The following is a 49743-nucleotide window of genomic DNA, read 5'->3' as shown; positions in this document are numbered from 1 at the left end:
CACCCGTTCCCATCCCGAACACGGAAGTTAAGCCCTCCAGCGCCGATGGTACTTGGGGCGGGAGCCCCCGGGAGAGTAGGACGTTGCCAGGCAGAGGCCTTATTGGCCGAAGAAAAGGAAAAAGTTTCTCTTGATATTACCTGAGAAACGTTATATAATATAACTTGTCCGCCGGAAAGCGGAACATGGTTTTTGATCCTCAGTAGCTCAATGGTAGAGCGCCCGGCTGTTAACCGGTAGGTTGCAGGTTCGAGTCCTGCCTGAGGAGCCACCTGCTCCCATAGCTCAGTCGGTAGAGCGCTTCCATGGTAAGGAAGAGGTCACCAGTTCGAGTCTGGTTGGGAGCTCCATCAAGGCCCGTTGGTGAAGCGGTTAACACACCAGCCTTTCACGCTGGCATGCAGGGGTTCGAATCCCCTACGGGTCACCACACATCGCCGGGATGACTCCGGCGTGTCCATTGGGACGGTTAGCTCAGTTGGGAGAGCACCTGCCTTACAAGCAGGGGGTCGCAGGTTCGAGCCCTGCACCGTCCACCACCCAAATGAAGAGGTGGGAATCTCGGAGGGGTAGCGAAGTGGCCAAACGCAGCAGACTGTAAATCTGCCGGCTCTGCCTTCGTAGGTTCGAATCCTACCCCCTCCACCATCGATGGGGCGTAGCCAAGTGGTAAGGCAACGGACTTTGACTCCGTGATGCGTAGGTTCGATCCCTACCGCCCCAGCCATTCATTCCGACCCATTAGCTCAGCTGGCAGAGCACCTGACTTTTAATCAGGGTGTCCCAGGTTCGAATCCTGGATGGGTCACCAACCAATTTATGCGGAAGTGGCTCAGTGGTAGAGCACCGCCTTGCCAAGGCGGGGGTCGCGGGTTCGAATCCCGTCTTCCGCTCCACTTTGAAACCACCTGTGAAACAGGTGGTTTTTTATTATTTGTGGCAAACCGGAGGCATACTCCGGTTTTTTGTATTGTATAAGGATTCAGTTGAAAAAACCGAAGTCCTCAAACCTCACACAATCCCATTTGGGGTCAGAGCTCATTCCAACGCTTTCATCTCTTTTATTCAATGTTTTATTCATAATAACTGACATATAATCGTTATAACACTAAAAAGTGTATATAAGGACTGATATTTGTGTTTCAAGAAGATCCTCAGTTGTGGATATGTTAAAATGTCAGGGAGATCAATGATCAGACAACCAGAGAAAGTCGAGGGATCGTTCAGATGAAAAACAAGAAAATCACCATCATCGGGGTACCGATGGATCTGGGAGCGGACCGGCGTGGTGTGGACATGGGTCCCAGTGCGATTCGGTATGCTTCCGTCAAGGAAAAGTTGACCGGGCTTGGATGGGATGTGCAAGATCATGGAAATCTGATGGTCCCCACCCCGGAATCCTATGATGTCGGTGAATTGCAGTTGAAGTATCTCCGGGAGATCACCGAGGTCAGCAAAGAACTGGCGAGCACCATCGACAAAGTCGTAAGAACCGGCCGTTTTCCGCTGATCCTGGGCGGCGATCACAGCATTGCCATCGGAACGATCGCCGGCATGGCCAAGCACCACAAGCGCATGGGGGTCATTTGGTTCGATGCCCACGGAGATCTGAATACAGCGGAAACCAGTCCTTCCGGAAACATTCACGGAATGCCGCTTGCCGTCGGTTTGGGATTGGGGCATCCGGATCTGGTGAACATCGGCGGGTTCGCACCGAAAATCCAACCGGAAAATGTGGTCATTATCGGAGCCCGTCAGCTGGACGAAGGAGAACGGGTGCTGATCCGGGAACGGGGCATTAAGGTTTTTACCATGCATGACATCGACCGCATGGGAATGGGAGCCGTCATGGAGGAGTCCCTCAAGATCGTGTCGGAAGGTACCGACGGGGTGCACCTCAGCCTGGATCTGGACGGTTTGGACCCTCACGACGCCCCCGGTGTCGGCACGCCGGTGGCGGGCGGGATCACTTACCGCGAGAGTCACCTGGCGATGGAGATGCTGGCGGAAGCCGACCTTCTGACCTCGGCGGAGTTCGTGGAAGTCAATCCCATACTGGACCACGGCAACCGTACCGCCAAAGCGGCAGTGGCCTTGATCGGTTCCGTGTTTGGAGAAAAAGTGTTGTAAAACGGGTATCCGGACCCTCCGCGGAGAATGCGGGGGCCTTTTTTCATAGAGGACACCGGAGCTTGGTTCGTCAGGTGTAATAACCATTCATCTCCCTTTATAAAGATCATCCTTTTGGTACAATGGATACAAGGCTTTTCCATCCGGATCCGGGGATATCAAAAAACAAGGATCTGTCCGGTGCAAAAAGTTTTGAACGATCCGTCGATTTCATCTGGAAAATGAGAGGTGAAGGACTCCCATGAATGAAGGAACCCATACGACGGAGCCGCGTAAAGAGATGCCGCTCAGAAAGGATGTTCGCTTCCTCGGGAATATTCTGGGGGAAGTGTTGGTCATGCAAGGAGGCCCGACCCTCTTGGAACACGTGGAAAAAATACGGGAGCTGACGAAAGAGCTCCGTTCCACCCACGACCCGAAGTTGCTGGAGAAGTGCAAAGAACAGATCCGTCGATTGTCACCGGAGGTCCGCCGCGACGTCATCCGGGCCTTCGCACTTTACTTTCAATTGGTTAATATTGCCGAACAAAACCACCGGATCCGTCGGCACCGGGAATATCGGAGGGCTTCTGACGCCGCCCAGCCCTTCTCCATCGAAAGTGCCGTCCGTTCCTTGAAGGAGGAAGGGTTGACCGCCGAACAGGTGGACGAACTCCTGGGCAACCTGTCGCTGGAACTGGTGATGACCGCCCACCCAACGGAAGCGGTGCGAAGAACGATCCTGGACATCCATCAACGGATCGCCGAGGGCGTTGCCCGACTGGACGATCCTCTTCTTACAGACGGGGAAAGGGAGCAAGTGAGAACCCAGCTGCTTGCCGAAGTTCTCACGCTGTGGCAGAGTGACGAGTTGCGCCACCGGAAACCCACCGTGATCGATGAAGTCCGGAACGGCCTTTATTACATGGATGAAACGCTTTTTGACGTGTTGCCGGAGATCCACCGGGAATTGGAGAATAGTCTGGAAAAACATTATCCCGAAAAGCAGTGGCATGTTCCCTGTTATCTGCGTTTCGGCTCCTGGATCGGGGGGGACCGGGACGGAAACCCCTGGGTTACTTCGGAAGTCACTTGGCAGACGCTCCGCATGCAGCGGAACCTCGTGATCCGCAAGTACGAGCAAAGTGTCCGCGAGTTAATTGAAAAATTGAGCCACTCCACCCGCCTGGTTCACATCCCCGATTTTCTGCGGGAATCGGTCAAACAAGACGAGGCGGAAGTGACCCTCGGGGATATCGGGGAAGGGGAATGGAGAAACGAACAGGAGTTGTACCGTCGAAAGCTGACCTTTATCCTCGCCCGCTTGAAGCACACCCGAAGCGGGATGAAGGAGAAAGGCGCGTATGAAAACGCGACCGATTTTCTGGAAGACCTCCGGCTGATCGACCGGAGCCTGCGCACCCACCACGCCCAGTCCATCGCCGACGGACCCTTGGCCCGCCTGATCCGTCAGGTGGAGCTGTTCGGTTTCCATCTGCTGGTTTTGGACATTCGGCAGGACAGCGGTGAACATGAAAGCGCCCTGACGGAGATCCTGGCATCCCTCGGAATTGTGGAGGATTATGCAAGTCTTGGAGAAGAGGAAAAGCAGGAGCTTCTCACCGAACTGCTGGCGGACCCCCGCCCGCTGACCTCCTCCTTCATGAAGTTTTCGGAGGAGACCCAAGAGATCTTGAACCTCTTTTCCACGATCGCCGAGGCCAAAAAGGAATTCGGAGACGAGGCGATCCGCAACTATCTGATCAGCATGACTCAGGGAACCAGCGATCTTCTGGAAGTGGTGCTGTTTGCCAAGGAAGTCGGACTGTGGCGCCAGCAGAACGGTAAAGTGGAATCCTCCCTTCACGTGGTCCCCCTGCTGGAGACGATCGACGACCTCCATCGGGCGAAAGAAATCATGGAAGACTACTACCGCCATCCCAGCTACTCTCCCGATCACCACAACGGCCACCCTGTTCAGGAGATCATGCTCGGGTATTCCGACAGCAACAAGGACGGGGGAATGGTAACGGCCAACTGGGAACTGTACCGCGCCCAGAAGGACCTGTACCGCCTTTCACGGGAATACGGTCTGAACGTCCGCTTTTTTCACGGACGCGGGGGAGCTTTGGGCCGCGGCGGCGGGCCGCTGAACCAGAGCATCCAGGCCCAGCCCCCGGAAACCCTGGCGGGAGGAGTCAAAATCACCGAACAGGGGGAAGTCCTTTCTTCCCGATACGCTTTGAAACCCATCGCTTACCGGAGCCTGGAACAGGCCACCTCCGCCCTTCTGACTTCCGCTGCCAGCGCATATGCGGGTCGGACCCGGTCCCTGCCGACCCAGTGGGTGGACACGATGGAGGAGATCTCGAAGCGGGCGCTGAAATGCTATCAGTCCTTTGTGTTTGACAACCCCCATTTCCTTCCTTATTTCAATGCCTCGACTCCCCTGCCGGAAATCGGGGAGATGAAAATCGGATCCCGCCCCACCCGCCGAAAAAACAGCCAGGCCTTTGAAAACCTGCGTGCCATTCCATGGGTTTTCTCCTGGACACAGAGCCGAAATCTCTTCCCGGCCTGGTTTGCCGCGGGAAGCGGGCTGCAGGAGATCGCCCGGCGGGAAGGTGGACTGGAACGGCTGAAGGAGATGTACGAGTCCTGGGTGTTCTTCCGTTCCCTGATCGATAACCTCCAGATGGCCTTGGCAAAAGCGGATCTGGTGATCGCCCGGGAGTATTCCACCCTTGCCCGGGATCCTGAGGTGCGAAACGGGGTCTTCCCCACCATCGAAGAGGAATATCGCCGAACCAAGGAAGTGGTGCTGGCCATCACCGGTCAGGACGATATCCTCGATCATATCCCGGTGATCCAGGAGTCCATCCGGTTAAGAAACCCGTATGTTGATCCCTTGAGCTTTATCCAGGTTTACCTTTTGGGGCTGATCCGGGAAGATGAAGATCCTGAAACCCGCAAAAATGAGTTGGAGCAAGTGTTGCTGACCATCAACGGCATCGCGGCGGGTTTACGCAATACGGGATAACCTCTCGCGGCCCAGTCTTAACCCAAAAGTCCTATTTTCGGATCCGCATCTCGAAATGCGTTGAAAAGTGTAGAAAAGGGTTGATCCATCCTTTACTATGGACAGTAGAAAAAGAAACATTTTCCTGACGTTAGAAAAGGGTACGGTTTTTCGCCGTTGGGTCGACCCCATGAAAAAGGCTTCCTGCGGGGAGCTTTTTTCATGGGGCCGACCCACACGAAGGGTTGTCAGCTGGAGGCTAACTACAGGAAAAGGCGGGAACGGACAATATGATCAAAAACCGGGATGAACTTGAATGGATCAAACGCGTGCGGTCGGGTGACCGGGCTGCTTTCGCGAGGTTGGTGTATCCGTACCGGCGCAGAATTTACTCCTTGGCGTATCAGAAGCTGAACCACGCCCAGGAAGCGGAGGATATCGTCCAGGAGACCTTTCTTCGGGCCTACATTCATCTCCACCGTTTCAGCTGCCGGCATCCATTTTCCACATGGATTTACCGGATTGCCACCAACCTGTGCATCGACCGGATCCGGAAGAAAAAAGCGGAAGTTCATCTGGACGCCCCGCTCGGACGGGAAGAGGGGGGGTGTTGGTACCATTTTGTGGCCTCCCGGGAAAAGACACCGGAGGAGTGGTTAATCGACCGGGAACAACAATGGGAAGTAAGACGGGCTCTTCGGGCGCTTCCCTCCAACTATCGCTCGGTGATGCTCTTGAGGTACATCCAGCAGATGCCGCTTTCCGAGATCGGGGAAAAACTCCAAATGCCTGTCACCACGGTGAAAACCCGGGTTCACCGGGGGAGGAAGGCTCTCGTCCGCCGTTTGGCCTCCTCCGTCTGAAGGCTTATCCCTCTCCCTGTATATATCCTTGGAATTACGCCCCGGGGCATTTCTTTTTTTTACTCCTTATCGCATAATGAATGGATAAGGAGAATGAGCTTGTTTCGGTCGGTCGTATACTAAACAAAGGATGGGACTTGTGGAGGGGGCCAATGCGTTTACTGGATGGCATCACTCAATATGTGAATGACATCGTCGACATTCTCATTGTCAGCTATATTATTTATAAACTGTTGATGCTGGTCAAAGGAACCCGTGCTGTTCAGCTCTTGAAGGGAATCAGTGTCGTCCTCCTGGTCTGGGTGCTGTCCAACTTCTTTGAGCTGTCGACCCTTCAGTGGCTGACGGAAACCCTTTTTTCCTGGGGAATCATCGTGATCATCATCATCTTTCAGCCCGAGCTTCGCCGGGCCCTCGAACAGCTGGGGCGGGGACGGTTCTTCAACCGGAGTGCCCGGGAGGACGAACAGATGATCACCAAGGCCGTGGGGGAAATGGTCAAAGCGGTCGCCTATCTGACCAAACGGCGGATTGGGGCTCTGATTGTGGTGGAAAGGCAAACCGGTCTGTCCGATTATGTGGAATCAGGCATTGAACTGGATGCCCATCTGGGATCGGAACTTCTGTCCAACATCTTCACGCCCAATGCGCCGCTTCACGACGGAGCCGTGGTGGTGCGCCATGACCGGGTGGTGGCTGCCGGGTGTTATTTACCCTTGTCGGAAAACCCCTTCATCAGCAAGGAGTTGGGTACCCGCCACCGGGCGGGAATGGGGATCAGCGAGGTAACCGATGCCGTGGCCATCATCGTGTCGGAAGAGACGGGGCGGATTTCGCTCGCAGTTCAAGGACAACTGGAGCGGGGTTTATCGGATGAGGAGCTGATTTCCCGCCTCTATAAAGAATTGAAGCCCCCCGGGAAAGAATCGCCTTTTTGGCACCGGAAGGGGGAGGCGGATGGATAAGTGGCTTCAGAACAATACCGTGGTCAAAGTGGTCGCGCTCCTGTTGGCTGTGATGATGTGGATGATGGTGAACGACGAGACCAATCCCTTCGGGGAAAGGGATGGGGATGTCAGCAACCTGGTTTACAACGTTCCCCTGAAGGTGGAATATGATAAAGATCGGTTTGATGTGAGCGGACTTCCCCAGACCGTCACCCTTCGGGTCAAAGGGCCCGCCCCTTCCATGAAACGCCTGGACGAATCCCGTCTGGAAGCCTATGTGGATCTGAAGGACAGAGGGGCGGGCGTTCACCGGAACATACCGATCCAGGTAAAGAAAAAAGGGTTGCCGGGTGTGGAGGTGGTAAGCCGCCCCCGGACCGTGAATGTGACCCTGAAGGAAAAGCAAAGCAAAGTGATGCCGGTGGAAATAGAAGTTATTGGAACACCCGCCGAGAACTACCATACCGGTGAGCCGGCCGTGGATCCCGGCAAAGTCCGGGTTAGCGGACCCAAAGAAAAACTGGATCAGATTCGGGCGGTCAAAGCGGTGATGAATGCCCAGGGAGCGACGGAAACGATCTCCCGTTCCGTCTCGTTACAAGTATACGGGGAAAACGGGAAGTTGGACGGGGTGCAGATCGAACCGGACTCCGTCGTTGTAAAAGTTCCCATCACCAGCTCCAGCAAAAAGGTTCCCCTGAGGATGGGCAAAGTGGTATTCCCGGCCAATGGTTACGCCGTGGAGGATCTGAAGATGAATATCGATCAGGTGACGGTTTACGGGCCGGCGTCTTATCTGGCGGATTTAAAGAGCTACCCGGGTCCCCGGTTAAATCTGTCCGAGGCGAAAGACGACCGCACTTTTGAAATGTCGGTTCCCCTTACGGGGAAAGCCGTCAAGGTGAACCCTGAACGGGTGACGGTCCGGGTGAAGATCGTCAAGGGAAAGGAAAAGATGCTGGAAGATGTTCCGATCGGAACCCGCGGTTTGAAAAAGGGGGGGGAGGCGGAAATCGCGGGGCCGGATCGTATGGATCTGACCCTTTTCGGTGCGCCTTCCCGATTGGCGGTGGATGAGTCGGATGTAAAGGCTTATGTCAACCTGGCCGGGCTGGGCACCGGGGAGCATCAAGTGCCTGTGGAAGCCGACCTGCCGGATTATCTTCGCCTGTCGGAAAAACCGACGGTGACCGTTCGGATTCAAAAATAGAGACGTTGGTTGTTCGAAGGAGGAGAAACATGGGTAAATACTTTGGGACCGACGGCGTCAGGGGTGTCGCCAACCGCGAGCTGACACCCGAACTGGCTTACCGCCTGGGACGGGCCGGGGCGTACGTGCTGACCAAGAACCGGAATGACGAAAAGGGAAAAAAGCCCCGGGTGCTGGTCGGGCGTGACACCCGGCTTTCCGGAGAACTGCTGGAATCAGCGCTGGTAGCGGGGATGTTGTCCATCGGTGTGGACGTGGCCCGTTTGGGCGTCGTCTCCACTCCGGGTGTCGCTTATCTCACCCGGGAATGGGGTGCCAGTGCCGGGGTGATGATCTCCGCTTCCCACAACCCTTTTACGGATAACGGAATCAAATTTTTCGGCCATGACGGATTCAAGTTGACCGATGAGCTGGAGAAGGAAATCGAAGACCTGCTGGATCAAGAAGATCGTTTGCCGCGCCCCGAAGGAGAAGGGATCGGACGGTCGGAAGACCGCCGGGACGCCGTCAAACAGTATCTTCAACATCTTCAGTCCACGATTCAGACCGACCTTTGCGGAATGGATATCGTCGTGGATTGTGCCAATGGAGCCGCTTCCAACCTGGCACCCACGCTACTCCGGGAACTGGGAGCCGACGTGACGGCGATCCATGCTGATCCGGACGGAGTGAACATCAACGTGGACTGCGGCTCCACCCACCCGGAGAGCCTCAGGCAGGAAGTGTTACAACGGAATGCCCATCTGGGGCTTGCCTTTGACGGGGATGCCGACCGGCTGATCGCCGTCGATGAAGAAGGTCAGATCGTGGACGGAGACCATATCCTCTTAATCTGCGGCAGTTTTATGAAGGAAGTCGGCGAGTTGACGAAAGACACCATCGTCACGACGGTGATGAGCAACATCGGTCTGTACAAAGCAGCCGAATCCATGGGAATCCGGACTGAAAAAACCAAGGTCGGGGACCGTTACGTGATGGAGGAAATGCGCCGGGGGGGGTTCAACCTGGGCGGTGAGCAGTCGGGCCATGTGATCTTCCTCGACCATAACACCACCGGAGACGGAATGCTGACCGCTCTCCAATTGTTGCGCGTGGTCAAGGAAAAAGCCACGACGCTGAACCAGCTGGCTCAGATGATGACCAAATATCCGCAGATCCTGGTGAATGTCCGGGTGAAGGAAAAAAACGGCTGGGAGCAGAACGAAGCAATTCGGAAAAAGATCGACGAAGTGGAGCAAAAGCTGGGTAACGACGGTCGGGTCCTGGTCCGACCCTCGGGAACCGAGCCGTTGATCCGGGTGATGGCGGAAGGTCCCGACGAGAAACAACTGGAATCCTATGTAAATGAAATCGCCGAGGTTGTCCGGGCCCAATTGTCCTGAACCGATTTCACTCCCGCCCCCCAGGGGATGGAAAACCATGAAGGCGGTCGCCTTGGACCCCCTTTTCGGCTGTCTTCATGGTTTCTTAACTTTACAAACAGGGAGTCCTTGCATAGCATAGTATTAGTTGCATTTAAGGAGGTGATGTCAGAAAAGCCAAGGGCCGCCATCATTTCTATCCATTGTCGTAAAGCGCCAGGACTGCGGTGGACGCCGCAGTTGACGAGGTGGAGGACAATCGAGTTTTCGGCGGATACCTCCCGGCTCATGCACCGGAGCCGAGGAACCGGAACACAAAAGAACGGGGCGACCCGTTCGACAAAAGTTCCGGTACGGTGCCCACCGGGAAAACAAAAGACGGTGGTTGGACCTGCAGCTCACCCGGATTCCGGGATGGACAGAAAACGAAAAAGCTGCTTCGGAAAAGCGGCAACCATGGATAAACACACACGTGGGGCGCCGCTTGCGAACAAGCGGCACAGCCCCGTATACCATTAGGGGGTTTGGTGAAACCGATGTGCGGAATCGTAGGATATATCGGGCCGAAACAAGCCCAAAACATCCTGTTGGAAGGTCTTCGGAAACTGGAATACCGCGGTTATGACTCGGCGGGTCTCGCCGTCTACCAAGACGGAAAGCTGAAAGTGGAAAAGGCGGAAGGCCCGCTCTCGGCCCTGGAAGAACGCCTCAACGGGCAGCCTCTGCACGGGGAAATGGGGATCGGCCACACCCGCTGGGCCACCCACGGGAAACCGTCCGATGAAAATTCCCATCCCCATGTGGATGGAAAGCAGCAATTCGCCGTGGTCCACAACGGCATTATCGAAAATTACCTCGAACTGAAGGAAGAACTTCAGGAAAAAGGTTACGCCTTCACTTCGGAGACAGATACGGAAGTGATCGCCCACCTGTTGGCCGATCTGGACGATGGGGATCTGGTATCCACCGTCCGTAAAGCGGTGGCCCGGATGGAGGGCGCCTACGCCCTGGCCATTGCCCACGTGGATGAACCGGATAAGCTGGTGGCCGTCCGTCTGGCCAGCCCGCTCATCGTTGGCGTCGGGGACGGGGAAAACTTCATCGCTTCCGACATCCCCGCCATTCTGGAGCATACCCGGGATGTCTACGTCCTGGACGACGGAGAAATGGCGGTGCTTACCCGGGACGGGGTGGAGCTTTCCACCACCGACGGAAAACCCGTCAGCCGGGATCTCATGCACGTCACCTGGGACGCCGCCACGGCGGAAAAGGGTGGTTACGAGCACTTTATGCTGAAGGAGATCCATGAACAACCCAAGGCGATCCGGGATACCCTGGCCGGGCGGATCAAGGATGGTCTTGTCGACCTTTCCCAGGAGATCTCCCTGTCGGCGGAAGAACTGAAACGCTTTGACAAAATCCACTTCGTGGCCTGCGGAACTGCTTATCACGCCGGGCTGATCGGAAAGTCCGTCGTGGAAAAACTGGCCCGCATCCCGGTGGAAGTGGATGTGGCATCCGAGTACCGGTACCGGGACCCGATCATCACCCCATCCACCCTGGTGGTGGTGGTCAGCCAGTCCGGAGAGACGGCCGACACCCTGGCCGCCCTCCGGGAAGCTCAAAAGGCGGGTGCCCAAGTACTGGGAATCACCAATGTGGTCGGAAGCTCCGTCGCCCGGGAAGCCGACGAGGTGCTGATGACCTGGGCCGGACCGGAGATTGCGGTGGCTTCCACCAAGGCTTACACCACTCAGCTGATCGCTATTTACCTTTTCGGCCTGTACCTCGCCCGGATCCTCGAAACCCGGAGCGAGTCGGAACTGGCCGAAGCGACGGAAGCGCTCTTGAAGCTGCCGAAGCAGGCGGAAACCCTTCTGGAGGATCCCTCCGCCATCCGGCGTTTCGCCGGGGATATCGCCCAACACGAAGATCTCTTCTTCATCGGTCGCGGCTTGGATCACGCGGTGGTCATGGAGGGCTCCCTGAAGCTGAAAGAGATCTCCTACATTCATTCCGATGCCTACGCCGCCGGGGAGCTGAAGCACGGCACCCTGGCCCTGATCGAGGAAGGCATCCCGGTAATCGCTCTGGCCACCCAGAAGGCCGTCTACGATAAAATGGTCTCCAACATCATCGAAGTGAAGGCCCGGGGGGCCCACGTGCTGGGTCTGGGCCTGGAGGGGGACGACGAGCTGGGCAAATCCGTGGATGAAGTCATCACCATCCCGGAAACCCTTCCCCTCCTCACCCCGGTCCTCTCCGTCATCCCGCTTCAGCTCCTGGCCTACTACACCTCCACCGCCCGCGGCCTCAACGTCGACAAGCCGCGCAACCTGGCCAAGAGCGTCACGGTGGAGTGAGAAGGGATCATGCAACCGTAAAATAAAGCCGCAAACGGATTGTCCGCTTTTTGGGGCCACGCCCCGAAAAGCGGATTTTTCTTTTGACTGACGGGAGGTATAGAATTTGGTGAAAAGACGAAGGAATGAATAAAAAATGGAGCGTTGCATAAAAGAAGCGGGGAACCGGGATTTCTGGTAACATCCAATAATGGTTGGAATAATCAACGATCGAGAACACCCTTGGGGTTCATATTTCGTTCGCATGCGGCCAATTTGCAATAGACTGATTCTGCATCAAGCCTTTCAAAGGGGAACCATGAGAAAAGTCGGTTCCGTTCGAAACCGACTTTTCCGGACAAAGGATATTTAGGCTATATTTCAGGCTTGATGGGTTTCAACCATGAATATGGAACGGCTAACAACCACATTCTTCCTCCTCCCGTCTCCAATTGGTTTCCCTTCCGGTTGCCGGGCAAGCCCGGAACTCATCCCCTTCGCGGTAAGCTGCTTTTTCGCCGGCTTCGCTTACATAATTCCCGGCCTCAGCTACCCGTTCACCCGTCCGAAAAGCACGGTTGCGATCCGCCATGATGGATTCACCTCCTTTTCCGGTAGGGTTTCCATTACGGTTTTCATCATGTAACGAACCTCTTGACCTTACCAACCGTTGCAGAGCTTCAGCCGGATGATGGTTCAGACGGAACCATTTGCAAGGTCATGGAGCAAGAACCCTTAAATGAGGCATGAACTGTATGAATCCTGTTGGACGGTTCCTTTATCATAGTTGACAGGAATTCCTCAGCCATGTTTAGATAAATACCATACAGGGGTATCCTATATTAAGTAAACCAAAACAAAGGCGGGAAGGCTATGCAATACGATAAAGACAAGCTTCTGAACCGATTGCGAAGGGTGGAAGGACAAGTTCGCGGCGTTCAAAAGATGGTGGAGGAAGACCGATACTGCATGGATGTCTTGGCCCAACTGGCCGCCATCAAATCCGCCGCCAACAGCATCGGGCTTCAAATCCTGGAAGGGCACGCGAAAAGCTGCATGACCGAAGCGATCCAATCCGGGGAAGGGGAGCCGAAAATCCGGGAAATGGTGGAGGTCCTGCGCTCTTTCGTGAAATAAGGAGGTGTTGCTGATGAGTCCATCCTTCGAGGTGAAAGTGGAAGGAATGCATTGTGCCAGCTGTGCGCAACGGATCGAGAAAGGATTGTCCCGGATGGAGGGGATCGAGGAGGTCAGCCTCAACCCGGCGACGGAGAAAGCCTCCCTCACCTACGATCCGGATCAAGTATCGAGTACCGATATCGTCAAGAAAATCCGGGATCTGGGTTACGACGTGGCCAATGAAGAGGTGGAATTGGACATACACGGCATGACGTGCGCCAGTTGTGCCGCCCGGATTGAGAAAGCCTTGAACCGGATGGACGGAGTGACGGAAGCCCGGATCAACCTGGCCACGGAACGGGGATCGGTCGCTTATCACCCGGAATCGGTGGAACTGGAGGCGATTCTGCAGAAGGTTCAGGACCTCGGATACGAAGCTGCTCCCCGGGAAGAAGAGACGGCTCTGACAGAAGGGCGCGACAAGGAAATCGGGTTTCAAAAACGGTTGTTTCTGGTTGCCGCCGTTCTTTCTGTCCCATTGGTCTGGACCATGTTCCACCATTGGGAGCCGTTGGCGTGGTTGGTACCGGACATTCTCCTGAATGGCTATGTGCAACTGTTGTTGGCGACCCCGGTCCAGTTCTACGCCGGTTGGCGGTTTTACCGGGGTGCATGGAAGAGCCTGAAACACGGCTCCGCCAACATGGATGTGTTGGTGGCGTTGGGAACGTCCGCCGCCTATTTCTACAGCCTGTACATCTTGCTCACCGGCGGGAATGCCTTGTATTTCGAAACGGCGGCGATTATTATCACCCTGATCTTACTGGGCAAACTGCTGGAGGCCCGGGCCAAGGGCCGGACTTCCGAGGCGATCCGAAAGTTGATGGACCTGAAGGCCAAGAAAGCCGTGGTGGTCCGGAACGGGGAGGAAATCGAAGTTCCCGTGGAAGAAGTCGTGGAAGGCGATACCCTTCGGGTGCGCCCCGGTGAAAAGATCCCGGTGGACGGGGTCGTTCTTGAAGGGCAGTCGGCCGTGGACGAATCGATGCTCACCGGGGAGAGCATCCCCGTGGACAAATCCGAGGGGGATGAGGTGATCGGGGCCACCCTGAACAAAAACGGGACCCTCACCTTCCGCGCCACCAAGGTGGGGAAAGAAACGGCCCTCTCCCAAATCATCCGGATCGTCGAAGAGGCACAGGGGACCAAAGCCCCGGTACAACGGCTGGCCGACCGAATCGCGAGCATCTTTGTCCCCATCGTGCTGGTGATTGCCGCCACCACCTTTCTTCTCTGGTATTTCCTTTTCGCGCCGGGCAACTTGGAAGTGGCCATCCTCAATTTGACGGCGGTACTGGTGATCGCCTGTCCCTGTTCCCTGGGATTGGCCACGCCCACCTCGATCATGGTCGGAACGGGGAAAGGTGCGGAAAACGGCATCCTGTTTAAAGGGGGGCAGTACCTGGAACAAACCCATCGCATCGACGCCGTCATCCTGGACAAAACCGGGACCCTCACGAAGGGAGAGCCTGAGTTAACCGACATTCTGCCCGCCAACGACTGGTCCGAGGAGGAACTCCTCCGATGGGCGGCTTCTGCCGAGAAAGCATCGGAACACCCCTTGGCACAGGCGATCGTGCGAAAAGCCGAGGAACAACAGGCCGAACTGTTGCCTTCCGATCGGTTCAAGGCCATACCGGGGCATGGAATTCAGACCGTGATCGGTGGAAAACCGGTGTGGATCGGCACGGATAAACTGATGCGGGAACAAGAGGTCCCGGTGGAGGACTTGGAGAAAGAGAAAGAGCGCTTGGAGGAAGAAGGGAAGACCGCCATGTGGGTGGCGGTGAACGGTCAACCGGCGGGGCTGATCGCCGTGGCCGATACCGTCAAAGAAACCTCGGCCCAAGCGGTCCGTCAGCTGACGGACATGGGGATCGAGGTGTGGATGGTAACCGGGGACAATGAGCGAACGGCCCGGGCCATCGCGGACCAAGTCGGAATCCAACACGTCCGGGCGGAAGTTCTGCCCGAGGATAAAGCCAAAGAAGTCAACCGGTTGCAGGACGAAGGCAAAACCGTGGCCATGGTGGGGGACGGAATCAATGACGCTCCCGCCCTGGCCGCTGCGGATATCGGAATGGCGGTGGGAACCGGAACCGATGTCGCCATCGAAGCGGCGGATGTCACTCTGATGAGCGAGGATCTGCGGACAATTCCAGCCGCGATTCGGATGAGCCGATTGACCCTGCGCAACATCAAGCAGAACCTGTTTTGGGCGTTCTTTTACAATTCCGTTGGCATTCCGGTGGCGGCAGCCGGTCTGTTGGCACCGTGGATTGCCGGGGCGGCCATGGCCTTCAGTTCAGTCACGGTGGTCAGCAACGCCCTGCGTCTCAAACGGGTCCGATTGATGAAATCCGCATAAGGAGGTGAGATCATGGCAACCATTACACTCCGGGTCGAAGGGATGACCTGCGGCCACTGCAAGCAATCGGTGGAAGGCGCCCTGGAGAAGGTACCGGGGGTCGAGGAAGCCCGGGTGAGTTTGGAGGAGAAGACAGCAACCGTGCAGTTTGATGAAACGAAAACCGACATTGCAGCATTGAAGCAAGCCGTGGAAGGTCAAGGTTATGATGTGGAATAAATCCGTTGTAACCCGGACAAGGTATCGACTTGGTGACCGTCAAAGGCGAAGGCGTGAAGTGAAGAGGAGTGCGAAGCAAGAAAAGGAACAGTAGCCGGGGAAAAAATCCTCGGCCTTTTTTATGCCCCGAAAGGGAGTACCGTATCAGGGATCAGCAGTTAGTCACTCACTGATTTTCATTAAAAGGGGCGATTACTTTAAAACTCCGTGGTTCTACTCAAGGCCTGAAACTGCTTGAACGTCATCCTGTCGTCTTTATTAAACCGGCGATCGGATCACTCGGGAAGGGGATCTCCCAAATCCAATCAAAAGGGGAAAAAGGCGAGTGGCAAATCAGTGGTGAGACGGCCAAGGTGGCGCAGCGAAAGAGAAATCTGACGAACCTGTCGCAAAACGGGAAGGCCGTTCCGGCACCCACCGTTTTGTCTCACGCTTTTCCGAACAAAAACTCTCGGATCATCCTTGGATCAGGCGATTAGCTTTAGAGGGCGAACCCAATCTTATCCCAATACAATTTCGCACCCGGCCATCCATTCGCGAGCAAATTCATTCACAATTGTGTACGTAAACCTGCTGAACGTTACCTCCCGTAAAGGCCGAGCATCATAAACGGTGGACAATTGGGCGGGATTCTTGTGTTTGATCAATGGGTCAGCAACATTGACCGTAAGAAAAGGAATGTTCTTTTAAAGAAGACTTTCCGTCAGAGCCGCTATCAAATCTATAGGATTGATCATGGTCACAGTTTTTCGCGAAACGATTTTCCGGATCGACCTGATTGTCATTGGACGCCACATACACTGAGTTACCTGCCTCAGAAACTCAAACCGAACGCCTTTTATCATTGGTGTCTGAATCAGCTTCACAGTTCCGACGAGCTGTTACGGTTCGTAAAAATGATTGAGCAGTTACCGAATCAGCAAATATATAAAGTGATCTCATCCATCCCAAAAGATTGGCATGTATCACAGGGGGAAAAAGAGTCATTATACGCTTACCTCAAAAAAGCCAAAAAAATGCTTCGGAAGGTACGGTAACGAAAAGCCATTTTTGGAGCCACTTGCTGAAATCGCTTCTTCTTTATGTGGATTTTACTGTAAAAAGGACGTCCAAAGGACGCCCTCTTTCTTATCAACCTTGTTCATCCGTTCCGGCGAAACGATGTTCCAGTGTTGTCGAGGATCACCTGCAAACACTCTCCACTTCACCTTCCAGTTGCAAATGGGTGTCCCGCTAAAACTCCACGTTCGGCTTCAATCCGGTATACTCATACCCGACGTCTCAGAGATCGATCTTTAAAAAAGAACCCGAGCAGGAATGACCCCTGGCTCGGCCTCTTCACGGTGGGAGATCATGATTCGGTGGCTATGGGTGACCACGCACCCATTCATACGATACGATTACTGCAATTTGGATCCGGGATTCATCGGTCGGTCGCCGGCGCGATCCGTATTGCCATCCAACAAATGAGTCATCCCGCGTGCCAATGTATCGTCTTCCAGTACGCTGTAAAGATGGTAACCAAGGTCTTCTCGCTTCAACAAGATCTCTTCCAAAACTTCAACGGTCCCCCAGTCTTGCAGTTCATGAGCCCGGGAGATTTGTTTGCGCATCATTTCCTGAATCTTCAATTCATGCTCCAAATCGTTGCGGATAAAGTCACGCATCGTGTAACGCCCTTCGACCTCATGCTTGATATACGAAAGCTCATGCTGAGTCATCAGATGAGCCGTCGGCACACCACCGAGACGAGCCACCCGTTCGCCGATTTGATCGATATGTTTTTGTGTGACGTCTCGATGTTCCTCAAGCAGGTGGTGCAAACTGAGGAACGACTCGGCCCCCTCGGTTAACCAATGGTGTTTGTTGTATTGATGCAAAGCAACGTTGAGTGCACATTGATGATCATCCAACATCAACGCCATTTCCAGTCTTGTTTCATATGGAAGCCCGATGCCGGCGCCGATTTCTTTCACCGTTCGCGGCTCCTGACGGAGGATCATGTCGTGATTGGTGGAGTGACCGGGGGTATCAGCTTGAAAACCTGACTTATTTAAATTGAATTCCCCGGCAAAATTCTTTAAATTCGTCATCACAGTCGCATTTGTCGATGGTTGTTGTATCCCCTCTTGCTTCAAAGGATTCACTCCCTTAATAAGTGGATGATGGTCATTCGCTGGTTATTTTCAAGAATCCGACTCAAGAATATACATGGAAAAATGACCGAATCGATTTTCCTGAGCTCTGTTTATTTGACCGCCGCGAGGAACGGTTGAGACGGTTGTCCACAATTAGCAAAAAATGATGATTGGCAGGAAGATGCGATAAAGAGATGTTTTCCAAAATGAAAATGGCCGACATCCCCGGGATGACGGCCATTCTTTTGGAAACGGAGGGGACAGGCAGGGACTGTCACTCCGCGGAGGGTTGCAGGTATGGACTGAGATCGACACCGAGGGATTGCGCCAGACGTTCCCCGTACTCCCGGTCGGCCCGGTAAAAGTTGCAGATAGCGAGGAGCCGGGTTTTTTCGTTCACTTGCTTCAGGTCCTGGGTCAGGTTTTGGATCAGGTTTTTCCGTTCCGCTTCGGTGAAGGCGCGCCACAGCTCCCCTGCTTGGCGGAAATCGTCCGTCTTTTGGATCTTCCGGCGGCCGGCGGTTCCGGAAAGGGGAGACTCGCTTTCCAGGTAGGCGGGGTCCTCCACCGGGGTATCTCCGTACCGGTTGGGTTCGTAGTTCACCGGGGACAGATCCGTACGGGTCTGCATGTTGCCGTCCCGTTGGTAGTTTCTCACCGGGGCGTAGGGGCAGTTGATGGGCAGGTTGAGGTAGTTGGGCCCGATCCGGTGACGCTGGGTGTCGGGGTAAGAGAAGAGCCGGCCCTGCAACAATTTGTCTTCGGATGGCTCAATTCCCGGTACGAGCGCGCTGGGGGAGAAAGCGGACTGCTCCACCTCGGCGAAGAAATTTTTCGGGTTGCGATTCAGGGTCATGCGCCCAACCCGTTGCCAGGGATATCGATCTTCCGGCCAAGTTTTGGTGGGGTCCAGCGGATCCCAGTCGAACCGGTCCAAATCTTCGGGATCCATGATCTGCACATGGAGATCCCACTCGGGATAGTCACCCCGTTCGATATGTTCGTACAAATCCCGCGTCGCGTGCTGGAAATCCCGGCCCTGGATTTCGGCCGCTTCTTCCGCGGAGAGGTTTTTCACGCCCTGGAGGGGCTTCCAGTAATATTTCACGTAGACGGTTTTCCCTTCGGTGTTGACCCATTTGAAAGCGTGCACCCCGAAGCCTTCCATCTGTCGGTAGTTGGCGGGGGTCCCGTAATCGGAAAAGACCCAGGTCATCATGTGAGTGGATTCGGGAGACAGGGTCATGAAGTCCCAATAACGGTCCGGGTCCTGAATGTTGGTGTCCGGAGCCGGCTTGAGGGAGTGAATCATGTCGGGGAATTTCATGGCGTCCCGGATGAAGAAAACAGGCAAATGATTGCCGACGAGGTCGTAGTTCCCTTCCTCCGTGTAAAATTTGACCGCAAACCCCCGCGGATCCCGGGCTGTTTCCGGGGAACCGGCGGGGTGGATCACGGTGGAAAAGCGGACGAAGACCGGGGTTTCCTGCCCCTCTTCTTGAAGGAAAGCGGCCCGGGTGTATTTCTTCATGGAACGGCTGACGCGGAAGACCCCGTGGGCCCCGGCACCCCGGGCATGAACAACCCGCTCCGGCACCCGTTCCCGGTCGAAATGAGCCAGCTTCTCGATCAGATGGTAGTCTTCCAGCAACGTGGGTCCCCGTTGTCCGGCGGTACGGGAATTTTGATTGTCCCCCACGGGTACCCCCTGGTTGGTGGTCAGTCGTTTTTTGCTCTCCATGGTTCCATCCCCTTTTTATACAGAGTTTAACATTATACTGGTTTCTTTTTAATAATAATTTTAAATAAGGAGGGGTGTCAATGATTTTCTGATTCCAAAAAATGGGATGGAGACAGCATTTTACGGACTTCCTGCCTAAAGGCGTTGTGATGGATGGTCAGGCTCAGAAGAAGGGAAACGTTTACCCGAAACAGCGACTTTGCAGTCCTGCCCGGCGGAGAATCAGCCGGCAAGGGCGTTCAGGGGCAAAAGCTTCTCTGTGTTACATCCGAAGGCGTTTGCCCCTGCCCGCAGCAGGAAGATTCGGGCGGACAGCGCAACCATCTCTGCAGGAAAATGTGAAGTGTTGAGTTCCCCCGCTGGAATAACAGAGTAACTGCACTTTAAAAGCAAGCCTTTTAGCATCACTCCCCCTCACTTGGTTTGAGGGGGAGTGATGCTTCGTTTGTTCTTCAAAAAACTGAAATTCGACGGTTCGCAAAACCCGGCACTCTGAAAAAAAGTTTCGACAGCCTGAGCCCTGGTGGGGCTGTTCACATTGGTGGAAGCGGTAAGTACGAGGGAGAACGGCGAGGGGGAGGTGGGCGAATGGGATGGGGAATAATTGGAACGGGATTGTACCACCATGGAATCCACCACTCTCCCGCCATCGGAAAGCAGAAGGGGATTCCGATCCAATACTGAGGGAACATGAAACTCACCCCCTTCCTTTTTGCTTACATTACGTTATGTTGGGCCGGAGTCCCTGTGAAGGCGATGGAGAGTTCATCCATAAAAGAGATAACAACGGATTCCATTAGAAGCTTGTGATTTATGGTAAGGCTCAGAAGAAGGGAAGCGTTTACCCAAAATAGCGACTTTGCAGTCCTGCCCGGCCGAGAATCAGCCTGCCAGTTCTCTGTGTTCCACCCGAAGGCGTTTTGCCCCTGCCCGCAGCAGGAAGATTCGGAGCGGACAGTGCATCCATCCCTGCAGAACAGCATAGCGACAGCATAGCGACGACCGGGGAGTGAAGGGATCCCGGCGAGACTTGTGCTCTGTGAGTGCATAGCGAGACCGGGGAGTGAACGACCCAGGCGAGACTTGTGCTCTGTGAGTGCATAGCGAGACCGGCTTCGGGTAAATGCCGCCGCTCACTTTTTCGCATCGCTTCCAGGCCTTCGGTAACAAGCCGGTTCCTTGGGAAATATAGAAATATATATGGATCGGGAACGAAAGTCTCCCTTCTCCAATCGGATTGTGAGATAATCGAAAATGACCGAGTGAAAGGGGGTGCGGCGCATTTGAAGGTGGTGAAAATTCTCGTCCATGCGAGCACCTGGTTTGCGCCGGTGCTGGTGCCGCTGGTCGTCTGGTTGCTGACGAACGAGCGGGAACTGAAACGGCTTTCCCTGCAGGCCCTGGTGTTCCATTTCGTGATCTGGTTGCTGGTGTCGATCTCCTACCTGTTCTCCTTTATTCTGATCGGTATTCCATTCCTGATCATTTTCGGCCTGATCGGGCTGATCGCCCCGATCGTGGGGATCGTGAGGGCTCTTCAGGAACGGCGGTTCGATTACCCGATCATCGGTTCCTTCATCCAATGAAAGGAATCAGCCCCAAAGCCCCCGGAGGGACTGTTATGGTTCCGGTGATCAGCTTCCATGGGGGGGTGACATAAACATAGGCCGGCGGGCGCTTGATCGGGGAGATTGTTTTCGGTGGGCTGATCGAAAAATGTCCACATCCCACACGGCACCGGAGATTCCCCGGTCCATCTTTTCCCGTCTTCCGCTCTCGCGCTGTTCGGCGGTACCGGCGCTGAAGCATGAACAAGCCCTCCCAAAGCGAGGAAAGTCGCTTTTGGGAGGGCTTGTTTGCTGTCGGTCACGGGTGGGCCAGGTTCAGGTCCCTTTCGCGCTGGCTCTTGTCCCGGGTCCCCGGTTCTTGAAGCGTTGGATTCGACGGATGAACGATACTGATCCGGGGTGATTCGCATCCCGTTTTTTCAGGACATCCGCCATTGGCGGAGGTCCTGTGTGATGTCAGCGGAGTTTTTGCATGAGACGGGGGTGTTTGAGGGATGGTAAGGGTGTCTCTTGCGAAAAAGGAGGGAATGAGAATGAGCAAGTATTTCGGATTGCTGTTCGCGGTGTTGCTTCCCCTGGTGGTTGGCCAGAGCTCCATCGCTTGGGCGGAATCTTCGAAGGGTGCCGAGGTGGGGGAGCCGAACGGCACCGGCGCCCGAAACAACTACACCAACACGGGCACCTACAACAATTATCCGCCCCCGGAGAGGGTCCGCTACACTCCCAATACCAGCAACTATATCGATTACGACAACGGTCGCGGAGCGATGAATCAGTTTCGCCGGACCGCGACGGAATATACAGAGACCCCCGACTGGGGGTGGATCGGACTCCTGGGTCTGTTGGGACTCCTTGGCCGCCGCCGTCGGGAAGAATCGAAGTCCTAAGTAAAATGGCCCCGGGATCCGGGGCCTTCACGATGATTCAGCAGAATGGAACGTACCCTGTACAAGTGGACCAATAAGAGGATTTCCATCCCAATCCTCCATATGGAAGGGGGCCGTTCGACTCACGGTCCAAGCTTGGGAATTGCAAGGCATGTTCCGCTCCGGGAGGATGAACCAAGCATCCCGCCCCTTCGGGAGTGTGAAATGCCAAAGCCGGCCGGATCCCCATACGGAGTCCTGCAAGGCGCTTTTTGCGATCAAACGGTATTTGATTAATTGTTGATATAGCGTTCAAAAACGAACCCGAAGTCCCGGATCCCATATTGTTTGTGCTTGTCCATGAGCCAGTGGAAGGCGATTTCGTTGATCTCCTTGAATTGTTCATGCAACGAGCCTTCGGAACGTCCCCGGCCCAGGGTGGTGGAGGCCATTTGGAGACTTTGTTTGGCATAATCCATGGAGATGGCGTTTTCCTGGGTGATTTCCGCGATTTTGATCAGGGCTTTATACAGGTCCTTCAGTTCTTCCAGATGTTTTTTGTTGACATCGATGGAGTATTGGGTCGAGCCCATGGTGAATTTGATTTCCACATCCAGATCCATGGTTCCGGCGGTTTCGAGCATGACGTTTGAAATTTCGTGTTTATAGTAATCATAGCGGCGGAGGACCCGTTTCTTGCTTGTCGCGCTCGTCCCGTCCAGGTGAATCAGGGCCTTGTTGGTGAAGCAGTACTCGTCGGATTTGGATTTGATCAGGAAGAAGATTTTCTCGTCATCTTCATGCATCACATAATCATCCGCGTCCGCCTTGTCGTAATCCTGCGGTTTAATCACGGTGCCGACATCGCTTAATCCGAGAACATCGGATGCCACTTTTCCAAACATCGGATCCAACCTTTCTCAATATCTTTTTTTGGTATGACGAACTCCCTCTTTATCATAGCTATAAAAAAACTTCCTTCTTAGACGGGATCAGTCGGGCGGACCGGTGGAAATGATCCGGGCTTCCTGGGTCAGCCGTGTCCCAAGCGAAGCGTGACAGGCTGGGAAACGGTTCGGATGGGCTCGTTCAAATCGCTTAAGGGGCGAGCTTGCAACAGGTGTTGAAGGGTGACTTTCAGATCGGAAGACATGTGAACCCGCAAGGGACTGCGAGTCATCCAATGCAGAACCCCCAGGCAGTATATCTTTTTGACCGTTAATTGGGGATGTTTTGATGTGGACGGAAAGATGAGGTTTTCATAGGCCTGCATGGACAGCAAAAGCTGAACGAGTTCAGCCTGAGACATGGGGCTTCGATCACCACCTCGGTTTGTGTAAAGGATTGTATGTTCAGTGTAAAAAAAACAAGGGGATATGTATATTCGAATAATGGGTTAATCCAAAGTCAGACAAAAACATTAGATCGGCATATTTCAAAAAGCCTCCATGGTTGCAGGTTTTTTGAAATATCCCGGGCGCCTGCCAGCAGTCCGTATATTGATCCATGCAACGGGACTCCTGAGCCGTTATTCGGAGATGGCTTCCATCCCGACACAGGTTTTGTTCGAGGATCAGCCGAAATGCATCCCAATCACCGGGGTTACGATAAAATCGTCCCGAAGATGCTGAGGCAAGGTTAAGAAAAAGGACGGATGGTGAATCCCTTTCGGAAGGAGCCGCGTTCCTCATAAGCGGGAACCATTGCCTCGCCCAATGGAAAGGAGGGATCCTGGTGGATTTGCCCGATATCCTTATTGGTGTGGTTCTTGCCATTATCTTTTGGAAGTTGTTGAAAATCACTTTCAAAACGTTTTTCTGGGTTTTGGTCGTCGGTTTGGCAGCGGCGTTTCTCCTGCCGGATCAACTTCCCCTGATCGGTGACCTGGGAGTCTCCATTCTCAGTTTCCTGGGTTCCTTGTTGTTGTTGACCGTGGCCGGTTTCTTTTTCTTCACGGGAGATTAAGACGGAATCGGAGAACGCTCCCTTGTTTCGTTGCAAGGGGGTATTTGTGACAGGTGGAGAACAGGAAAATCGCGATGTCCGCTGTGCCGGGGTTTTTTCGGACTTGGGGTTTCATCCGGGAACTTGTCCCTTTCCTGACATAAATTAAAAATACGGTCAATATAATGGAACATCATACCCATTATATTGGGGCCCGGGCCTGATAGAGAAGGGGGATTCATTTGACAGGTGGCGGCTCCGAATCCATGAAATGGAGGAGTTTGATGGTATATCATCCCGACAGGAAGGTGATGACCTCCCTGACCTTGGCCGGATCGCTGCTTTTTGGAAGCCATTCCGCGAATGCAGCCGCAGTAAAGCCGGAGGTGCAGAAGGAAAACGCAAATGACCGCATGAAGGGTAACGAAGTGGTGGAGAAAGCTTCGGTGGTCCAGAAATCTCCCCACAAGATGCAGTACAATGTCATTTCATCGGGAATCCGCATGCACATGGGGGCGAATTCGGGTTCAACCCCATCGGGAGAGGTGCAGGCGGAGGGCCGGCTGAAGGTATCCGCCGGTTACCACGTCGTCGAAAAAGGGGATACCCTCAGCGAGATTGCTCAAGAGCATAACACGCAGCTGAATGCACTTTTAAAACTGAATACCCAAGTGAAGGATCCGGACAGAATCTATGTGGGACAAAAAATCAGATTGGGAGCTTCCGCCGAGAGCGAGGGGACTCTTTCATCCGACAAAAGTTCCGTTGAAGGGTCCGGTGAAAAAGAGGGGACGGTGAAGCTCGCCTCCAAAGGGGGCGGTGAAGCGAGCGGCGGATGGCAGGCAAAGGCGGCGGCAATCATCAATGACGCCAAAGCGAAACTGAATGCTTCCTACCGGTATGGAGCGACGGGGCCCTCCAGTTTTGACTGTTCCGGTTTTACGCAATATGTTTTTAGCCAAAACGGTTACAATCTTCCCAGGAGCAGCTCCGCTCAGGCTACCGTGGGGGTGTCCGTCACCCGCGGAGACCTGCGGGCAGGCGATTTGCTCTTTTTCCGCACCGGCGGGGGCGGAATCAGTCACGTCTCCATTTATATGGGGGACGGCCAAATCATCCATGCCACGAATCCCGAACAGGACATCACCATCAATCACCTCAGCGAAGCATACTGGAGCGAACGCTTTTCCGGAGCCCGGCGGGTGATTCACTAAACTTTCCGGTCGAAAAACCGGCTTCCTTTCGGGAAGCCGGTTTTCATTCCCGTCCCTTTCGCAGCCAAAAAAGGACCAGACCCATGATGAGAAACAGGGCTCCTGTGACGATGTAGAAGGGATAGGAAGCGCCGGTGTCGGGGAGCGGTTGACCTGCATGTGCACCGGGCAGCCCGGCAGCCGCTCCCGGTTCCGCGCCAGCCGTCGCGGGAAAGAGGAGCAGAATCCAGGTTGAAACCAGGGCGGCCCACTGTTTCATATCGGTGCCCTCCTTTGAAAGTTCGTCAAACTCTCCATATTAAATTTGTTCGAGTCGGATCCGCCTTTTTACTGCCACTAACCCGGTTATTGCCCAAAATTACATCTTGCCGTCTATCTGTCACATCCCCCATCCTAGTCCGGTGGAAGGGGGGGAGAGGGAGGGGGAGAAATAGGAAGTAATTCTATGGGAGGGGGTTCGGACATGAAACGGAAAATCGTCTTCGCGGTGCTGGTGCTGGGATTGGTGTTCGGAGGATGGACGCCGGGGGCCGAAGCCAAAGAAAAAACAGGCGGTGAAAAGTCTTACCATGAAGTGAGCAATTTCACCGGGGGGAGATATGAAGGAACCAAGGAGGAGGGCGGATTGGCTTTGGATCCCGGTTCCGCGATGCGGGAGAAGGATGCCGCCGGGAAATACAACGGGGGAACCTACTATTACGGGCGCTGGACGGCCCCGGTCCACGCCGTTTCTTTTGAGGAAGCGATTGCCTCCTGGCAAGCCGTCACGCCAAAAGGGACTTGGATGGAGGTGGAGCTGAAGGCCCGGACCAAGAAGGGGTGGACCAAATGGTACAGCATGGGGGTCTGGCATGAACACGACCAACCCTTCCAGCGGCATTCCGTCCGGGGGCAGGGGGATCGGGACGGTTACGTGGCGGTTGACACGCTGAAACTGAAGAAATCCGCCACAGCGGTGCGTGCACGGGTCACCCTGTTCACGGAAGACCTTTCCCAAACCCCTGTGCTCCGCTCCTATGGAATCGCGTTTTCCAAGGGAAAAGATAAACCCGGGCGCGTTCCGTCGCGGGGAGCGACCCCGGCCCTGGATGTTCCCATGCGCTCTCAGATGGTGTACCCCGACGGAGGGGAAGTCTGGTGCTCTCCCACCTCCACGTCCATGGTCATGGCCTATTGGGCCAATGTAACCGGAAACCGGGATTGGGACCAAAGGGTTCCCGAAGTGGTGGAAGGCGTCTGGGACTATGTCTATGACGGCGGAGGCAACTGGCCTTTCAACACCGCCTATGCCGCTTCCAAGGGATTGGAGGGAAAAGTGGTCCGGTTGTCCAGCCTCGCCGAAGTGGAGCGCTGGGTCCGGGCGGAGGTGCCGGTCATTATCAGTCTCGGATACAAAGAGGGGGAACTCACCGGAAGTCCGATTCCCAGCTCCCCGGGCCATCTGCTGGTGATCCGCGGTTTTGACGATAAAGGGAACGTTCTGACCAACGATCCTGCCGGTCCGTCGAATGAATCCGTCCGAATCACTTATGACCGCGGGGAAATGGAACGGCTCTGGTTGGAACACTCCAACGGCACTGTTTATCTGATCCACCCCCGTGGATGGAAGACCCCGGATTTACGGTGAAGAGGTCGTTGTATTGAACCACCCGGCTGACGCCGGGTTTTTTCATTCAATTTAAAAAACCCCGCCGGAGAGCGGGGTGTAACATCAACCCTTAATCTTCGAGATTTTTCTTTTTCAGGTACCAGTCCGTTCCGGTGAGATCTCCCTGCAGACGTTCATTAACGCCTTCGACGTTGGTGGGGGCGGGTTCAACGACTTGGTCTCCCGGTTTCCAATCAGCGGGTGCTGCCACGCTGTGTTTGTCGGCGGTTTGGAGACCGTCCACCAACCGGAGGATCTCATCGATGCTGCGTCCCACATTCAGGGGGTAATAGATGATCGCCCGGACGGTTTGTTTCGGATCGATGACAAACACGCACCGGACCGTGGCTGTCTCGCTGGCTCCCGGATGAATCATGCCGTACTTTTGGGCGACGGCGGTGTTCAGATCGGCGATCACCGGGAACGGGATTTCCACGCCCATCTTCTCTTTGATGTTGGTGACCCAAGCCAGGTGGGCCGGCAGGCTGTCAACACTGAGGCCCAGCAGTTGGACGTTCCGTTTTTCAAACTCCTCGTTTTTACGGGCAAAACTGATGAACTCCGTGGAACAGACCGGGGTGAAATCCGCCGGGTGGGAGAACAGAACCACCCATTTGCCTTCATAGTCCGAAAGGCTGATTTCCCCTTGGGTGGTTTTGGCAGTGAAGGAAGGAGCGGGGTCCCCGATTTTTGGAAGGGTGGGAGTCGCGTTTTCGACATCCAGAGCCATGCAATAACCTCCTTTTAGGATGTGGCCCGTTTCGGACCTGGTTATTAAGTAATCACATCATTTTACTTGGATATGGTGTTTTCATTTTACCGGCTGAGGAATGAGTTTTTCAAATGCCGAAAACAGAGGGAAAGTTCGCTGTTTACTTTTTTAAGCTCCTTTTTTTGAAATATTCCTCCCGTTTATCTTGAAATGGAACAATTCGTTGAGCTGATTTTCGGCGGCCTCCGGTCGGGAAGCGGGGGCGTTTGGACAAGGAAGCAATGTCTGCATTTTTCGACGGCTGGAAAGATCAGAGAACCTGCTTTTTCCGGCTCGGATTAAAGGAAGGGAAATTGGGGAACGGATGAAGCGAGAGACGGAGGAATGAAACGCGATGCGAATCGGATCAAGAATCGCCAAGACCGTGATCGCCGTGGTTCTTTCCATTTGGACGGCGGAGCTTTTGCAGTTGGAGATGGCCACTTTCGCCGGTATTGTCGCCACACTCTTGATACAGACCACCCGCCGGGAAACCCTGATGGCGGCAATGAAGCTGTTGTCGGCCTCTATGATCACCCTGGTGGTCGCTCCCCTGCTTCTGTCCCTGTTCGGCTTCCACCTGATGGCAGTGGGATTGATGCTTCTGGTCATCATTCCGCTCCTGGCCCGCACCGGGACCGAACGCGGGGTGGTGCTCAGCACCGTCGTCTGCATCCATTTGTACATGTGGGGCCATATCCAATGGTCCTTATGGTGGAACGAACTGACTTTGATATTGGTCGGCATGGCTGTGGCAACGGCGGTCAATCTGATTTATATGCCCCACCGCAGGGAGCGAATGCAGGTGATCCGGCAACGTCTGGCGGAACAATCGGCCTTCTTCCTGGAAGAACTGGCCCGGTCGTTGGAAGGGGATCATCGGGACTGGGACGGAGAGGAAATTTTGCGGATCCATTCTTTGATCAAAGAAGGAGAAAAGCTGGCCCGAATCCATGAAGGAAACTACGTGACCCGGGAAGACCTGATGGACGTAGATGACTTCCGGCGGAAGCGGCAACAGTTCGAGCACCTGAAGCACATGCTGGTTCTGGTTTCCCGGGTGGAAGCGGCCGTGGTCCAGGGCCGGATGATCGCCGGGTTGCTGAGAAAGGCTGCAGCGTGGCTCCGGACACATCGGCTGGAGGAGACGGGTCCCCTGCTGAAAGAATTGGAGACTTTAAGGGGGCGGTTTGAGGAGATGGATTTGCCGGTCACCCGGGAAGAATTCGAAACCCGCGCCGCCCTTCTCCAGATCCTTCACGAACTGAGAGAATTGATCCGAAAGGAAGAATGAGGGGAGGACAGGTGGAGGCGGAGAGGCGGTAAAAGACAGCCAGGCCTTGCGGGTCTGGCTTTTTTATCGGATGAAGAGGGAAAACCGGTGGATATATTTTTTCATCATATAAACCCACCCGCACCGCGGACGGGTGAAGGGTGGGTTCGGTTTAAAGCTCCTTGAGGGCGGCGAAAGCGATCAAAGCCCATCCGATCAGAAACGCCAGGCCGCCGATGGGTGTGATCATGCCCCATTTGGTCACGTTGGTCAACGCCATCACATACAGGCTGCCGGAGAACAAAATGATTCCGGCCACGAGTAGCCATCCTCCGCCGGTGACCAAGGAAGAAGTGCCGATCTTTCCGAGCAGAAGCCCGACAAACAGCAGCCCCAGGGCATGGGCCATATGGTACTGAGCCCCGGTTTGCCAGTTGGCCAGCATCCGTTCCGACACTTTTCCTTCCAGCCCGTGGGCACCGAAGGCCCCCAAGGCGATGCTGAGGAACATGTTGACAGCCCCCAGCAAGATGAACACTTTCATCTTGCATACCCCCTTTTTCCATCGGTTCGAATCTCAGTATAAATCTTTCCCGGTCGGAACGCACGCGGGTTCATCCCTTTGACAATAAAGGGGATGCATGAGGACGGAAGTCGCGGAGAACCCGTGGGAGAAAAGAGGGGTGTCATTCCGTTGATGAGAGGGCGGAACGGACGGCTTTCACAAAACGGTCCAGGTTCCGTTGCCGTCCGGTGAGCCGGTCGCGGACGAACTCCGGCTCAAAGAGCTGATCCCGCAGCGTACGGGTCAGTTCCAGCTGCACCCCGGCCCCTGTGGTTCCCTGGTTGCAGATGTTTTCGGGGTGGGTGCCCGCGATGTCCGGCGGGGCGACTTCCGCTTGAAAGTCCGCTTTCCGGAGCTTTTCCAGGATCCTGTCCCGCAGGTCGGTGTCCCGTCCTCCGACATAACAGACGGCTTCCAATCCGCCGCAACCGTGAACGGTGATCACTTTCCCCGCGTTCCGGACCAATTGAAGGGCCCGCGGCTCGTCAAACCGGGTGGAGGTGAGGTGCAGTTGCCGGTTTCCGGAGGGTTTCAATCCCTCAAACAGATACAGCGAATAATCCTCCCCGGCCATCCTCCGTGCGATGTCGCTGGTGCCGAATTCAATGTTTCCGCCGTGGATGGCGAGGATGGCGACGCTGCGATCCGTCATCTCAATCCGGTAGTCAATCCCTTCGGTTTCCTGTTCGGCCAGCTCCGCATAACTTGAATAATGTTCAGACAAATCGATTCCCTCCTTGGATCGGATTCCAACCGGATATATATGTGACCCTGTTGCCGAACAGAACCTTGCGTATCGATCCCAGGGTCGACCGGTCACGAAAAAAGAAAAGGGTTTAACAAATAACAAATCTCAGCTTATAATAATTACAAATACGTTTCACTGAGTAAACTCTATTTGCTTTAACCAAAATCAAGAATCATTCTCAAGGAACCATGCTGTTTGCCGGCGGCAAACAGCATCGCTCGTTTAAAGGGCCGTAACAATGAATTTTATTCTCAACAAAAGGTGGGGGTCTGAAATGATCGATTGGGCAAGAGCGGAACCTCCTGTTTCCATTCCCGCATCCCAACAAACACCGGTTTCCAAAAAACAGGCTCCTCAAGATCAAAAAAGAGGATGGTGGCACACCATTCTCCGGGACCATGGCGAAGCGGCGGCAGCAGCCGTCAGCGGGTTGCTGATCCTGACCGCTTGGCTGGGTCAGAGCTGGCTGGGGGCATTCGATTCGCTTTTCTACCTGACCGCTTATGTGGTGGGGGGCTTCGCCAAAGGCCGGGAAGGTTTGTTGGCTCTCTTCCGGGAGAGAAAGCTGGATGTCAACCTTCTGATGCTCTTTGCCGCTGCCGGAGCGGCGGTCATCGGGTACTGGATGGAAGGGGCCCTTCTCATCTTCATCTTCGCCCTTTCCGGTGCGCTGGAGGCCTATTCCGAGCAGAAGAGCCGCCGGGATCTGACGGCCTTGATGTCCCTGAAACCGGAAACGGCCCGCCTTATTGTGGGCGGGGAGGAGCAGGAAGTGTCCATCGACCGGTTGAAGGTGTCCGATCTCATCCTGGTCAAACCCGGAGAACAGATTCCCGCTGACGGAACGGTGATCCGGGGAGCATCCGAGGTGAACCAAGCGGCGGTCACCGGGGAATCGGTCCCCGTGGAAAAAGAAAAAGGGACCGGGGTGTTTGCCGGGACCCTGAACGGGACCGGATCCCTCATCATCCGGGTGGGTCGCCCGGCGGAGGAGAGCACCTTCTCCCGGATTGTGAAGCTGGTTCGGGAAGCAGAGGAACAGGCCCCCCCTTCCCAACGGAAAATGGAACGGTTTGAGTCCATTTACGTGAAAGCGGTGCTGGCGGTGACTGGCTTGCTTCTTCTCCTGCCCCCGCTTCTCTTCTCCTGGGGATGGGGGGAGACGGTGTACCGGGCCATGGTCTTTATGGTGGTGGCTTCCCCCTGTGCCGTGGTCGCCTCGATCATGCCGGCGGTTCTCGCAGCCATGTCCAACGGGGCGCGCAGAGGACTCCTCTTCAAGGGCGGGGCGATTGTCCAGACCCTTTCCGGGATCAAGGCAGTCGCTTTTGACAAAACCGGGACCCTCACGCGGGGAGAGCCTGCGGTCACCGATGTGATCCCCCTGGGAGGCCGGGATGAAGCGGAAGTGCTGGAGGCGGCCGCCACCCTGGAATCCCTGTCGGAACATCCCATCGCCCGGGCCATCCTTGCGAAGGCCGGGGAACGGAAGATCCATTACCGACGGCCGGACCGTTTTACTTCCCGCACCGGACGGGGGGTGGAAGCGGAGTGGAACGGATCCCGATGGAAAATGGGGAAACCGGCGTGGATCCTTTCCGGTGACGAATTCCGGGATTCGCTCCGCCGGTTGGAATCCCAAGGGAAAACGGTGGTCTGCCTTGCCGACGATCGGGGCCCCGCCGGGCTGATCGCGCTTCGGGACACCATTCGCCCGGAAGCCCGGGCCGCCGTGGAGCGATTAAAAAAGCTGGGGCTCAGGGTGGTGATGCTTACTGGGGACAGGTGTCAGACTGCGGAAGCGATCGCCCGGCAGGCGGGAATCGATGAGGTGCGTGCGGAACTCCTTCCCGAAGAAAAGGTGAAAGCTCTCCGCCAGCTGGAGGAAGAGAACGGCCCCACCGCCATGGTGGGTGACGGCGTCAACGATGCCCCCGCGCTGGCGGGAGCCACCGTCGGGATCGCCATGGGGGCGGCCGGAAGCGATGTGGCCCTGGAAACGGCCCGGGTGGTGTTGATGAACGATGACCTGAACAAAGTGCCCGAGTCCATCGCTCTCGGAAAACGGACTTGGGGTGTGGTTCAGCAGAATCTCGTCTTCGCCATGGCGGTGATTGCCGTTCTCATCGCGGCGAACTTCATGCAGGGAATCCCCTTGCCCCTGGGTGTCGTGGGCCACGAAGGAAGCACCCTTTTGGTCATTTTGAACGGTTTGCGCCTGTTGCGGTGAGAATCAACTTTGGAACAAACGACAACCACCAAAAGACCCGCCCGCCTCGATGGGCGGGTCTTTTGGTGGTTAATTTTTCAAAAAAACCTTTACTGAAAATGGGTTTAACATTAAAATCAATTTTAACGATTAAACGGAGCATGGAAAGGGAATCGTGTTCTCCCAAAGCGCCTTTGTTGTCCTGCCCAGCGGAGAATCAGCCACGGTTCTGAAGTCAATCGGACCAAAGACCGGGAAGAGTCCTGCGGGAGTCGCAGGGCTTATTTTGTATCCGGATTTCCGCCCTGCCACCGATGAGGAAGCGGAGCGGACGGCGGTAAGATAAAGGAAATCAGCGGAGAAACGGGTGAGAGAGAGATGACATCGGTGTGTAACGACCGGCGGATGTATACGCTGCTGGCCGCCAATATCGCTTCTTCGGTGGGAACGGGCATTTCGGGGATCGCCGTTCCCTGGTATCTGATTCAGCGGCCTGGAGGGGAAGCGGCCTTCGGATACCTGATGTTCGGAATGACCATTATGTCCTTTCTACTGGCCCCTTCGATCGGAGTGTGGGTGGACCGTTTTTCCCGGAAGCGGTTGCTCTTGATCAACCAATGCATCGGTCTGGCCGTGACGCTTCCTCTGGCTCTGTGGGGGATGATCGCCGGCCATTACAGCACCTGGCAGTTGGTGACCGTCAGCGCCGCCGCTTTTCTGTATTACAACCTTCATTTCCCGACCCAGTTCGCCTTGGTCCAGGAAATCTTCGACCGATCGCGGTACCGGACCCTGAACGGCCTTCTCGAGGTGCAGAGCCAGGCAGCGGCCATGATCAGCGGAGGTCTGGCCAGTTTGCTGTTGGGGATGGTTGATTTTCACTGGATCCTGACGGTGGATGCGGTCACCTATCTCCTCGGTTTTCTTCTCCTTTGGACCCTCCCCTACCGGCGGGAGCGCGTGGAGAGAGGGACTTCTCCCGTCTCCCGGAGTTGGTGGGGGGATCTGTCGAAGGGGGCTCGGTATCTTCGCAACCAGCCTCGATTGACACTGTTTTTTCTTTGCACGATGCTTCCCTTCATCGGAGTGATGGCGAGCAACTATCTCAATCCGATCTACGTGGTGGACACGCTGAAGGCAGATGCCGCCGTGATGGGGCTTCAGGAAATGCTGTACGCCGTCGGGGCCGTGTCGGCGGGAATCACGATTCCATGGCTGATGCGCCGCCTGGGGGCCTATGTCACGCTCTTGGTCACGGTGGGCTTTTACACCCTGGCGACCTCCGTGCTCGCATGGGTTCCTGTGGTGACGGTGTTTTTGACAATCAAGTTCCTGTTCGGATGGGGGAACGCCGGCACACGGGTGGCCCGCAACACGCTGATGATGGAGTTGGTTCCCAATCGGTTGATCGGAAGGGTGAACAGCTTCTTCATGGGAGTGGGTTACATGTTGCGCATCACCCTGCTGGGTTTGTTTACCCAGACCGTTCCCCAATGGGGGGCCATGTGGGCTTATAGGGTGCTCTTCATCGTGATGATGCTGGGGTGGCTCGGTGTCATCCTCAGTCGCGGAGTGGTGAAAGGGGACGCGAATCATGAAGAGCAAAGCCCCCTGAAGACAACTTCGGCTTCCATATCCCGCACGAGGGCAGCGACCGAAGTCAAACAAGGAACTTGGCTTGGAAGCAACCCCATGAAAAACTGAGCTACATCCGCCACGACCGGAAAGTCGGAGAGGTTTGCAGCGGATCCCTGTTCATCAGCCTCACCTTGTCCCGGTCTGACGGCCTGCTGCTGATCTTTGCCGGCTTCTTCCCCATCGGGCTTTTCTGTCTCCTATTTCATCCCGGAAAGAAAAAATCCGCCCTTCGGCGGATGAGAAAACATCGGTCTTTAAAACTTGAACGTGACCGCAAAGATGATGAACACCAAAAGCAACAGGGTCAGGTTTAACAGACGAATATATCGTTTGAGGGTGCCGGTCATGGCGGCGGGATCGGTTTCCGCCTTCACTTTCTTCAAGAGACGACCGCCGTAAATCGGCAGGCCGACGGCGTAAAGAAGGACGATCAGACTTCCGAAGCGCTCCTTGATCAAGAGGTACAGGGGCTTGTCCGGCCCCCACTGCACCAGCATGTACAGGCCGGTCAGCAGCGTGAGCACGGCCACGGGGACCATCATGCGCACGTTCAGATTGTGGACGTTGACCAGGCTTTCCTTCATGGAAAGACCTTGGTCATGCAATTTGGTCGACTTGCGGAGCCAGACGGCCATCACCGTGATGCCGCCGACCCAGCTGGCGATGCTCAGGATGTGGATAAACAGTGCAATTTTGACGTCCATTTCATTTTCCCCATTTCTGACTCAGAATCGATGGTAGAATTCAGGGCAGGAGCACCTCAAACCCTTCGGTGGCGGCATTCCGGCCCTGCTCCGATCGTTTTCGCTCCCCATGAGCCTGGGCGAAATGCTCGCTTTCCGTCCAGCGGATGAAATCTTCTTTGCTTTCAAATACCGTTTCCGCCACCAGGTGAGTCCCGTCTTCCGCCTTCAGCAGACGGAAGGAAACGAAGCCGGGGACCTTTTCCATCCGCGCGGGAGACTGGCGAAACCGCTCCACCAGCGTTTCCATGTGTTCCCGGGAGTCCACCCGAATCCGATTGTTCACTTGGTACATTAGACAACCCTCCCTCCTCCATTTTAACAAAGCGGCAACGATTTTGGACGGGGGATGGAATTTCTCCCGCTTCCGTCATAAAAAAATCACGGGATCATCAAATCCGACCTGGCCCGGTACAATCTCCGATCCCCTTTTCGGGAGGATTCCGGGTCTTCTTCGGTGAAATATGGCGCAGACTTGAAAAAAGGGTTTCAGATCACCGGGAGAACGGAATGGGGTAATTGAGCGTTTCGCTCCCCAGAGATTAAGAAGGAGGGGTTCAGTTGATCCGGCTTTCCGCCGTGTCCAAGACGTACCCGGACGGTACGGAAGTTTTGAAATCTCTGGATATTGAGGTGAATGAAGGTGAATTTTTTGTTTTGATCGGTCCCAGCGGCTGCGGCAAGACCACCACGGTGAAACTGATCAACCGGTTGATCGAGCCGACGGAAGGGGAAATCTTGCTGAAGGGTCGGGAAATCCATACTTACAACATCCACGAACTCCGGTGGAACATCGGCTACGTTTTGCAACGCATCGCGCTGTTCCCCCATATGAACGTAGCGGAGAACATCGCGGTGGTGCCGGAGATGAAAAAGTGGGACAAACCCCGGATCCGAAAGCGGGTGGACGAACTTCTGGAGATGGTGGGGATGGACCCCGCCGCTTTCCGGGATCGGATGCCCTCCGAACTTTCAGGGGGACAACAGCAACGGGTCGGGGTGGCCCGGGCCTTGGCGGCGGACCCGGACTTGATCCTGATGGACGAACCCTTCAGTGCCCTCGACCCGATCAGCCGGGAACGTCTGCAGCAGGATATACAAAACCTGCAGCGGGAAATACGAAAAACCGTGGTGTTTGTCACCCATGACATGGATGAAGCAATGGCTCTGGGAGACCGGGTCTGCCTGATGAAGGAAGGGCGGGTGGTTCAGGTCGACATCCCGCAAAATTTGATTCTCCACCCGGCCGATGACTTTGTCCGGACTTTTATCGGGGACCGGAGATCTCCCTGGCTGACCGCGGTGGATGTGATGGCGGACGCGGACAGTCCCCGAATCGTGGAAGAAAGGGACCCGAAAAAGAGGAAAGGGCCTCTTTTCTTACGGGATGAAAGGGGAACGTTCCTTGGTCGCCTGGAAAACGAAACCCTTGATCCCGACGGACCGGTGCTTTCCAACGATACCAAGCTCCGGGATGCGGTCCGGGTATTTCGGGAGAACCGAACCGATTGGCTGCCCGTGCTGCGGGGAGATAAGTTGATCGGTGTCCTCTCTCACCGGCACATCGTGGAATACCTGGAGCGAACCGCTCACACCGGGGAGGTGAAGGGATGATGAACCAATGGATCGAGCTGGTGGAAAAGCATTCCGATGTTCTGCTTCAAACCGCCTGGGAACACCTCCAGCTGTCACTCCTCTCCCTCCTCATTGCCGTCCTGATCGCTCTTCCCCTGGGCATTTATCTTACCCGAAAGCAAAAAACGGCCGAGTACGTGATCGGGGTGACGGCCGTGTTGCAAACGATTCCCAGCCTGGCCCTGCTTGGATTCATGATCCCTCTCATCGGAATCGGAAAGGTCCCTGCGGTCATCGCTTTGACCGCCTACGCACTTTTGCCGATCCTCCGGAACACGTACACCGGGATCAAAGAGGTGGACCCGGCTTTGACGGAAGCGGCCACGGGGATGGGCATGAGTTCCGGACGCCGTCTCGTCAAAGTGGAGCTACCGTTGGCGATGCCGGTGATTATGGCAGGGATCCGGACGGCCATGGTGCTGATTGTGGGAACGGCCACCCTGGCTGCTCTCATCGGGGCGGGGGGCCTCGGGGATCTCATCTTGACGGGTATCCAACGGGCGGATAACGGATACATTCTGCTCGGTGCCATTCCCGCCGCCCTTTTGGCCATCTTTTTCGATGGGGTGTTGCGTCTCACCGAGAAACGCTCCCGGGGAGCCTCCTTCCGGCCCATCCTCGTTGTGGTGCTGGTGGCCGCCCTCGTGGTTCTCGTGCCCCTGGCGACGGACGGTACCGGTGAAGACGTGGTGATCGGCGGGAAGTTGGGAGCGGAACCGGAAATATTGGTCAATATGTATAAAATCCTGATCGAAGAAGAAACCGAGTTGAATGTAAAATTAGAACCGGGTCTGGGCGGCACCGATTTTCTCTTTAAAGCCCTCCAAAAAGGAGACATCGACATTTACCCCGAATTCACGGGGACGGCCATCACCACCCTTCTGAAAGAGCAACCGGTCAGTAATGACGAAGGGGAAGTAGACCGCCAGGCAAAAGAAGGACTCCTCAAAAAGCAGGATATGGTGATGCTGAAGCCGATGAAGTACAACAATACGTATGCGCTTGCGGTGAAGGAAAAAACGGCGGAAAAATACGGGCTGAAGACCATCTCCGATCTGAAACCTCACGTCGAAGATCTGACTGCCGGTTTCACCTTTGAATTCAAGGATCGGGAGGACGGGTACAAGGGGATCCGCAAAAAATACGGCCTCACTCTTCCCCGCATAAAGACCATGGATGCCGGTCTCCGTTCCAAGGCGATCCAGAGCGGAGACGTGGACCTCATTGACGCATACTCCACTGACGGCTACATGATCGAGTACAACCTGGTGGTACTGAAAGACGACAAAAACCTGTTCCCCCCTTATCAAGGAGCCCCCCTTCTCCGGAAAGAAACCCTGGATCGACATCCCGAACTGGAAAAGGCGTTGAACCAATTGGCCGGTAAAATTGACGAGGACGAGATGCGCCGGATGAACTACCGGGTGGACTTCAAAGACGAAGATCCGGCCCGGGTGGCCCGGGAATTCCTGGAGAAAAAAGGGCTGGTCGATTAAACTCCCTTCACTCGGCGGTGCAAACCGCCTTTTTTAATGAGATCTTCCCCCGTGAAAAGAATATAGAAAGAAGGAACCCGCCGTGGCGGAGAAAGGGGAAGATGCCTCTTGTATCCGGATCATCGGGAAAGGAGTCGAAGATGGAAAACACCTTTGAACTGATCCTGTTGTTACTGGTCCTGGCTGCGGGGATTACTGCGCTTTCCAAGAAACTGAATATCGCCTATCCGATTGCCTTGGTGGTGGCCGGGACCCTGATCGGTCTTGCGCCGGTATCGGGCTTGGAGGAACTGAAGGGGTTCGTGGCGGAAGAGGATGTCTTCCGGTTTGCGGTGATCTCCATCTTTCTGCCGGCTCTCCTGGGAGAAGCGACGTTGAAACTGCCCTTCTCCCACCTGAACGAAAACCGGAAACCGATTCTGATCCTCGCTTTTGTGGGAACCTTTCTCTCCTACCTGACCGTGGGTTTTCTTTCCATGGGATGGATCGGCCTATCCGTCACTGCAGCCTTTACTTTTGCCGCGCTTATGGCGGCGACGGACCCGGTCAGTGTCCTTTCCATCTTCAAAAGCATGGGAGTGAACGAGCGGTTGTCCACGGTGATGGAGGGGGAGAGCTTGGTGAATGACGGCTTGGCCGTCGTTTTGTTCCATATCTCCTCCCTCTCCCTTCTCGCCTATCTGGGCGCCGGGGCGGCCGGAATGGGGATGGCGGGCTTGGAGTTTGTGAAGGTGGTTTCCGGAGGATTGGCCGTCGGGGGGATCCTGGGCTGTGTTTTTTCTCGGCTGACCCGGTTCTTCGATGATTATCCGCTCGAAATCATTTTTTCCGTCATTCTTTTTTACGGAGCTTTTCTGGTTGCGGAAATCTTCCACTTATCCGGGGTGATCGCAGTGGTGACCGCGGGGCTGATCTTCGGGAACTACGGGGCCCGGATCGGCATGAACCCCACCACCAAGTTGAATATCCGGACCTTCTGGGACGTCTTGGCCCTCTTGGCCAATTCCCTGGTGTTCTTCATGGTGGGGCTGGAAGTGACCGCTGTCGATATCGGGGACAAATGGGGAGACATCTCCCTGGCCATTCTGATTGTGCTGATCGCGCGGAGCGTGGCCGTCTATGTGAGTTTGTTGCCGCTTCGCAAACTTCCCCGGTCATGGAAACACATCTTCAATTGGGGAGGATTGCGGGGATCCCTGTCCATTGCCCTGGCGCTCAGTCTTCCCGCCGATTTCCCCGGCCGGGAAGAGGTGCTGGTTCTCGCCTACAGTGTCGTTCTCTTCTCCCTGATTGTCCAGGGGTTGACCCTCAAGTCCTTGGTCCGGTGGCTGGGGGTGAAGCAGGAAGCGGAAAGCCTGACGGAATACGAAGAACGGTTGGCGCTTCTTCAGCGCAGCCGGGCCGCCCAACAGGAATTGGACCGATTGAAGGAGAAAGGCACCCTGTCCCCGGTTCTCCATGAACAGATGATCCGGAAGTACGAGGAGAAACAGGAAAGCGCCCGGGAGCAACTGAACCGGCTGTATGAAGAGAGGCCGGAACTCCAGCAGGAACAATGGGCCGATGCCCTTCAACTCGTCCTTTACGCCGAACACCGGGCGGTGGATGAAATGGAGAGAGAACATACCATCTCCAAACCGGTGGCCGACCGGCACCGGGCACAGATCGTCGATCGGTTGGTGGGGAATGAAGAGCAACAGCAGACGTGAGCGGGTAAAGGAAAGACCGACCCAAAGGTCGGTCCGATGAAATCAGCAACCCGGGACCAGCCGATCGGATCGTCGATTCATGTTCTTCACCCCACTCCAGCCGTTGTGCCCGTCATGAGAACAACCAAAACAGACTCCCGGTCCTCCGGGAGTCTGTTTGGATTATCCTTCGGGAGAAGTGTCTCCGGTTGTATCGCCGCCTCCGGTGGGATCCCCGCCGTTGGTGTTCCCTCCGGTGTCGTCCCCCCCGGTGGTGTTGGTGCCGCCGGTATCACCGGTGGTATCGCCGCCGATGGTGTTGCCGCCGGTATCGCCTCCGGTGGTATCGCCTTCGTTGTCACCGATCCCATCCCCCCCGGTGGTTTGTTGTCCGCTCTGGTCATCGGAGGGTGGGGTTTGGCCGCTATCATCCGAATCCACATCCTGTGGGGGTTCTTCCAGGTCCGGTTGTTCGCTGGGTTCTTCGGGCTTTGGCGGTTTCGCCGGCTCCTCCGGCTCATCCCCGCCGAGGAAGCCGTCCAGGAAGCCGCCACCGGAAGATCCGCTTTCCGGCGGTTCAAACCGGCTGACTTTCGTGCCGGCCAGTGTGTCGCTCATCACCTGCCGGAAGATCCGGGCGGGGTACTCGCCGCCGCTCAGTTTCGTATGGCCCCCGTCATGGTTGAAGACGGTGGTGGCCATCACGTATTCGGGGGTGTATCCCACAAACCAAGCTTCTTTGCTCTTCTGAGTCGTACCGGTTTTGCCGGCGACATCCCGGCCGTCGGGAAGTTTCGCATTGCGGCCGGTTCCGTTGTCGACGGCATACTTCAGGATCTGGGTCATGGTCCAGGCCGTCTGTTCGGAAAAGACCTCCTGATCCTTTTTCACCTTTTCGTCGGGCTCCAGCTCTGTTCCGTCCACGTCAACAATTTTTTTGATGGTATGGGCTTCGGTGTATTTCCCGTCATGGACGAACGTGGAATAAGCCTGGGCCATCTGGAGGGTGTTCACCCCGTCGGTCAGTCCGCCGAGGGCAAGGGGCGCCGGGGATTTATCCCCCGGTTTCGGTTCCAATCCCAACTCCTGGGCATATTCGTAGGCTTTGTCCACTCCCACCACTTCGGTGAGGAGCCGGGCCGTCGCCGCGTTCATGGACTGGGCCGCCACTTCTTTCAGTGTAACGGTTCCGTGGAAGGTTCGATCGTAGTTCTTGGGTGTCCAACCTTTATAGGTGAAGGGAGCATCGGACACCAGGCTGTTTTCATTGTATCCCTTCTCCTGGATGGCCGGCGCATAAGCCGTCAACGGCTTGATCGAAGAGCCGGGTTGCAGACGTGCCAGCGCCCGGTTGGGGTATCCGGGGAGGTAGTGTCTCCCCCCGCCCAATGCGGCGATTTCCCCGGTCTTGGGGTCGAGGATGGTGGCGCCGGCGTCCAGGTTTTTGTGGTTTTGATAGAAGGCGTCTTTCTTCAGGTTTTCCTCCAAGGAACGTTGGGCTTTCACGTTCAGTCCGGTGTAAACTTTGTAACCGCCGTTCACCAATTCCTGGGCGTTGAGGCCGTAGCGTTTTTCAGCTTCGTCCAGCACGTATTCCTTATAGGCGGTGTAATGTTCTTTCTGTTTGTATTTGGCCAGGTAGTTTTTGTTCACTCCCAACTCCATTTGCTGGTATTTCTCTTTTTCCTGCTCCGAGATCAGACCCTTTTCCGCCATCTTTTTCAAAACCACGTTGCGGCGCTGTTTGGCGGCTTCCGGTTTCCGGTAGGGATTGTACCCTTCCGGCGCTTTGGGGAGGCCGGCCAGCAGCGCCATTTCGTGGGGTTCCAGTTTCTCTTTGGTCAGATCTTTTCCGAAGTAAATTTTGGACGCCATCTGGATTCCGGATACACCGTTCCCGAGGTAGATGTAGTTGAGGTAGGATTCCAGGATCTCTTTTTTCGTGTACTTTCGTTCCAGGTTGTAGGCGAGGGCGATTTCGCTGACTTTCCGCATAAACGTTTTATCCCGGTCGTTGAGGATCACGTTCCGGGCCACCTGCATGGTGATGGTGCTGGCTCCTTCTTTGGGACTCATCGTCAGGATGTCCACTGCCAACGCGCGGCCGATCCCTTTCAGATCGGCGCCGTTATGCTCGTAAAAGCGCTCATCTTCCACGTAAACAAAGGTCTGGGCCAATTCCTTTGATTTTACATTGTCCAGGTCCACATATTCCCGCTGGGTGCTCCCGAGGGTGGTGACTTTTTTTCCCCGATGGTCGTAGAGGGTGGTGGCGAACCGCATGTCCTTCAGGCTTTCCAGATTGTAAAGGTTGGTGGTCATCATCACCGTGGCAAATCCTCCAAAGATGATGAGAACGGTGGTGGAGAGGACTAACAGCCACCACTTTTTGGTCATCATGGAATTCCAAAACAAACGGCCGTATGATTTCATAATGCGAGCGTTCATTCGATTCTCTCCTCCCAAGGTACAATATATATCATACTGGGCGCCGGGGAAAAGCAGAACCGTGTTTATACAGACTTTACTTTAAAGCACCCGCCTTTTTTGCTTCGCGAAGCTTGCGGACCCGGTCCGAACCTCCTATAATCGGGGAAGATTGCGGCGAAGATCGCCGGTTCGTGCTAAAATGAGGATGAACGAACTGGATAGGACAGGCCTTTCAAGAGGTGATACAGTCATGCCGGAATGGATCATCTGGGTGATGATTCCGTGGTTTTTGTTCATGATCTGGTTCCTGGCCACCGGCGGTTACTTCATGTTCCGTAAATTTATGAAGGGAATGCCGAAGGAAGACGGCAAGTCCGAGCTGGACTGGCAGGAACACTATATAGAAAAAACCCGACATCTCTGGACGGAGGAACAACGGAGGCTGCTGGACGAGCTGGTTCAGCCGGTTCCCCAGCTGTTCCGGGACACGGCAAAACGGACGATCGCCGGAAAGATCGGGGAGCTCGCCGTCAGGGAAGACGCAGACCGGATGACGCAGGACCTCATCGTCCGGGGTTATATCCTGGCCACCCCCAAAAGGGACCACAAGTGGCTGATCGAAACTCTGGAACGGAAAGAGGTGGATCTGTCTCCCTACCGGCAACTGCTTCAATGAAAGGGTGTCACCGATGGTGATGCCCTTTTCCTGTTTCGGCCCGATCCAACCTTCTTTTCGGGGTTTCGGACGGGCTGTGCTATACTGGACGGGAACGGAACATTTTTCCGGCCCATCACGCGAAACGAGATCAAGTGGAGGCATTCATGATACGGGTACGCAACTTGGTGAAAAGTTACGGCGGAACGAGGGTGGTCGACGGTGTGGGGTTCGAGGTGGCCGAAGGGGAAGTGTTCGGCCTGTTGGGACCCAACGGAGCAGGAAAAACCACCACGATGGAAATGATGGAAGGCTTGAGGAAACCGGACAGGGGAGAAGTGTGTCTGTTCGGGGTGGACGGGATCCGAAAGCCAGCCAAACTGAAGGAAATCATCGGGATCCAGCTGCAGTCCACCGCCTTGTTTGACCACCTGAGTACGGAAGAGAGCATCCTCCTTTACGGCAGCTTCTATAAAAAGATGCGTCCGCCGGCGGAACTCCTCCGGTCTTTCGATCTGGAGGAAAAAAGGAGAACGCTTGTCAAGCATTTATCCGGCGGGCAGCGTCAACGGCTGGCGATCGCACTGGCGGTGGTCCATGACCCTCGGGTGATCTTCCTCGATGAACCCACCACCGGGCTGGATCCCAAGGCCCGACGGGCACTGTGGGAGATCATCCTCCACTTGAAGGAAGAGGGGAGGACGCTGTTTCTTTCCACGCACTATATGGAGGAGGCCGAACAGCTCTGTGACCGGGTGGCAATCATGGACAGCGGGCGGGTGATCGCTCTGGACACCCCCGCCCGGCTCATCCGGCAGCTGGCTTCCGACAGTGTCATCGAGTTTGCGGCGGAACGGGGGGTCTCCGACGCCCACTTTCGCGAACTGGAAGGAGTCAAGGAAGTGAAGCGTACCGACGGGGGATGGATGCTCTTGCTGACCGACAATCTCAGGGGAACGCTGTCTGGGCTGATCCCCCTGGCCGACCGGGAGGGCTTGGTATTGAACGGGCTTCGCACCCGCTCGGCAACCTTGGAGGACGTATTCCTCGAACGGACCGGAAAGAGGCTGACAGAACAATGAAAGCATATTGGCGATTGACTTGGGCCCAGTTGCTGTTGTTCGCACGGAACAAAAATACCATCATTTGGTCGCTGTTTTTACCGATCTTCATGATGCTGGCTTTGGGGACGTTTCTGGGGGAGGGGGGAACCAATCAATTTCAGATGAGCGTGGCGGTGGCCGACGAGGATCAAACTCCCCGCTCCCGGGCCGTTTTCGAAGAGCTTTCCAATACCGAAGGGCTCCAAGTGGCCGAAACGTCCCGCGCCCAGGGCTTATCCCGGCTGAAAAAAGGAGATGCGCAAATCCTGGTGGTACTGAAGGCGGGATTGGGAAAACAACTGGAAACCAGCGGGCAAAAAGGGAAAAAGGAAAAACCCCTGGTGGCGCTGTATCTGGATAAAAGCAATCCGGCCGTTTCCCAGGTGGGCTCCACGGTCATCCGGGAAGCGGTGGACAAGTTGAACAAAGAAGCCGTGGATTACCGCCCTTTGGTGAAGACGGAGGAAATCGACATCCAGTCCCGCCCACTCGGTTATATCGATTTCCTGGTTCCCGGTATTCTGTCGCTGATGATCATGAGCAGCAACCTGAACGGCGTGGCAGCCACCATCGCCTCCTGGCGGGAACGGGGGATTCTTCGAAGGATGCAGGGGACCCCTCTCAAAAGTTCCACCTTTATCGCGGGACAGATTACCGCCCGTGTGATTCTGAACGGGTTGCAGGCGGTGGCGGTGCTTTTCGTCGGCTATTTCGTCTTCGGGGTCCACGTGTACGGTTCCTGGCTGCTCCTTATCATGTTCATCCTCCTCGGCACGCTCACCTTCATGTCGATCGGTTTCATTATCGCCAGTCTGTCCCGGACGCCGGAGAGCGCCGCTCCGATTGCCGGTTTGATCTCCTTTCCCATGATTTTTGTGGGAGGGATTTTCTTCCCGGTCCGGGATCTTCCCGGAATCCTGCAGCCCCTGGTGAAGGCGATCCCCATCGGGTATTTGACCGATGCCCTGCGCAAAGTGATGAACGAAGGGGCCACCCTGATCCAGCTCTGGGTCCCCGCGGCGGTCCTGGGAGCATGGGTGGTGGTGGCATTTACGACGGCGGCGCTGACCTTCCGATGGGATGTGAGATGAACGGGGAAAAGGAGGGTGTGGCGATGATTCTGGGGATCGGCACCGATCTGACGGAGATCGCGAGGATTCAAAAAACGGGCCTGGAACGACTGGCCGGTCGGATTCTTTCCCGGGAAGAGAGAAGTGAGCTTCCGGAAGGCGGATTCCGTCGGGCGGAGTGGCTGGCGGGACGGTTTGCGGCCAAGGAAGCGGTCGCGAAGGCGGCAGGCACCGGAATCGGCTCTGTCATCGGATTCAGGGAGATTATGATCCGCAACGATGAAAAGGGAAAACCCCACGCCCGGATCGACCCCGCCGCATTGGAGCGGTTGGGATGGGACGAATCGGTGATGGTCCATCTCTCCGTCACCCACACACGGGAGTACGCTGCGGCGTTTGCGGTTCTTGAACGGCGGTGAAAGGCGGCCTGTCAACCTTGTCTGCATATCGGGACAGGGCCGCACATATAGTTATAACACGGTTGGGAGGGACATTTTTGTATCTCTACACTGCACAGGAGATGCGCGATCTGGACCGGTATACCATCGAATCGATGGGGATGCCGGGCGTGGCTCTGATGGAGAATGCGGGCGGGGCTTGCGCCCGCACGTTGATGAAGCGTTTTCCGGAGGCGAAGAGGGTTGTGGTCCTGGCCGGATCGGGCAACAACGGCGGAGACGGTTTCGTGATCGCCCGGTACCTGTCGACGGCCGGATGGAATGTCTCCGTATGGCGATCCGGACCGGCAGAAAAGATGTCGCCGGAAACCCGGGCTTTCCACGAGGTCTGCCGGAACATGGGGTTGGCCGTGAAACCGTTCGAACCCGGCCGGGAAGGGGAGCTCACCACCGACCTCGGTCAAGCGGATGTGGCGGTGGATGCCCTGTTGGGAACGGGAGTGCGGGGGGAACTGAGGGAACCGGTCCGCAGGATCGTTCAGACGTTGAACCGGAGCCGTCCCCCCTTTCTCCTCTCCGTGGATGTGCCGAGCGGGGTGAATACCGACACGGGGGAAGTGGCCGGAGAGGCGGTCCATGCCGACCTCACCGTAACCTTTGCGGCTCCGAAATGGTGTCATTACCTGCTTCCCGGGGCCAAAGCCTGCGGCGAGGTGGAAGTGGCCCCCATCGGCATTCCGCAGGCGGCGGTGGAGCGGCATCCACCCCGGACCCGGATCAACGGCCCGGCCCTGTGGGAAGATCATCTCCTTCCCCGGTCCCGCTGGAGTCACAAAGGGACCCACGGTCACCTCCTGGTGCTGGGAGGTTCCCGGGGAATGCTGGGAGCGGCCGCCCTCTCCGGCATGGCCGCGCTTCGGACCGGCGCGGGAATGGTGACCCTGGGAGTTCCGCAGGGACAGGAGATCCCCCTGTCCGCCAAGGTGACGGAGGCACTCGTGTGGGGTTGGCCCGAAGGGGACGACCGATGCTTCACGCGGGCGACTCCCCCGGACTGGGAAAAGCGGCTTTCCGGTTTTGACGCGGTTGCCGTCGGTCCGGGATTGGGACGCTTTGACGGGGAGACAGAGTGGCTGGAAGATCTGCTTTTTTCCATCCCCTGCCCCCTCGTGCTGGATGCCGATGCGCTCAATGGGCTCGCCGGGAATCCCTCCATCCTCAAAAAACGGGGAAAACCCACGGTCCTTACCCCCCATCCGGGGGAGATGGCCCGCCTGACCGGCATTTCGGTGAAGGAAGTGGAGTCGTCCCGCCACCGGATCGCTCTGGAGCTGGCGGAGAAGACCGGGGCCGCAGTGGTGTTGAAGGGAACTTATACGGTGATCGCCTTTCCCGATGGCCGGCAAGTGGTCAACACGACCGGTACACCGGCCTTGGCCAAAGCCGGATCCGGGGATGTACTGACCGGTGTCCTGGGAGCGCTCTTGGCCCGGGGACTCCCGGTGGAGTCGGCCATCCCGCTGGGAGTTCACCTTCACGGGTTGGCAGGGCGCCTGGCGGTCACCGCTTCGGACCACAGCGTCCTCGCTTCCGATGTGATCGAAAAGATCGGCGACGCCCTCCATCAAGCCCGGTGATCGTGCCCGTGCCTGACCGACACATCTCTTGAGGAAACGGGTGGAAGCCGTTTCTCCACGGGGAAAGGGATGATGAAATGCGTCGGATCTCATGGGTACTCGTGGTTGTCTTGCTGACAACGGTCGGTCTGACCGGTTGCGGGGAGAAAAGCCCCGAGCAAGTGGTGAGTGACCTGTCCAAGCGTTTCGAAAAGATGAAGGGATACAAGAGCCAAGGCAAACTGGTGATTCGCTCCAGCAACACCCCCCTGGAATACGAGGTGGAGGTTTGGTATAAGAAACCACACTTTTACCGGGTGGCTTTGAAAAACACAAAAAAGGACGTCACGCAGATCCTGCTTCGAAATGATGAGGGGGTTTTCGTTCTCACCCCGCATCTTGAAAAGAGCTTCCGCTTTCAAAGCGACTGGCCGGAAAACGGGGGTCAGGTGTACCTTTACCAGTCCTTGTTGAACAGTATTATCGATGATTCCGGCCGGGAAATGGTGACTTCCGATAAAGACTACCAATTCAAGGTGGCGGCCAATTACAGCCAGAATCAGGCGATGAACAAGCAACGGATCTGGTTGGATAAGGACTATCACCCCAAAAAAGTGGAAGTGCTGAACGAAGACGGAAAAGTGATGGTGGAAGTGGACTTTGACCGCTTTGAGCCGAACGCTTCTTTTGACAAAGACGCCTTTGAGATGGAGCGGAACATGACTGGATCTGCGGGTTTGAGTGTTCCCACCCTGGGCGGGAAAGAAAAGAAGACCGACAAAAAGAAAGAAGAGCTGGAAACCATCACTCCGGAGTGGATTCCGGAAGGAAGCCGGTTGGCCGACGAAACCGCGGTTGATACTCCCGGGGGAAAAACGGTGATCATGCGTTACAAAGGAAAGAAGCCGTTCACCCTCACCCAGAGGAAGCCCCGGGCCGTGCAGGCGAGCCTCCCGGTATACGGAAAACCGTTGGATCTGGGCTTCACCACGGGGGTTCTCTTAGAAGCGGACGGCAAGAAAAGGCTGACCTGGACATATGACGGGATCGATTTCGAACTTCTCGGCAAGTTGCCGGAGTCGGAGATGTGGAAGCTGGCCCGTTCGGTCTATGAACAGAAGGAAAAATGATGCCCCCGCCACCTGGCGGGTTTTTGTTTTCCGTGCTCTTACAGGGAATCCGGTTTTCAAGGAAGCACTCCGGTGGTAGGATAGGACTATCACGGTTGACAGTCAGAAGCGGACTGTCATGAGGCGGGAGGGGGAAGAACATGATGCAGGGGGAGAAAATTCGAACAGGTCTGATCGGCTACGGATTGTCCGGTTCGGTGTTCCATGCCCCCCTGATCCGGGCGGTTCCGGACCTGGAGCTTTTGAAAGTCGTGACGGGCCGCCGGAGACAGGTGACCGAAGAGCTTCCGGACGTCTTGCCGGTGGAGAAGGCGGAAGAGTTGTTTGACGATCCCGGCATTGACCTGGTGGTGGTGACCACTCCCAACCGCCTTCACTATGTACAGGCAAAGAAAGCCCTTGAGGCGGGCAAGCATGTGGTGGTGGAAAAACCCTTCACCCTCCGGGTCGATGAGGCCTGGGAACTGACCCGGCTGGCTGAAGCGAAGGGGCTTTTTTTAAGCGTATTTCACAACCGACGGTGGGATAGCGGTTTTCTGACGCTCCGACGATACATCGGGGAGGGGCGTCTGGGAGAGGTGCATACCTATCGGGCGCGTTTTGACCGTTTCCGTCCGGAAGTCCGCAATCGGTGGAAGGAGCGGGACCCGGAGGGAGGCGGAACGTTGTACGATCTGGGATCCCACCTGATTGATCAGGCTTTGCTGTTGTTCGGCGAACCCCGGACGGTGTGGGCGGACGTCCGGAACCAACGGGTCGGATCCACCACACCGGATTGGTTCCACCTGGTGCTGCAATACGAAAACGGGCGCCGGGTCATCCTCGATTCGGGTTCCATGGTGTTGGAGCCGGGGCCGACGTGGGAAGTTCACGGGACCCGGGGGAGTTACATCCAAACCGGTATGGACAGTCAGGAAGAATCCCTGAAACGGGGATTGAGACCCGGGGATCCCGGGTGGGGGGAGGAGCCGGCCGAACACCATGCCTTTCTGACGGAGTCCGGGGAAGAAGGACTCCGGAAAGAACGGGTCCGCAGCTTGAAAGGCCGGTATGAAACGTTCTACCGCGGGGTTCGGGACGCCATCCGGGAAGGGAGACCGGCTCCCGTCACCCCGGTGGAGGCAACCCGGGTGATCCGGGTGATTGAACGGGCGATCCAAAGCAGCCGGACGGGACAGGTGCTGCCTTACTGAAAAAAGAGAGCCGGGTCTTTGCAAATCCCGCCATCCGATTGTATGATAACCTTGGACAAGTCGGGAACCTGACGGCACAGGTTCAAGGGGGGTGCCGCAGGCTCCTTTTTTGGATCAAAGGAGAATCAGATGGACACATCACCGATCCGAGAAGAGAAAACGTCTTACACCGTGTTGCTCTACCGGAAGAGCCGGGGACTGCGTCTGGCGGAGATGGGGCTGTTTCTGGCCGGTTTGCTGATGATGGTCCCCTTTTTTGAGAAAGTGAGGTCCACACCGTTCATTGTGGCCCTTCTACTTTGGGCGGGGGTGCTCATGACGGGTGTGCCGGCCCTCTACCGGCTGCTCCTGCGTCCGGCGTATACCCTTTACCCGGATCGTCTGGTGATTCGGTTCTCCGGACGGCGGGAAGAGGTGGCGCTGTCCCGGGTGAAACCTTCCCACGTTCTCCCCCATGTTTATGAAATCGACGGGAAGAGAAGGCCGCTTCTCGTCAGCGATGATTTTCTCGAAGACTTGAATGTCCGGTTGGAAATGAAGAGACGCGGGTTGAGTTCAGATGGGAAACCATGATTATTACCGAGATACACTGGCAGTGGTCGATCTGGATGCCATCGGGCACAACGTGGCGGAGTTTCGTCGCCGTTTGCCCCGGTCTTGCCGCTT

Annotated in this window: 44 protein-coding genes, 8 tRNA genes and 1 rRNA gene (1 of these 53 only partly in view); 41 read left to right on the top strand and 12 right to left on the bottom strand. The window is 55.9% G+C overall.

Annotated features, from left to right (window positions below; genetic code table 11):
* From rrf to glmS, 16 genes are all read left to right on the top strand, one after another.
* Positions 1-92: ribosomal RNA gene (rrf, locus tag C8P63_RS11195) — 5S ribosomal RNA — on the top strand; the annotation flags it as partial.
* 104 nt (positions 93-196) lie between these two features.
* Positions 197-271: transfer RNA gene (locus C8P63_RS11190), tRNA-Asn, on the top strand.
* Positions 272-274: 3 nt separating this feature from the next.
* Positions 275-350, top strand: a tRNA-Thr gene (locus C8P63_RS11185).
* A gap of 4 nt (positions 351-354) precedes the next feature.
* Positions 355-430: transfer RNA gene (locus C8P63_RS11180), tRNA-Glu, on the top strand.
* A gap of 33 nt (positions 431-463) precedes the next feature.
* Positions 464-539: transfer RNA gene (locus C8P63_RS11175), tRNA-Val, on the top strand.
* Between the two features lie 24 nt (positions 540-563).
* Positions 564-648 (top strand) — tRNA-Tyr (locus C8P63_RS11170).
* A 4-nt stretch (positions 649-652) separates the two neighbouring features.
* Positions 653-727 (top strand) — tRNA-Gln (locus C8P63_RS11165).
* 8 nt (positions 728-735) lie between these two features.
* Positions 736-811, top strand: a tRNA-Lys gene (locus C8P63_RS11160).
* Between the two features lie 10 nt (positions 812-821).
* Positions 822-896: transfer RNA gene (locus C8P63_RS11155), tRNA-Gly, on the top strand.
* Between the two features lie 331 nt (positions 897-1227).
* Entirely contained in the window at positions 1228-2130 is a 903-nt protein-coding gene (rocF, locus tag C8P63_RS11150; RefSeq protein ID WP_108024166.1) for an arginase, read from the top strand.
* Positions 2131-2371: 241 nt separating this feature from the next.
* On the top strand, positions 2372-5149 hold the full coding sequence (gene ppc, locus C8P63_RS11145) for a phosphoenolpyruvate carboxylase (RefSeq protein WP_108024164.1): 2778 nt from the start codon (positions 2372-2374) through the stop codon (positions 5147-5149).
* 269 nt (positions 5150-5418) lie between these two features.
* The gene (gene sigW / locus C8P63_RS11140) at positions 5419-5991 is read left to right on the top strand and encodes an RNA polymerase sigma factor SigW (RefSeq protein WP_108024162.1); all 573 of its coding nucleotides are present in this window, start codon (positions 5419-5421) and stop codon (positions 5989-5991) included.
* 152 nt (positions 5992-6143) lie between these two features.
* Positions 6144-6956 (top strand): diadenylate cyclase CdaA, encoded by an 813-nt coding sequence (gene cdaA / locus C8P63_RS11135; protein WP_108024160.1) that lies wholly within the window; start codon positions 6144-6146, stop codon positions 6954-6956.
* The gene (locus tag C8P63_RS11130) at positions 6949-8148 is read left to right on the top strand and encodes a CdaR family protein (RefSeq protein ID WP_108024158.1); all 1200 of its coding nucleotides are present in this window, start codon (positions 6949-6951) and stop codon (positions 8146-8148) included. Before cdaA ends, C8P63_RS11130 begins: the two co-directional genes overlap by 8 nt.
* Positions 8149-8177: 29 nt before the next feature.
* Positions 8178-9530 (top strand): phosphoglucosamine mutase, encoded by a 1353-nt coding sequence (glmM, locus tag C8P63_RS11125; RefSeq protein ID WP_108024156.1) that lies wholly within the window; start codon positions 8178-8180, stop codon positions 9528-9530.
* A 515-nt stretch (positions 9531-10045) separates the two neighbouring features.
* The gene (gene glmS / locus C8P63_RS11115) at positions 10046-11872 is read left to right on the top strand and encodes a glutamine--fructose-6-phosphate transaminase (isomerizing) (protein WP_108024152.1); all 1827 of its coding nucleotides are present in this window, start codon (positions 10046-10048) and stop codon (positions 11870-11872) included.
* Between the two features lie 397 nt (positions 11873-12269).
* On the opposite strand, the gene C8P63_RS19140 is transcribed toward glmS, so the two are convergent.
* A complete protein-coding gene (locus C8P63_RS19140; protein WP_170109618.1) occupies positions 12270-12443 on the bottom strand; it encodes a hypothetical protein in 174 nt (57 codons plus the stop codon).
* 281 nt (positions 12444-12724) lie between these two features.
* Here C8P63_RS19140 and C8P63_RS11110 point away from each other — a divergent pair, with 281 nt between their 5' ends.
* The 5 genes from C8P63_RS11110 to C8P63_RS20050 all read left to right on the top strand — a co-directional run bounded on the left by C8P63_RS11110 (position 12725) and on the right by C8P63_RS20050 (position 16654).
* Complete coding sequence (locus C8P63_RS11110; RefSeq protein ID WP_108024150.1) at positions 12725-12988, top strand: metal-sensitive transcriptional regulator; 264 nt, start codon at positions 12725-12727, stop codon at positions 12986-12988.
* A gap of 13 nt (positions 12989-13001) precedes the next feature.
* Positions 13002-15398, top strand: coding sequence for a heavy metal translocating P-type ATPase (locus C8P63_RS11105; RefSeq protein WP_108024148.1), 2397 nt, complete (start codon positions 13002-13004; stop codon positions 15396-15398).
* A gap of 12 nt (positions 15399-15410) precedes the next feature.
* Positions 15411-15617, top strand: coding sequence for a copper chaperone CopZ (copZ, locus tag C8P63_RS11100; RefSeq protein WP_108024145.1), 207 nt, complete (start codon positions 15411-15413; stop codon positions 15615-15617).
* A 191-nt stretch (positions 15618-15808) separates the two neighbouring features.
* On the top strand, positions 15809-16096 hold the full coding sequence (locus C8P63_RS20055; RefSeq protein WP_425437293.1) for a YheC/YheD family protein: 288 nt from the start codon (positions 15809-15811) through the stop codon (positions 16094-16096).
* Positions 16097-16252: 156 nt separating this feature from the next.
* Positions 16253-16654: a hypothetical protein gene (locus C8P63_RS20050; RefSeq protein WP_425437291.1), complete on the top strand. Its 402-nt coding sequence runs from the start codon at positions 16253-16255 to the stop codon at positions 16652-16654.
* Positions 16655-17017: 363 nt separating this feature from the next.
* Here C8P63_RS20050 and C8P63_RS11090 read toward each other — a convergent pair whose 3' ends face one another.
* Positions 17018-17755, bottom strand: a complete 738-nt coding sequence (locus C8P63_RS11090; protein ID WP_245920849.1) for a Dps family protein — start codon at positions 17753-17755, stop codon at positions 17018-17020.
* 274 nt (positions 17756-18029) lie between these two features.
* The gene (locus C8P63_RS11085; RefSeq protein ID WP_108024138.1) at positions 18030-19496 is read right to left on the bottom strand and encodes a catalase; all 1467 of its coding nucleotides are present in this window, start codon (positions 19494-19496) and stop codon (positions 18030-18032) included.
* 1283 nt (positions 19497-20779) lie between these two features.
* Here C8P63_RS11085 and C8P63_RS11070 point away from each other — a divergent pair.
* Both C8P63_RS11070 and C8P63_RS19565 read left to right on the top strand, forming a co-directional pair.
* Complete coding sequence (locus C8P63_RS11070; RefSeq protein WP_108024132.1) at positions 20780-21082, top strand: magnetosome magnetite crystal formation protein family; 303 nt, start codon at positions 20780-20782, stop codon at positions 21080-21082.
* A gap of 515 nt (positions 21083-21597) precedes the next feature.
* The gene (locus tag C8P63_RS19565; protein ID WP_108024128.1) at positions 21598-21951 is read left to right on the top strand and encodes a WGxxGxxG family protein; all 354 of its coding nucleotides are present in this window, start codon (positions 21598-21600) and stop codon (positions 21949-21951) included.
* 272 nt (positions 21952-22223) lie between these two features.
* Here C8P63_RS19565 and C8P63_RS11055 read toward each other — a convergent pair whose 3' ends face one another.
* Together C8P63_RS11055 and C8P63_RS11050 are read right to left on the bottom strand one after the other, a co-directional pair.
* Positions 22224-22835: a PH domain-containing protein gene (locus tag C8P63_RS11055; RefSeq protein ID WP_108024126.1), complete on the bottom strand. Its 612-nt coding sequence runs from the start codon at positions 22833-22835 to the stop codon at positions 22224-22226.
* 128 nt (positions 22836-22963) lie between these two features.
* Positions 22964-23239 carry a hypothetical protein gene (locus tag C8P63_RS11050; RefSeq protein ID WP_108024123.1) on the bottom strand — a complete coding sequence of 92 codons (276 nt, stop codon included), beginning with the start codon at positions 23237-23239 and terminating at the stop codon, positions 22964-22966.
* A gap of 425 nt (positions 23240-23664) precedes the next feature.
* On the opposite strand from C8P63_RS11050, the gene C8P63_RS11045 reads away from it, so the two are divergent.
* Entirely contained in the window at positions 23665-23895 is a 231-nt protein-coding gene (locus C8P63_RS11045; RefSeq protein WP_108024121.1) for a hypothetical protein, read from the top strand.
* Between the two features lie 263 nt (positions 23896-24158).
* Positions 24159-25088 carry a LysM peptidoglycan-binding domain-containing C40 family peptidase gene (locus C8P63_RS11040; protein ID WP_170109617.1) on the top strand — a complete coding sequence of 310 codons (930 nt, stop codon included), beginning with the start codon at positions 24159-24161 and terminating at the stop codon, positions 25086-25088.
* A 43-nt stretch (positions 25089-25131) separates the two neighbouring features.
* Here C8P63_RS11040 and C8P63_RS11035 read toward each other — a convergent pair whose 3' ends face one another.
* Positions 25132-25347: an LPXTG cell wall anchor domain-containing protein gene (locus tag C8P63_RS11035; protein WP_108024117.1), complete on the bottom strand. Its 216-nt coding sequence runs from the start codon at positions 25345-25347 to the stop codon at positions 25132-25134.
* 204 nt (positions 25348-25551) lie between these two features.
* Between C8P63_RS11035 and C8P63_RS11030 the strand changes: the two genes are divergently transcribed.
* Positions 25552-26715 (top strand): peptidase C39 family protein, encoded by a 1164-nt coding sequence (locus C8P63_RS11030; protein WP_170109616.1) that lies wholly within the window; start codon positions 25552-25554, stop codon positions 26713-26715.
* Between the two features lie 91 nt (positions 26716-26806).
* On the opposite strand, the gene C8P63_RS11025 is transcribed toward C8P63_RS11030, so the two are convergent.
* Positions 26807-27466, bottom strand: a complete 660-nt coding sequence (locus C8P63_RS11025) for a peroxiredoxin (RefSeq protein ID WP_108024113.1) — start codon at positions 27464-27466, stop codon at positions 26807-26809.
* A 376-nt stretch (positions 27467-27842) separates the two neighbouring features.
* Here C8P63_RS11025 and C8P63_RS11020 point away from each other — a divergent pair, with 376 nt between their 5' ends.
* Positions 27843-28781, top strand: coding sequence for an aromatic acid exporter family protein (locus tag C8P63_RS11020; RefSeq protein WP_108024111.1), 939 nt, complete (start codon positions 27843-27845; stop codon positions 28779-28781).
* Positions 28782-28932: 151 nt separating this feature from the next.
* Here the strand turns inward: C8P63_RS11020 and C8P63_RS11015 are convergent, their stop codons facing one another.
* Both C8P63_RS11015 and C8P63_RS11010 read right to left on the bottom strand, forming a co-directional pair.
* Positions 28933-29304, bottom strand: coding sequence for a DUF423 domain-containing protein (locus tag C8P63_RS11015; RefSeq protein WP_108024109.1), 372 nt, complete (start codon positions 29302-29304; stop codon positions 28933-28935).
* A gap of 142 nt (positions 29305-29446) precedes the next feature.
* A complete protein-coding gene (locus tag C8P63_RS11010) occupies positions 29447-30049 on the bottom strand; it encodes a poly-gamma-glutamate hydrolase family protein (RefSeq protein ID WP_108024107.1) in 603 nt (200 codons plus the stop codon).
* 298 nt (positions 30050-30347) lie between these two features.
* Here C8P63_RS11010 and C8P63_RS11005 point away from each other — a divergent pair, with 298 nt between their 5' ends.
* Together C8P63_RS11005 and C8P63_RS11000 are read left to right on the top strand one after the other, a co-directional pair.
* Positions 30348-32303: a heavy metal translocating P-type ATPase gene (locus C8P63_RS11005; protein WP_108024105.1), complete on the top strand. Its 1956-nt coding sequence runs from the start codon at positions 30348-30350 to the stop codon at positions 32301-32303.
* 357 nt (positions 32304-32660) lie between these two features.
* Positions 32661-33986 (top strand): MFS transporter, encoded by a 1326-nt coding sequence (locus C8P63_RS11000; RefSeq protein ID WP_108024102.1) that lies wholly within the window; start codon positions 32661-32663, stop codon positions 33984-33986.
* 188 nt (positions 33987-34174) lie between these two features.
* Here the strand turns inward: C8P63_RS11000 and C8P63_RS10995 are convergent, their stop codons facing one another.
* Both C8P63_RS10995 and C8P63_RS10990 read right to left on the bottom strand, forming a co-directional pair.
* The gene (locus tag C8P63_RS10995; RefSeq protein ID WP_108024100.1) at positions 34175-34624 is read right to left on the bottom strand and encodes a hypothetical protein; all 450 of its coding nucleotides are present in this window, start codon (positions 34622-34624) and stop codon (positions 34175-34177) included.
* A gap of 40 nt (positions 34625-34664) precedes the next feature.
* Complete coding sequence (locus C8P63_RS10990; RefSeq protein WP_108024098.1) at positions 34665-34958, bottom strand: antibiotic biosynthesis monooxygenase family protein; 294 nt, start codon at positions 34956-34958, stop codon at positions 34665-34667.
* Between the two features lie 266 nt (positions 34959-35224).
* On the opposite strand from C8P63_RS10990, the gene C8P63_RS10985 reads away from it, so the two are divergent.
* From C8P63_RS10985 to C8P63_RS10975, 3 genes are all read left to right on the top strand, one after another.
* Positions 35225-36277 carry an ABC transporter ATP-binding protein gene (locus C8P63_RS10985; protein WP_108024096.1) on the top strand — a complete coding sequence of 351 codons (1053 nt, stop codon included), beginning with the start codon at positions 35225-35227 and terminating at the stop codon, positions 36275-36277.
* On the top strand, positions 36277-37794 hold the full coding sequence (locus C8P63_RS10980) for an ABC transporter permease/substrate-binding protein (protein WP_108024184.1): 1518 nt from the start codon (positions 36277-36279) through the stop codon (positions 37792-37794). Before C8P63_RS10985 ends, C8P63_RS10980 begins: the two co-directional genes overlap by 1 nt.
* Positions 37795-37934: 140 nt before the next feature.
* Positions 37935-39503, top strand: a complete 1569-nt coding sequence (locus C8P63_RS10975; protein ID WP_108024182.1) for a cation:proton antiporter — start codon at positions 37935-37937, stop codon at positions 39501-39503.
* 162 nt (positions 39504-39665) lie between these two features.
* Here C8P63_RS10975 and C8P63_RS10970 read toward each other — a convergent pair whose 3' ends face one another.
* Positions 39666-41930, bottom strand: coding sequence for a transglycosylase domain-containing protein (locus C8P63_RS10970; RefSeq protein WP_108024094.1), 2265 nt, complete (start codon positions 41928-41930; stop codon positions 39666-39668).
* 232 nt (positions 41931-42162) lie between these two features.
* Here C8P63_RS10970 and C8P63_RS10965 point away from each other — a divergent pair, with 232 nt between their 5' ends.
* From C8P63_RS10965 to alr, 9 genes are all read left to right on the top strand, one after another.
* A complete protein-coding gene (locus C8P63_RS10965) occupies positions 42163-42588 on the top strand; it encodes a DUF2621 family protein (protein WP_108024092.1) in 426 nt (141 codons plus the stop codon).
* A 146-nt stretch (positions 42589-42734) separates the two neighbouring features.
* Positions 42735-43649 (top strand): ABC transporter ATP-binding protein, encoded by a 915-nt coding sequence (locus tag C8P63_RS10960; protein WP_108024090.1) that lies wholly within the window; start codon positions 42735-42737, stop codon positions 43647-43649.
* Entirely contained in the window at positions 43646-44761 is a 1116-nt protein-coding gene (locus C8P63_RS10955) for an ABC transporter permease (protein ID WP_108024087.1), read from the top strand. The genes C8P63_RS10960 and C8P63_RS10955 overlap by 4 nt, the downstream gene beginning before the upstream one ends.
* A gap of 23 nt (positions 44762-44784) precedes the next feature.
* A complete protein-coding gene (gene acpS / locus C8P63_RS10950; RefSeq protein ID WP_108024180.1) occupies positions 44785-45159 on the top strand; it encodes a holo-ACP synthase in 375 nt (124 codons plus the stop codon).
* A 77-nt stretch (positions 45160-45236) separates the two neighbouring features.
* Positions 45237-46775 carry an NAD(P)H-hydrate dehydratase gene (locus C8P63_RS10945; RefSeq protein WP_108024086.1) on the top strand — a complete coding sequence of 513 codons (1539 nt, stop codon included), beginning with the start codon at positions 45237-45239 and terminating at the stop codon, positions 46773-46775.
* 77 nt (positions 46776-46852) lie between these two features.
* Complete coding sequence (locus C8P63_RS10940; RefSeq protein ID WP_108024084.1) at positions 46853-47884, top strand: outer membrane lipoprotein-sorting protein; 1032 nt, start codon at positions 46853-46855, stop codon at positions 47882-47884.
* Between the two features lie 140 nt (positions 47885-48024).
* Entirely contained in the window at positions 48025-49077 is a 1053-nt protein-coding gene (locus C8P63_RS10935) for an oxidoreductase (protein ID WP_245920848.1), read from the top strand.
* A gap of 129 nt (positions 49078-49206) precedes the next feature.
* A complete protein-coding gene (locus C8P63_RS10930) occupies positions 49207-49650 on the top strand; it encodes a hypothetical protein (protein WP_108024082.1) in 444 nt (147 codons plus the stop codon).
* Positions 49637-49743, top strand: the 5' portion of a protein-coding gene (alr, locus tag C8P63_RS10925) for an alanine racemase (RefSeq protein WP_108024080.1). Its footprint extends 1075 nt past the window's final position; the window shows 107 of its 1182 coding nt (coding positions 1-107); it begins with the start codon at positions 49637-49639; the stop codon falls past the right edge of the window. Before C8P63_RS10930 ends, alr begins: the two co-directional genes overlap by 14 nt.

Origin of the sequence: Melghirimyces profundicolus (assembly GCF_003054245.1) — a bacterium.
Classification (GTDB): domain Bacteria; phylum Bacillota; class Bacilli; order Thermoactinomycetales; family DSM-45169; genus Melghirimyces; species Melghirimyces profundicolus.
This window is presented reverse-complemented; position numbering and strand designations above follow the sequence as displayed.

What these genes read in the sequence shown, in the direction of transcription:
- rocF (WP_108024166.1), top strand. Translation starts at nt 1,228, where the DNA reads ATGAAAAACAAGAAAATCACCATCATCGGGGTACCGATGGATCTGGGA.
- ppc (WP_108024164.1), top strand. Translation starts at nt 2,372, where the DNA reads ATGAATGAAGGAACCCATACGACGGAGCCGCGTAAAGAGATGCCGCTC.
- sigW (WP_108024162.1), top strand. Translation starts at nt 5,419, where the DNA reads ATGATCAAAAACCGGGATGAACTTGAATGGATCAAACGCGTGCGGTCG.
- cdaA (WP_108024160.1), top strand. Translation starts at nt 6,144, where the DNA reads ATGCGTTTACTGGATGGCATCACTCAATATGTGAATGACATCGTCGAC.
- C8P63_RS11130 (WP_108024158.1), top strand. Translation starts at nt 6,949, where the DNA reads ATGGATAAGTGGCTTCAGAACAATACCGTGGTCAAAGTGGTCGCGCTC.
- glmM (WP_108024156.1), top strand. Translation starts at nt 8,178, where the DNA reads ATGGGTAAATACTTTGGGACCGACGGCGTCAGGGGTGTCGCCAACCGC.
- glmS (WP_108024152.1), top strand. Translation starts at nt 10,046, where the DNA reads ATGTGCGGAATCGTAGGATATATCGGGCCGAAACAAGCCCAAAACATC.
- C8P63_RS19140 (WP_170109618.1), bottom strand. Translation starts at nt 12,443, where the DNA reads ATGGCGGATCGCAACCGTGCTTTTCGGACGGGTGAACGGGTAGCTGAG.
- C8P63_RS11110 (WP_108024150.1), top strand. Translation starts at nt 12,725, where the DNA reads ATGCAATACGATAAAGACAAGCTTCTGAACCGATTGCGAAGGGTGGAA.
- C8P63_RS11105 (WP_108024148.1), top strand. Translation starts at nt 13,002, where the DNA reads ATGAGTCCATCCTTCGAGGTGAAAGTGGAAGGAATGCATTGTGCCAGC.
- copZ (WP_108024145.1), top strand. Translation starts at nt 15,411, where the DNA reads ATGGCAACCATTACACTCCGGGTCGAAGGGATGACCTGCGGCCACTGC.
- C8P63_RS11085 (WP_108024138.1), bottom strand. Translation starts at nt 19,496, where the DNA reads ATGGAGAGCAAAAAACGACTGACCACCAACCAGGGGGTACCCGTGGGG.
- C8P63_RS19565 (WP_108024128.1), top strand. Translation starts at nt 21,598, where the DNA reads ATGAGCAAGTATTTCGGATTGCTGTTCGCGGTGTTGCTTCCCCTGGTG.
- C8P63_RS11055 (WP_108024126.1), bottom strand. Translation starts at nt 22,835, where the DNA reads ATGTTTGGAAAAGTGGCATCCGATGTTCTCGGATTAAGCGATGTCGGC.
- C8P63_RS11050 (WP_108024123.1), bottom strand. Translation starts at nt 23,239, where the DNA reads ATGTCTCAGGCTGAACTCGTTCAGCTTTTGCTGTCCATGCAGGCCTAT.
- C8P63_RS11040 (WP_170109617.1), top strand. Translation starts at nt 24,159, where the DNA reads ATGGTATATCATCCCGACAGGAAGGTGATGACCTCCCTGACCTTGGCC.
- C8P63_RS11035 (WP_108024117.1), bottom strand. Translation starts at nt 25,347, where the DNA reads ATGAAACAGTGGGCCGCCCTGGTTTCAACCTGGATTCTGCTCCTCTTT.
- C8P63_RS11030 (WP_170109616.1), top strand. Translation starts at nt 25,552, where the DNA reads ATGAAACGGAAAATCGTCTTCGCGGTGCTGGTGCTGGGATTGGTGTTC.
- C8P63_RS11025 (WP_108024113.1), bottom strand. Translation starts at nt 27,466, where the DNA reads ATGGCTCTGGATGTCGAAAACGCGACTCCCACCCTTCCAAAAATCGGG.
- C8P63_RS11020 (WP_108024111.1), top strand. Translation starts at nt 27,843, where the DNA reads ATGCGAATCGGATCAAGAATCGCCAAGACCGTGATCGCCGTGGTTCTT.
- C8P63_RS11015 (WP_108024109.1), bottom strand. Translation starts at nt 29,304, where the DNA reads ATGAAAGTGTTCATCTTGCTGGGGGCTGTCAACATGTTCCTCAGCATC.
- C8P63_RS11005 (WP_108024105.1), top strand. Translation starts at nt 30,348, where the DNA reads ATGATCGATTGGGCAAGAGCGGAACCTCCTGTTTCCATTCCCGCATCC.
- C8P63_RS11000 (WP_108024102.1), top strand. Translation starts at nt 32,661, where the DNA reads ATGACATCGGTGTGTAACGACCGGCGGATGTATACGCTGCTGGCCGCC.
- C8P63_RS10995 (WP_108024100.1), bottom strand. Translation starts at nt 34,624, where the DNA reads ATGGACGTCAAAATTGCACTGTTTATCCACATCCTGAGCATCGCCAGC.
- C8P63_RS10990 (WP_108024098.1), bottom strand. Translation starts at nt 34,958, where the DNA reads ATGTACCAAGTGAACAATCGGATTCGGGTGGACTCCCGGGAACACATG.
- C8P63_RS10980 (WP_108024184.1), top strand. Translation starts at nt 36,277, where the DNA reads ATGAACCAATGGATCGAGCTGGTGGAAAAGCATTCCGATGTTCTGCTT.
- C8P63_RS10975 (WP_108024182.1), top strand. Translation starts at nt 37,935, where the DNA reads ATGGAAAACACCTTTGAACTGATCCTGTTGTTACTGGTCCTGGCTGCG.
- C8P63_RS10970 (WP_108024094.1), bottom strand. Translation starts at nt 41,930, where the DNA reads ATGAACGCTCGCATTATGAAATCATACGGCCGTTTGTTTTGGAATTCC.
- C8P63_RS10965 (WP_108024092.1), top strand. Translation starts at nt 42,163, where the DNA reads ATGCCGGAATGGATCATCTGGGTGATGATTCCGTGGTTTTTGTTCATG.
- C8P63_RS10960 (WP_108024090.1), top strand. Translation starts at nt 42,735, where the DNA reads ATGATACGGGTACGCAACTTGGTGAAAAGTTACGGCGGAACGAGGGTG.
- C8P63_RS10955 (WP_108024087.1), top strand. Translation starts at nt 43,646, where the DNA reads ATGAAAGCATATTGGCGATTGACTTGGGCCCAGTTGCTGTTGTTCGCA.
- acpS (WP_108024180.1), top strand. Translation starts at nt 44,785, where the DNA reads ATGATTCTGGGGATCGGCACCGATCTGACGGAGATCGCGAGGATTCAA.
- C8P63_RS10940 (WP_108024084.1), top strand. Translation starts at nt 46,853, where the DNA reads ATGCGTCGGATCTCATGGGTACTCGTGGTTGTCTTGCTGACAACGGTC.
- C8P63_RS10935 (WP_245920848.1), top strand. Translation starts at nt 48,025, where the DNA reads ATGATGCAGGGGGAGAAAATTCGAACAGGTCTGATCGGCTACGGATTG.
- C8P63_RS10930 (WP_108024082.1), top strand. Translation starts at nt 49,207, where the DNA reads ATGGACACATCACCGATCCGAGAAGAGAAAACGTCTTACACCGTGTTG.